This is a genomic window from Gammaproteobacteria bacterium (assembly GCA_034522055.1).
In the GTDB taxonomy this organism is placed as follows: domain Bacteria; phylum Pseudomonadota; class Gammaproteobacteria; order JAABTG01; family JAABTG01; genus JAABTG01.
The window spans coordinates 2,619,984-2,677,654 of sequence record JAXHLS010000002.1 but is presented as its reverse complement, the minus strand read 5'-3'; the positions used below and the strand labels follow the sequence as shown (position 1 = coordinate 2,677,654).

Sequence of the window (57,671 nt, the reverse complement as noted above, 5' to 3'; positions counted from 1 at the left end):
TCCCGCGCTACCGCCTACCGCGCCATCCGCGTCGAGATCACCCGCCTGGTGCAGGAGGCCAAGCAGCTGCCCGTGTTGATCGTCGACGAGGCGCAGCACCTACGCAATGACGTGCTCGAGGATCTGCGCCTCTTGACCAGCTACGCCATGGATGCCGACAACCGCCTGTGCCTGCTGCTGGTCGGGCTCACCGAGCTGCGCCGACGCCTCGCCATGGCCGTGCACGAGTCGTTGAGCCAGCGACTGGTGGTGCGCCACCACCTCCCCGGCCTCTCGCGCGACGAACTCGATGACTATCTCATTCACCGCCTGCGCCTCGCCGGCGCCGAGGCCCCCATCTTCACCCCACCCGCAACCGAGGCCCTGTTCCAGGCCTCGCGCGGGCTTCCGCGCAAGGTCAACCGCATCGCCCACTACGCCCTCACTGCCGCCGCGCTGGACAACCAACACCACGTCACCGAGACCCACCTCCAGACAGCGCTCGACGAGCTGCAACCGTGAGACACCACACCACCATGAACGACGACGATCAGACCCTGCCCGACCACCTCTCCGACGAGGCCGCCGCTCAGATGGTTGACCTCCTCTACGCCATCGCCCAGACCCTCGAAAACCGCTACTTCGCCGAGATCACGCGCTACTACCAGAACACCAATCCCAGACAGCCCGACCTCTGGGACTGAATCCCAGTCTTTCCCAACCGCAACCGCCGCCACAAGCGGCGCCCATCTCGCCAGACCTCCAGCTTCTTCTCATCCTATCCTGCCCGCGCTCTTCCACCGGAGCGCTCAAACCGAGAAAACTGCAGCCTACTCGCTCGGAATAAACCGGGAAATTACTGGTGGAATAATTTGAGATACAACACCTATCCGCGCTGAGGCCGAGTCACGCCGCCTGAACCTGCGACTGCGACCTTCGCCATTTATGCGCGGATTTACTCAGCCGCTAACACCTCGAACGGTAGCCGTTCGATCCCCCAGCATCAGCCGTGATGAACAGCTCCTCGGCCTTTGGATAGGCCGCGCGGCCCATCTCCTGCCACCACTGACGAATGGAGGCCACCGCAAAGGCAGGGGTGTCGTGGTCACGCCCGACGTTGACCCAGGCTTCGTTGCGCCCCATGTCGTAAATCCCGTAGGGGATCGCCTTGCCGAGCCCATCGCTGGGGAAGTCGTGCACCAGTGCCTTCTCCGGGGCGCCCTTGGGCTGCCATTCCCGCCCCCCATTGCGAAAATCGCCCACCAACTCCTTCTTCTTCGTGTCCACCGAGATGACCGGCTGGCCCGCGCCGAGCAGGCCCTCGGCCGTCGCGTTGATGTACTCGAACTGCGCGTGGCGCTCGGGATGCGAGACCCCTTCGCGACTCTTGCGCACCGACTGCAACCGGTAGCCCGCTTCGTTGAGCAACCGTCCGACCGTGGTCGAACTCACCTTCCAGCCTTGCGCCGTCAGCGCGGCCGCGAGTTTCGCGCGGCTCTTGCAGGTCCAGCGCAGTGGCGACTCCGGGTCGCCGCGCGTCAGCGGGTCCACCAATCGCTCCAGCGCCTCCAGGAGCCCCGGTTGGCTCGCCTCAATTCCGGGGCGACCGGCACCCGGGCGGCGTACCCGCGCACTCGGCTGCACGCCGGACTCGATCTCACGCCGTCCCTTGCGAATGGTTTCGCGGGCAAGCCCGGTGGCCGACGACACCAGCGCATCGCCTCCCCAACCGATGCTGCGCGATTCCGCCGCCGCCCACAACCGCCGGCCACGTTCGTTGAGTTCCGGCGAAACGGCGACGTATTTCTCAACGATTGCGGCTTCCAGCAAGAGGTTTCGTTTCATCCCCGTAGGAGATCACAGATCCCACCATTTGGCAAGTTAATTTGCGACAGAGGCCTAACTTGAAACGGCGTCTCCAATGGCACGGCCTTGACGCCCCCTCCAACGCCTCCAGCAAGGTCCCTTCTCCCCCGGGGAGAAGGACAGGATGAGGGGATATGGCCCAAGGGCGGAGCCGCCGGCCGGGCTGCGCACCCCCTCACCCCGGCCCTCTCCCCGGGGGAGAGGGAGAGTAACTAGTGCCTGCACGAAAACCCGTATTTCCCGGCAAATTCCCAGCGTGACATTCAGGTACTGATGGCCGGTGTTCCACCTTGGCGACTGTTTTGAGATGCGTGGCGTCATCCAATGCGAATGCTTCGCATTGATGGTGATGTGCAGACGCTCCTCTCCTGTCCGCGTGGCGCGGTATCGGCTTCGGAGCGCTGCTCAGGCAGCCTTTCGGTAGGGGCCGCGCCTTCGCCGCTCCCGCTCTTGTTCTTGCTGACGCAGCAGCGCGCCAAGGCGGTGAATGTTGCGTGCGAGCACGGCCAGCGCCACATAGCGCTTGAAGCCCTCGATGCCGTGGTCCGGACACTTGTCCAGACCATGAACCTCCAGGGCATTGATGGCCGACTCCACCGCCGAATGGCGATGGCGCAGGCGCAGAAATTCCTCATCACTCTCGCGCACCTTGTCGGCCTGAGAGAGACGACCCTTCTTCGGCAGGACCACCCGCTCCAGACGCTCAGCCAAGGCCGCCTGGTTGGCTGGACTGTGGAAGCCCTTGTCCATGCTAACAGCGCGCAGTGGCGCAAATCGCTCCTTCGTCTCCTCAACCATCGGTACGGCCACCTGATCATCGGTGCACATCTGCATCACCTGGTGGTGCAGGATGAAACGGTCGCTGTCCTCCATCACGCACACCCGCAACCCCAACTCCACCGGCACCCCGGCCTTGCCCTTGCTGATCCACTCGGTGTGGGGCTCGAACAACGAGAAGACCTTCTCATTGTGGGGGATGCGCTCGCCCTGGAGCACGCGGCGGCGGATCTGATCGAATCTGCCGATTGGCGTGGGTCATGAATTCATCAAGCTCGCGCAGCAGCCCCTCGCTCAGCGCACAGGAGGCCGGCACTTTCTGGCGGATCTGCTCGGCACGGGTCAGGTGGTCCTCGGCCAGTTCCAGGTAGGTGCCGTGGGCCTCGGCGATATCCTGCAGTTTGGCTTGACGCTTGTCTTCGTCCTTGGAGGTGGAGTGTTTGAGCCGCTGGACGATTCGGTACTGGCGCTTAAACTGGCGCTGATGGTGGGCATGCTGACGCCAACCGGGCAGCGCGTGGAGTTCGGCCAGTTCGGTGCTCAAATCGATGACCTTACGGATGGCGTCGAGCAGCAAGTTGATGTCGGTGGGGAAATGCACATCGGTCTCCACCACGAACGAGTCACAGCGCCCGACGAGCCCTTCTTCTAGGTTTTTTTAGCGCCTTGTGCCCCGCACGCACCACCTCTTGATTGATCCGGTCCAGGAGCTCCGGGGTGAACAGGCGCAGATTATCCCGTAGCGTCTGCATCGGGTAGAGATAGGTGTCGGTCCAGTCGCTGTGCCCGAGGAACTGGCGGATCGTGTTGTGCTCGTTGGCCAGTTCCCGGACCCTGTCGTAGTCGGCATTGAGCCCCAGGCGCAGTATGCCAAGCACCAGGATCTTCCACTGCGACATCCCCGGCCGACCGGCGTTAGGGGCCACCAGGACATTTTCTGCCTCGCTATCACGTACCGGGCGCACCTCTTCAAGGATCGCGAAAACCCGCTCGCGCAACGCGGGCGTGGTGTAGATGTGCTGCAGTCCCCGCAGGAGCTGCGGGATGTCATCGCGCGATTTGGGATCGAGCCAAATCGCGCCGATGTCCTGCTCGCCGATCTGCATTTGCGGCTCGATCACCTTGCGCATACGAATTTCATCCTGGCGAAGATTGCGTCTCTCAAGGGCCTTGTGCGCCTGTACCGTCCGGCCCTCACCGGTTACGCCGCCATTATATCAATGCAGATCAATGCGTTACAGATTTATCTTGCAATCCAGCAAACGGAACCACCGCATTCTTCGCGTCGCGATTATTAGCTTATGCCGTTGATCAATAAACTCTTTTGAGTTTCTCGTGCAGGCACTAACTAGAAACGGTGTCCCCAATGGCACGGCCCGGACGCCCCCTCCAACGCCTCCAGCAAGGTCCCTTCTCCCCCGGGGAGAAGGACAGGATGAGGGGATATGGCGCAGGGGCGGAGCTGCCGGCCGGGCGCCGCATCCCCTCACCCCGGCCCTCTCCCAGAGGGAGAGGCAGAGTAACTTCATGGGCCCTCTCCCCCGGGGAGAAGGACAGGATGAGGGGATATGGCGCAGGCATGGAGCTACCTTCCGAGTCAACAAACGACCCCTTTGCTCCTTCCATAGCATGCCCCGGCGGTAGTACATTGCCAGAGCTAACCTGCATTCCTACGCGAGTAGAGAGGTGATCTCGAGATGATCTTAGCGGACATTCGAAAGATGAGCATTCCAGAGCGACTTCGGACGATGGAGGAGATATGGGACTCGCTCCTACACGAGGACGCGGAGATTGCATCTCCGGACTGGCATGGAGATGTCCTCACAGAAAGGAGGAAGAAGATTGAGGAAGGAACCGCGACGTTTCTTTCCATCAGGGAGTTCAAGTCGCGCGGAGACTAGGCGATGGCACCAACGGAGGTTCTCCTCCTCGAGGAGGCCGCCGCCGATATCGAGAACGGCAAGCGGTTCTACGAACGCCGGCAACGTGGCTTGGGCGAGTACTTCCGGGATAGTCTGCTATCCGACCTGGAGTCGCTGGTCGTCTATGGCGGTGTGCACCAGAAGGAGTTTGGCCTTTATCGAATGCTCTCGAAACGCTTTCCATATGCGGTCTACTACGAACTAAATGCCCACACAGCATACGTCATCGCCGTTCTGCCGATGCGTCGTGCGCCTGAGTGGATCAAGAGTTCACTCGAGGGAAGAAGTTGACCCGGTGAATCCAGGAAGGCCGGTCAGTGAAACTGCTGACCCGATTGCCGCGTTCCTACGACCCGAACGCAAGGCGGCAACCGCTGCTAGCACATTGCTAGACTTGGCCGCTGCTCGGCGAAGGCGCGAAGCGCCGGACCCACCGACCGCATCCAGCACCAAGGCCTGCCGATGCAACATTGATGGACCAGACCCCGGAACCCGTTGGTGACCCCGGGACCCGGTTGACCCTCCACCGTTTCCAGCAAGGTCCCTTCTCCCCCGGGGAGAAGGACAGGATGAGGGGTACGGCCCAGGGGCTGAGCTGCCGACCAGGCTGCGCATCCCCTCACCCCGGCCCTCTCCCCAAGGGAGAGGGAGAGTAACTTGATGGGTCCTCTGGCTAAGGGAGAGGGGGAGTAAGCTGTAAGGCCCTGTACTCCGGGCAGCCTGCCCCGCACCCAACGGGGCGCACTGAATTGTTCAGCGCGTCCCTTTGTGTGTGCGAGAGACCGACTGCCGCTGAAGGTTTATACTGCCTTTACATGACAAGGGACAAAACGCTGTTCCATGTCTTCCTGACCCGGTGCGCGGCAACCCCCCGCGCGTTGAGGACAAGCTATGACGACGCTGACCATTGATTTGCCAGACGAGCTAGCCAAGGCAGCTCAGGACGCCGGACTGCTCGACCGCGATTCCATCGCGGCCATGCTGCGCGAAAACCTGCGCCGGCAGGGCGTCGATGAATTGTTCCAGGCAATGGACCGTATGGGGACCGTGGACACGCCTCCGGTCATGTCGCCGGAGGAGATTACCGAGGAGCTCCGCAGAATGCGCGCCGAGAGCCGCTCACAGAATGCGCGTTGATGCGCCTGGTGCTCGACACCAACGTCGTTGCCTCGGCACTGCTGTGGGGCGGCGTACCAGGTGAACTCTTGCACGCCGCCCGGGAGCGGTGAATCGAACTCTACACCAGCACCCCGCTGCTGGTTGAACTCGCCGACATTCTCAGTCGGCGCAAGTTTGCTGCGAAGATCGCCGCCTCCGGCTTCACCGTCGAAGAGCTGGCCGAGCGCTACACCCTACTCGCAGCACCGGTCGGTCCCGCACAGATCCCTCGCACCGCGCGCGATCCGGACGATGACGCCGTCCTCGCCACGGCCCTGGCGGCCCACGCCGACCTGATCGTAACCGGTGACCAGGATTTGCTGACACTGCATTCCTGGCGAGAGATCCAGATCCTCAATGCCACAGATGCGGCGTCATACGTGACCGCGGCGTAATGCGCGCTGGGCACCACCATGCGTGCACAGCACAGCGTTGAACCCGACGCATGAATTGCGCGGGTGAGCGCTGTCATCGGTAATGGAAATAGCATGTCACCTCTTGGTTGTGGCTCCCAATCCCCTCACCCCGGCCCTGTACTCCGGGCATCCTGCCCTTTGCCCTGCGGGGCCGCACTACGCGCGTTCCCACCCGCACCCCGCGGGTGTGCCCGTGAGGGAGAGGGGGAACAATCGGCTTCATTGCTCCTTCACAGCGGGGGACAGGGTATAAGCGCCGTAACCGGCTACGGAACGCAAGGCGCCATTCAAATCCCGGTTCGCATCCGGAAACGGCGGGACGTCGAAGGGTTGTTCAGCCCGCAGCCTGCCTGGCAGAGCGCGGGCATCGAGTCGGGGGTATGAGGCAAGGGGCTGTTTCAAATAGGCCTCTGCCCTAGCGACTGGGACAAAGAGATTATCACCGGTGGGTTCCACGCCCCTAAAGGGCGTTTCCGCAAACACGGCATTACCGGTTATGGCCAACACCTCCGTACCCGGCACCGCATGGATCGTCAGACCGGTCCCCGTGGCGATGATGGTATTGTGGAAAATCCACACGCGCCGGGGAATATCGTTATGCGGCTGGATGGCCAGGCCATCCCCGGCGGGGTTGACGAGAAGGTTGTTGTAAAAGGCGAGGTTGCCTTCGCCCTGGAACAGCCGTTCCACGGGATTGCTGTAGAATACATTTCCATAAATCAGATAGATATCGTCCGCGCCGGGGCCTTCGGGGGGCCAGTGGCCCACCAGCAGGTTGGGCCGCGCGCCCCCGCTCGCCCCCGTGGGGCTGGACTTGCGAAAACGATTTTTCCTGATAATCGTGCGGGACGGTCCGCTGGGTAAGGCCCCGTCGGCAGGGCGGGCATTTTGGTGCTTTATTTGCAGATTATAGCCAACGGTATCCTCCATACGGTTGCCTTCGATAAGCCCGCCCACGAAGGGCGCGCTGCCATCGGAATCCCCGAGATACATGCCCGTACCCGCGCCTTCAATCCGGTTGTCCAGGATCCGCCAGCCATAGGCCGGACACTTGGTGGATATACCCACATTCTGCCGGCTCGCGCCATGGCCCGTGATGTGCAGGTTCGAGAGCGTCACGTAGTGGGCGTAGGCGGCGTGGCCTTCCGCCTTTACGGCATCTACTGGCACGCCATCGCCGGTGAGCTCGAGATTACTCACCTCCAGGTGAGACACGTCCAGAAGGCTCACCGTGTTCGCGCCGCGCCGCGCCCTGAAGACCGCCGGCTCACCGGAGACCGGGCCGGAAACCGTGATGGGGCGGGTCGCGGTGCCCTGCAGGCGATGCAGGGGCAGCCCGCGTTCGTAGACCCCCGCGCGCAGCACGAGATGATCGCCAGGCGCGAGGTCACGAAGTCGGCTGCGGTAATCGCGGGGTCCCGCATGGATGACCCGCCGCTCCGTCCCGCGAACAAGAGGTGGAAACAACGCGTATGCCGGTAACAGCAGCATGGCCTGGAGCACTTTGCGCCGACTCCTCTCCGATTCCTGTCCAGACATGTTATTTTTTGATTTCATAGCTTTGGGAATGTCGATGAATGCCGCTACAGAACTGGCCGGCAGATTGTTTCAGTTTCCGCAGCCAGGCCAGCGCCGCCGCCACCGGCGGGCGGTTTGAGCGGAAGGTTGCGGGGTGGATGAGTCTGGCACGATCTACAGCCCGTTATCCATTCGCCAGCCCATTTTTGTGTTGGCCAGACAACAGGACCCGCCATGTCGGACCTATTGCACGAGTTGCTTGAGGAAAGCGCCGAGCACCGAGCCAATGGCCCGTGCCTTGCCTTCAAGGGCGAGTCTCGTGACTACGCCACCATCGCCGCCGATATCGAGACCTTCGCCAGCGGACTAATCGCCCTGGACCTGCAACCGGCCGAACGGGTCGCGGTCTACCTGCCCAAATGCTTCGAGGCAGTCACCGCCCTGTTCGGCACCGCAATGGCCGGCGGTGCGTTCGTCCCCATCAACCCGTTACTGAAACCGCCCCAGGTGGCACATATCCTCAAGGATTCCGGGGCGCGGGTCCTTGTCACTTCCCGGGACCGTGCCCCGCTTCTCGCGGAGGCCATCCACGATTGCCCCGATCTGCACACTCTGGTGGCCACCGCCGAGGCAAACGAACTGCCCGCGAGTTACGGTCACGTGCAAGTACTGCCGTGGTCAACGGCCACCCGAACGGGGAGCAAGCCAACCCACCGTCGCATCGACAGCGATCTGGCCGCCATCCTCTACACCTCGGGCAGTACCGGGCGGCCCAAGGGGGTGGTGCTGTCCCACCGCAACATGGTGGCGGGCGCCCGCAGCGTGGCCCAATACCTGAAGAATACCCCGGAGGACCGGCTGTTGGCGGTGCTGCCGTTCAGCTTCGATTATGGCTTCAGCCAGCTCTCCACCGCCTTCGCGGTGGGCGCCAGTGTAGTGCTCATGGACTACCTGCTGCCCCGGGACGTCATACGGGCAGTGGCACGGGAACGGATAACGGGCCTGGCCGCCGTCCCCCCCCTGTGGGTCCAACTGGCGGGCCTCGATTGGCCCCATGAGGCGGTGGAGCACCTCCGTTACATCACCAACTCCGGTGGTGCCATGCCCCGTTCCGTCCTCGACGCATTGAGGAATAAGCTTCCCAACACGACACCCTACCTGATGTACGGTCTCACCGAGGCCTTTCGCTCCACCTATCTGCCACCCGCGGAGATCGATCGCCGCCCGGACTCCATGGGGAAGGCCATTCCCAATGCCGATATCCTGGTGGTGCGCGAGGATGGCACCCCTTGCGAACCCGCGGAGCCGGGAGAACTCGTGCACCGTGGCGCCCTGGTGTCCCTGGGCTACTGGAACGATCCCGAACGTACCGCCGAGCGCTTCCGTCCGTCGCCCGGCACTCCCCAGGGGATCCCCGGCCCGGAAATCGCCGTGTGGTCCGGCGATACCGTGCGCAAGGACGAGGACGGGTTCCTCTACTTCATCGGCCGGCGCGACGAGATGATCAAGACCTCAGGCTACCGGGTCAGCCCCACGGAGGTGGAAGAGGTGCTTTACGGATCGGGCATGGTGGACGAGTGCGCGGCCCTCGGCCTCCCCCACCCGTCCCTGGGTCAGGGGATCCTGGCGGTGATCAAACCGGCCCGTACGCCTCTGGACGTCGATACCCTACTGGCGACGTGCAAACGGGACCTGCCGGGCTTCATGGTACCCTTGAGGGTGGAGGTAATCACCGCCCTGCCACGGAACCCCAACGGCAAGGTCGACCGCAAAGGCCTGACGGAAAGGTACCGGAGCGTTTTCGAGCCCACCACTGGCCCCGGGAACGAGGCCCGCCAGCAATAGCTAGAAAGATGGATAAGAAGATCGACAAACCCCGGCATGCCCCCATGGCCCAATTCCCGGTGGCCGACGGCGAACTGCTCATCGGCGGCATCCCCGTCACCCGCCTCGCCAGACGGGTGGGCCAGACACCCTTCTATGCCTATGACCGGCGCCTCCTGACCCAGCGCGTCACAGACCTGCGGGCACTGCTACCCGCGGACATCCACTTCCACTACGCCATCAAGGCCAACCCCATGCCCGCGGTAGTGCAACACATGGCGAGCCTGGTGGACGGCCTGGACGTGGCCTCCCTGGGGGAGCTGCGGGTCGCCCTCGATACAGGCACCGACCCGGCGGTAATCAGCTTTGCCGGCCCGGGCAAGAATGACAATGAACTCGCCGCCGCCATCGCGTCAGGCATCACCATCAACCTGGAATCCGAGGGCGAGATGGAACGCGCCGCGCGCATCGGCAGCGCCGCCGGCATGAGGCCCAGGGTGGCCGTGCGGGTCAATCCGGACTTCGAACTCAAAAGCTCCGGCATGAAAATGACCGGCGGCCCCAAGGCCTTCGGCGTGGATGCCGAGCGGGTGCCCGCCATGCTGCGCCGCATCGGTGATCTGGACCTCGATTTCCAGGGTTTTCATATCTACAGTGGCTCCCAGAACCTCAAACCCGAGTCCATCATCGAGGCCCAGAACCAGACCCTGGACCTGGCGTTGCGCCTCGCCGCGGACGCCCCCGGCCCGGTGCGCCTGCTCAACATCGGCGGCGGCTTCGGCATCCCCTATTTCGCCGGCGAGCAGCCCCTGGACCTGGCCCCCATCGGCGAGAACCTGGCCGAGCGGCTGCCCCCCGTCAAGGAGGCCATGCCCCGGGCCGAGATAGTCATCGAGCTGGGGCGCTACCTGGTGGGCGAGGCGGGCGTCTACGTAGCAAAGGTCGTCGACCGCAAACTCTCCAAAGGGCAGGCCTTCCTGATCACCAACGGCGGCCTCCACCATCACCTGGCCGCCTCGGGTAACTTCGGCCAGGTGATACGCAAGAACTATCCCGTGGCCGTGGCCAACCGCATGACCGCCGGGCCTGCCGAGACCGCGAACGTGGTGGGCCCCCTGTGTACGCCCCTCGACATCCTCGCCGACAAGATGGAACTCCCCGTGGCGGGGCCCGGCGACCTCATCGCCGTATTCCAGTCCGGGGCTTACGGCTTCACCGCCAGCCCCCACGGCTTCCTCGGTCATGCGGCCCCGGTGGAGGTTCTTGTTTAGTCCCCCTCACCCCGGCCTTACGCTCCGGGCATCCTGTCCAACGGGCCTGACCCTTCTCACAATTTAGATAATGAGCAGAAGCCTGCGCTCCCGGGTCCTCGGTGCCCTCTCATGGGCCGCTGGTGCCAAGGCCCTGGGCCAGATCATCAGTTGGGGCATCACCCTCTACGTCATCCGGCTTCTCACCCCCCAAGATTACGGCATCATGGCCCTGGCCATGGTGTTCATCGGTATCACCGTCCCCTTATCGGAACTGGGGCTGGGAGCGGCCCTGATCCAGACACCGACGCTGGAAACCCGGCTCATCCGCCAGGTGTACGGATTCGCTTTATTGGTCTCCGTCGGCTTTTTCCTGGCGATTACCGCGGCCGCGGGCCCCGTGGCCGCCTTTTTTGATTCCCCGGGCCTGGCCTCGGTGCTGCCGGTACTCGCCTTCGGCCTCGTCCTGACGGCCGTCTCCATCTGTCCGAAAGCTATACTGCTACGGGACCTGAATCTGCGCCTGACGTCCCTGACAGAGGTGGGCGGCGCCATCGGCGGGGGCCTGTTGACCCTCTATCTCGCCCATAGCGGCTACGGGGTATGGTCCCTGGTATGGGGCCACCTGCTCACCCTGGCCCTCGCAGCAACCGTGTTGCTCGCGGTGGCCGGCACACCGAAGCTGCCCAGCTTTGACCTGCGGGGCGTAGGCCAGAGCCTGACCTTCGGCGTGTGGGTGACCCTGGACCGGCTCATGTGGATGCTGTGGTCCCAGGCGGACGCGTTGATCATCGGCAAGGTGTTGGGGGAGGTGCGCCTCGGCAGCTATGCCGTGGCCAAGGAAATCGCCCAGATCCCCCAGACCAAGATCCAGGGCACCATCAACGCAGTTGCCTTCCCGGCCTATGCCGAGGCCCAGCGAACCGAGGGCGCGGCGGCCCGCTACCTGCAGAAATATATCCGCCTCAGCGCGATGGTCGCCTTTCCCGTCTTCTGGGGCATCGGCGCCACCGCGCCCGTATTCGTGCCACTGCTGCTGGGAGACCCATGGGAAGCGGCCATACTGCCCATGCAAATCATCGCATTCGCCATGCCGGCAAGGGTCGCCCAGGCCGCCGTTTCGCCCTATCTGCAAGCGGTTGGCGAGGCCAGACGGGCCACCGGCAACATGGTGATCGGGCTGGTGCTCATGACAACCGCGGTGCTCATCGGATCGCGGTGGGGGCTCCCGGGAGTCAGCCTGGGCTGGGCGGTCGCCGCGGTCCTCATTCTGCTGGTGGTGCTGTGGCGGACCCGTCCCATAGCGGGCGTGGCTCCACTCATCCTGCTGATGCAACTGGCCCGCGTCGCTCTCCCGGCTCTGGTGATGCTCTTGGCGGTGTTCGCCGCATCGGCATTGAGCGACGAGGCGTCCGTGGCGCGGCTGGCTTTCATGATAGCGGCGGGTTTCTTCGCCTATCCCCTGGCATCATGGGCCCTCTGCCGGCCCGAGGCCCGAGAAGTGGTCGCCATGTTCAAGCCCCGAAGAAATGTCTAGCAACCGAACCGTGCCCCGGGCCCGGCGATTTCTCCCATGAACTTTGACCCCCACCTCCTGGTCAAGCTGGTACTGCCCCCGAGCGGCCCCATCCTGCTGGGTCTGATCGGCGCCATCCTCTCCCCATGGCGAAGGCGGGCCGGGGTATGGGTGATGGTGTTCTCCATCGTGGCGGCCTACGTATTTAGCATCCCCCTCACTGCGAGCCTGCTGACCATCGCAGCAAGGCCCCACTCCCCACTCGACGAAACAGGTTTGGATGCCCTCGACGCCGATGTCGTGGTGGTCCTTGCGGGAGGGCTTTATCTGCGCGCACCGGAATACGGCGAGGACACCGCCAGTCAACGTACCCTGGCCCGGGTGCGATATGCCGCCTTCCTTGCCCGCCGGCTCGGGGTCCCTGTCATCGCCTCCGGCGGCTTCCGGGACAAGGAACATCGCTGGGAAGGCACACGCACCGAAGCCGAAGCGATGACCAGCCTCCTGAGTAAGGAAATGGGCATCGACGACGTACTCACCGACAGCGATTCTTACAGCACCCGGGACAGCGCGCGGCGAGTCGACGGACTGCTTCCCGCAGGTACGGAGCGGATCCTGTTGGTGACGGATGCCATGCATAGCCGTCGCGCCGTCGACGCGTTCCTCAGGGCGGGTATCGAGGTGATTCCGGCACCGACCCGTTATTACACAGCGCCCGCCCCATATACCATCTACTCGTGGATCCCCCAGGAGGACAGCGTCAGCCAGACGTGGTACGCACTCTACGAGTTGGTGGGGCAGGTGTGGTATCGACTGAGCGAGGGCTAAGGCATGAATATCTGGGTATCTTCAGATTACTCCCCCTCTCCCCGGGGGAGAGGGCCGGCAGATTACTCCCCCTCTCCCCGGGGGAGAGGGCCGGGGTGAGGGGATGCGAAGCCAGGATGGTGGCTCTGCCCCGGCCCACCATCCCCTCATCCTGTCCTTCTCCCCGGGGAGAAGGGATTTTTTCTGCGATGGCCGCAAAGTCATCTGGGCCGTGCCATTAAGGACCTCTTTCAGACTACTCCCCCTCTCCCCGGGGGAGAGGGCCGGCAGATTACTCCCCCTCTCCCCGGGGGAGAGGGCCGGGGTGAGGGGATGCGAAGCCAGGATGGTGGCTCTGCCCCGGCCCGGTATCCCCTCATCCTGTCCTTCTCCCCAGGGGAGAAGGGACCTTATCTGCGACGGCGGCAAAGTCATCGGGGCCGTGCCATTAAGGACCTCTTTCAGACTACTCCCCCTCTCCCTTTGGGAGAGGGCCGGGGTGAGGGAAGGTGATGCCGGGCTGGCGGCTCTGCCCCGGCCCACTATCCCCTCATCCTGTCCTTCTCCCCAGGGAGAAGGGACCTTTTCTGCGATGGCGGTGGGGGCGGCCGAGGCGGGGAATTGCAGCTCTGCCCCGGCCCACCATCCCCTCATCCTGTCCTTCTCCCCCGGGAGAAGGGACCTTTTCTGCGATGGCGGTGGGGGCGGCCGGGGCGGGGCGTTTTCCGGTTCAGCCATCGACCTCGTTCAACATCGCCGCAAATTCCCGGGTGCGCTCGCGGCGGGTATGTTGACGGGCAACGTGCAGCTCACAGCCCGACTCGCTGCCCTGCTCCAGTCGCGCAAAGAAACCTTTCAGGGTGGCGGCGATGGCAGACGGATCATCCAGGGGCGCGCATGTTCCGAATCCCATTCTCTGCAGTTCCTCCGCGGTATCCCCGGCGGGGTCCGTCAGGGCCAGAACCGGCCGGCCCGTGCGGGCGTACTCATAGAGCTTCGCCGGAATCTGGTGATTGCAGGTGGTACCCTGGAGCAACAACAGGGCATCGACAGCCATCATCTCCGCCAATGCGGCGTCATAGGGCAAGGGCGGCGCCAGGGTCACCATATCGTCCAGGCCATACTCCGACACCCGACGGCGCAACGCGTCGTTCCCATCCGCGCCCCGGAACCTGATCTCCAGCCTTTCCACCCCCGGGGACCGTTCCCCCTTCATGGTCGACAGGGCCTGCAGCAGTGCGTCCGGGTCCCGATCCACCGGATCCACCAGGCCCGCATGCACGAGGGTGATACGCGTTCCGTCACGTGGCGGAGCGAGGATCTCCGTTTCCACCCGCATGAAGTCCTGCTCGTCGTATCCGTTGGGGATGACACCCCAGCGGTTGGCAGGTTGTGCCGGATAGCGGCGCGCATAGAGTTCCCGGGTGCCCGGCGCGGTGAATGTTATGCGACATGCCCCGCGCACCACTCGTTCCTCTATCCAGCGGTGGGCCCGCCGCTGGGCCGGGTTGTAGGGAAAGGAGTCGTCCACCATGCTGTCCCGGAGATCTGCCACCAGGGGGATCCCCGTCAACCGGTGCAGCGCGAGGCCCACCAGCAGGGCCGACGGCACGGGGTAGGTGGCCCACAGCAGCCGCGGCCGATCACGTCGCACCATCTCGAGGCCTGCCGGCAAGGCCCCGATCAACCAGGTCCACCAGCGGTCGGGCAGGGCCAGCCAACGGGGATAACGGCCGAACACGGCAAGGTGGCGGGCGGTATCCATGGCAAAGCCCCGAACCACCCTGGTCCCGGCCGGCACTTGCCCGAGGGTCTCCACGGCAGTCAGCGGATAGGCCCGGGGGTGCACCGTCAGCACGGCGGGCCGCCAACCGAATTCCGGCAGGTAACGCGCGAAATTCAGGGTGCGCTGGACACCACTGCTACCCGCCACCGGAGGGAAATGGTAGGCGATCAGCAGTATCGGCTTCAGGCCTCCTGCATCCACTCCAGCGTCCATTGTGAGACTTGATCGGCCCATTCCCGACGGGAAAATGTATGGTCCGCCGGGGGCAGATCGTGGCGCTGGAAACGGGCGTCCGTGAGCAAGGCCTGCCAGCGCCGGCCCCGCGTAACGGTGTCCTGAAACTCGGCGGCGGTGAGGTCGTTGCCGCTCATGATCAGCAGAATCCTGCCGTCGAAGCGCTCCAGACTCGAGGCCATGCGCACGGCCAACGCGTCCTCCTCACCGTCCGGTTGTCCTCCCGTAACATCGTCACCCGCGCCCCGCGCCGTCTTTACCTGCCGGCCAAGGGCCACCATGGAACGCCATAACCGCACGCGTCCCTTGAAAAGACCGGCCCAGAAATCCCGGCTTGCCAGCCGTCTGAGATAGTAGTGACGCAAATAGGCCCGGGCCTCGCCGCCCGCACTACGGACCCACGGATTCACCAGGACCATGCCCGTTACCCGCGCATCCGCGGGCCCGTAGAAGGCGCCCGCGGTGGCGGCGTCACACAACCCCCAGATGGCCACCTGCTCCAGCCCGTCGACGGCATGGAAGAAGCCATCGACCGCGGCCCGGATGTCCTGCTCGATATGCTCGAAGCCCCGCGGGCCACCCTCGCTGTCACCCATGCCCCGATAGTCGAAACGCAGCACCGGCACTCCCGCAGCCGCCAGGGTACGGGCCAGCAACACGAACTGGCGGTGGCTGCCCACCCGATACTGGGGTCCGCCCACCACCACCAGCACCCCGCGGCCAAGGGGCCGGGCCGGCCGGTGGAGGATGCCGCACAGGGCGTCGCCTTCACAGGGAAAAAAGAGGGGGGCCTCTTCGGTGGCGGGCGTCTCGGGGCCTGTGGCATCGGCCCCCCGGAGCCCGGCCTTCTCCTCCCGGGGGCTACGGGACGCTGACGGGGCAGGTGTAGGCGCCGGCACCGAACCCGGGGCCAGCCCGGTCACCCCGCCATCGCCGCCGGCATGGCCAGGCGCGTCGGCGGCGCAGAGGCTCATAGTGGCCTGAACCAGGTTCACAGCCGTGGCAATCTCCTGGGTGGCCCAGAACGGCTCGTCCCTGACCACCTCCGCATCCACCGCGACCGCGGCTGCCCGCCATCCGGCTATGACCTCGGCGCTACGTCCAGGCGGCGTGCTGCCGGCCCCCGTCTCCCGACCACTCCCCGCCAGCTCCAGCCACATGACCCGGCGCACCGGCGGTGGCGTGGACGGGTCCAACCCGGCGGCGTCCATGGCCCCGGCCAAGGCAGGATTGAGGCCATAGCCAGCCACCTCCAGGGTCTCGCCGGCAGCCAGGCGGGCCCGCATCGACGCCGCCGTCTCCGTCGCACCCTCCGAGAACGCCGTCATGACCACCCGCAAGCGCAGGAACTGTGTCAGCGCCGAGTGGCCCCGCAGGACCGGCTGCCACAGCAACAGGTCGTCCACGCCCGCCGCGGGCCGGCTACGGAGATAGTCCACGGCCAACAGACCACCGAGGCGCAATCCCCATAACCCCAGCCGCGAGGGCCTGCACTCCCGCTCCACCCACTCGACGGCCCGGTGGATATCCTCCTGCCAGCCCTGCCAGTCGGCCGCCGAGAAGTCCCCGCTACTGTCTCCGCAGCCCTTGAGGTCGGGGATCAGTACACCGATGCCGGCCGCGGCGAAGGCCCTTGCCTGCACCGCCACCGTCCGCCGCGCCTTGTTCATCTCATCTGCAAAGGCGGGAACGTGAACGATATGATGCCCCCGGGCAACCGCCGGGGCGGGAGGAAAGTAAAGGAAGAACTGCTTGCCGGAAGGACTGGGGAGGTAGCCGCCGAACGGTGCCGGCACGGGGCTCACCGAGGGGGATTATCGAGCTTCTGCTGCACGAACGCGGCCAGGCTGCCCACGGTCTCGAAAGAGGCCGCATCGATCTCGTCGTCGGCAACCTCGAAATCGAAGCGCTCCTCCAGGGCGGCGATCACCGTCACCACGGCCATGGAGTCAAACTCCGGCACACTACCAAGAAGACCGGTGCCAGCGGACATGGAATCCACCCGGTCCTCGATCTGCAGGGCCTCCCCCAGGACGACTTTCACCTCGTCAACGACGCTCATCATCAATCTTCCCCAAAATTATCCGCCCTGCGGTGCCGCAAGCGCACCGCAAGCCCCTCTTTCAGCATCAGGGCCCTGCCCCGCCAGGTCGCGCGATTCAGGGCGAAGAGGCCCCAGCGCTCCCGGCGCCCCGACATCCAATCCTGCTTGTAGCTGTCGTCCCCCACCAGGTAATCCACTTCATCCACACCGTCCGTGTCGATGGCCCGCCGCAACAGGTGGGCCGTGAGCAAAGTCCCGGGCGAGAATTGCTTAAACGCGGGATCATAGGCGAGTTTGTAAATAGACGCCACGCCGCCCGCCACAAGCCAGATCTGGGCGGCGGCCGGCCGCCCTTCGATATACAGCACACCAAGCCGCAACCAGCCCTCGGCGGCCGCCAGCTCGATGAGCCCCGGCATAAACGACGCCAGCGGCTCGGGGCGCTTCCAGCTCACCCGATACACCGCCTCGTAGGCCGGTAGCGCCCATGGCAGGTCATCGAGGGAGGTCGCCACCTGGAACTCATGACGGGCACTCCGCTCCAGGGCCCGGCCTTTACGCGACAGGGTGCTCTTCAGCCGCCCCGGCAGCCCGTCCCGGTATTCCTCATAGCCGCGCCCCGCCAGCTTTAGATACCAGTTGCCGAAGCGAAAATAGGGACGCACCCAGAACCCCGCCTCCTCCAGACCGCCACGAAGCACCTGGAAACCACTCCCCTGCTTATCCAGCGGCTCGAGGTCGACGATATCCCAGGCGGGGCGCTCCGACGCGATATGCCGGGCAATGGCGGCGACGGCGCCGTCGACAGCCGTTGCCGCTGCCAGCGGGGCATATATAGGGGTGTAGTAGTTGCTGAGAGAGGTGATCCTGCGGGGTGCCCACGGGTATGGCCGGGCATGTCGCACGAGGGGCAGCGTCACGGATTGGCCGGCACCCGCCCGGGCGCGGTACCAGACCGCCTGTGCCGGCTCCGGGATGGTCGTCCCTGCCAGCAGCCGGAACCACGGCGGCGACAGGAACGGATTTGCGTCGGCAGAGCGCTCCGCGGCCTGACCGTCGTCTTCCAGGCAAGAACTAAAGTCTACCCGCCACACGCCGAATAACCTGCATATGCATAACTTGCCCCATCGCGAGTAACCGAAGTCAGTTATAATTCGATGATTCTTATCACCATGGAAACTCTGGCGGCGCCAAAGCCGGAATCCTAAGAAACGGTCCCCAAGCCCCCTGCCCGTGAAGTGTCTCCTCGTCGCCAGCATCTTCCCGCCCATCAATGGTGGCTCGGCCGTGGTCTATGACAGCCTCTGTCGCTTCAGCCCCGAGGGCTCCATGGTGGTGCTGGCCCCGCGGCGTCATTACCTGACAGGCGAAATGATCCCAGGCACCGAGGAGTTCGACAGCCAGGCGCCCTTTCCCATCCACCGTGTGGATTTACTGCGCCCCACCGTCCGCAAATCCCACAACATTCTCCACTCCGTCTGGCTGCAGCTTACCATCGATGTCCCCCTCAAGATCCGCCTGGCCTGGACCGTCACCCGCCTGGTCAGGCGCGACAAGATAGATGTCCTGTGCATCGGTGAGCTGAACTCCGGAAGCTGGATCGGTCTGTTCGCCCAGCGCTGGCTCGGTTGCCGGATGATCAACTACATCCACGGCGAGGAGATCACCACCCAGACCAACTACCGTTTCTACGGGCGCAACCGGGAGCGCTACCTGGCCCACGCCGATGCGGTGGTGGCGGTGAGCGGCTTCACCAAACAGGCCCTACAGGATCTGATGGGCGTGGATCCCGCCAAGATCGCCCTGATCCAGAACGGCGTGGACGCCGAACGCTTCACCCCCGGACCGCCCCCGCAATACCTGATGGAGCGTTACGGCCTGGCCGGAAAGCGCGTCCTGATGACCGTCGGGCGCCTGGTGGAGCGCAAGGGTATCGACCGCACCATCGAGGCGATGCCGGAGATCGTCGCGGCCGTTCCTGACGCCCATTACCTCATCGTGGGCGAAGGCGAATACCGCACCCACCTGGAACGCCTCGTCGCCGACCAGGGCATGAGTGAACACGTGACCTTCGCCGGCCGGGTACCGGAAGAGGAACTGGTGGACCACTACCGCTTCTGTGACCTTTTCCTCATGCCGAACCGCGAGCTGTCCGACCACGACACCGAAGGCTTCGGCCTGGTGTTCCTGGAGGCCAATGCCTGCGGAAAAGCGGTGGTGGGCGGACGGGCCGGCGGCGCGGTGGAGGCCGTCCAGGAAGGCCGCAACGGCCTGCTGGTCAATGGCGATAAACCCCCGGAGATTGCCGTGGCGGTCATCCGCCTGCTGACCGACACGGCGCTGCGCGAACAGATAGAGACCACGGGCCTCGAGATCGCCCGCGCCGCCAGCTCCAAGGAAAAGGCCCGGCAGTTCCACCAGCTCTGCCAGCGCCTGGTGGGAGAGACCCCGTGAGTTCCGCCAGGCCTTCCCCCTTCCAGGACCCATTACTCCCCCTCTCCCCCCGGCGCCCGTTACTCTCCCTCTCCCCCCGGGAGAGGGCCGGGGTGAGGGCCGGGGTGAGGGAAATAAATCAAATAACCCCTACTCCTGTCCCTCCCCCACAGGGGGAGGGGACCGATTACCCCCTCTCCCCCCGGCGCCCATTACTCCCCCTCTCCCCCCGGGAGAGGGCCGGGGTGAGGGCCGGGGTGAGGGGTCAAAAACAACCCAACCCTCCACCTCAGGGGCACGCAACCCTTGAACCGCCCCCCTTGTCATGACCCAGAACGTCCTCTTCATCGCCGGCGAATACCCACCCATCAAGACCATCGGGCGGATCCGTAGCGCCAAGTTCACCGAGCACCTGCCCAAGCACGGCTGGAACCCCATCGTCCTCACTGTCGAACGCCCGGACCTCTACGATCCCGCCCTGGAGGCGGAGATACCGAAAGGCACCACCGTCTACCGCGCCCCCTACCCCGACATCGAGGAACAGTACATCACCCGCCTGAAGCGCCTGGCGGGCCGCGGCGGCCCCACGCCGAGGCAGGCCGGCACCGCTAACGGTCCGAGCGCTCCGCCTCCCGCCGCCGAGGCGGCTGCGCCCCAGGGCCTGGTGGACAAGGGCTCCCGCCTGGCCAAGGCTTTCATCCGCAACTGGCTGCTGATCCCCGACGGCTACACCGGCTGGGCCCGTAACGCCCTGCCCCTGGCCCGGGAGATCTGCCACAAGCATCAAATCGACGTGGTCTATACCAGCCTGCCCCCCTTCAGCGCGGCCCGCATCGGCTACGCCCTGCGCAAAGAGCTGGGCATCCCCTGGGTGGTGGACTACCGGGACCTGTGGTACGGCGACGTACTGCGGGAGTGGGTCCCGCCCCTGCGCCAGCGCCTGGAACTGGCCATCGAGCGGCGCTGGATGGCGGCGGCCGACCTCATCATCACCGTCTCCGAACCCAAGACCGAGTTCGTGCGCCAGCTCATCCCAAAGACGAAGGCGCGTTTCGCCACCCTCACCAACGGCTACGACACCGAAGTCTACGAGCCCCTGCTCGCCGAGCCCCGACAGGTGAACGACGTGATCGACTTCACCTTCACCGGGCGCCTGTTCAAGAACCGCCAAGGCCACACCTTCGCCGAGGCCCTCGGACAACTGGTGCAGGAGCAGCCCGAACTGCGCAGCAAGGTCAAGGTACACATCCTGGGAGGCGTCGCCCCGGAGATCCGCGCCCGCTACGACGCCATCCTCGACCGCTATGGCATCGCGGACCTGTACGAATTCCCCGGCGACGTCAGCTACCAAGACGCCATGCGCGCCCAGGTACAGACCGACTATCTGCTACTCATCGTCGATACCGGCGAGACGTCTTCCGGTGTAATTCCGGGGAAGCTGTTTGAATACGTGGCTGCCAAGCGCCCCATCTTCGCCCTCACCGATCCCGGCGCTACCCAGGAGATCATCGAGCGGGCCGGCATCGGCACCGTCGTACCCGCCACCGACGTGGGGGCGTGCAAGAAGGCCCTGGCCGAGGTCCTGGCCCAGCCCGTGCCGGAAACCCCCGAGGCCGACGCCGACTACCTGGCCCGGTTCGAACGCAGAAACCTCACGTCCCGGCTGGCGGGGCTTCTCGATGAGTTGAGCCCCGGCGCAACCAGCTAAGCAGCGAGAGGCCAGAGGAGTATCCCTACGATCAGCACACGACCACGGCAGCCTGAAATTCAACGCTTTCCGGAGATGAAAACCATGGACGAACAAAGCCCTCAGCAGACTGCCCCCCCCCTCCTGTCGATAGTCGTCCCCGCCTATAACGAGATGGAGGTCATCGAGGCCTTTCACCAACGCCTGCAAGATGTGCTTGCCGGCATGTCGATCCGTTCCGAAATCGTGTACGTCAATGACGGCAGCACCGATGACACCCTGACCATGCTGCGCGGTTTGACTTCCCCGACCGGCACGGTGCGAGTCCTGGACCTGAGCAGAAACTTCGGCAAGGAGATCGCCATGACGGCGGGGCTCGACCACACCGGCGGTGATGCCGTGGTGGTGATCGACGCCGACCTCCAGGACCCCCCTGAACTCATCCCGGAACTCGTCGACGGGTGGCAACAGGGCTACGACGTGGTCTACGCCACCCGCGCCTCCAGAGATGGTGAAACCGCCTTGAAAAAGGCCACCGCGAAACTCTTTTACCGCACCATCCAGAAACTGGCCGGCAAGGTGCACATCCCGGAAGACACCGGCGACTTTCGATTGATGAGCCGGCGGGCCACCGAGGCCGTCACCCAGCTACGTGAGCAGCATCGGTTCATGAAGGGGCTGTTCGCATGGGTCGGTTTTCCCCAGAAGTCCGTGCGCTACCGCCGCGACCCCAGATACGCCGGCACCACCAAGTGGAACTACTGGAAATTGTGGAACTTCTCCCTGGAAGGGATCACCTCTTTCTCCACCGCGCCACTGCGCTTAGCCACTTATTTCGGATTTGCTACCGCCTCCTTATCCTTCGCATACGGCCTCTTCATAATCGCAAAGACCCTTTTACTCGGCGAACCGGTCCCGGGCTTTCCGTCGCTGATCGCGTTGATCACCTTCCTGGGTGGCGTGCAACTCCTCACCATCGGCGTACTAGGCGAATACCTGGGTCGCATGTTCAACGAGGTCAAACACCGACCGTTGTATCTGCTTGCCGGGGACTATATCGCTGAAGCAGTACAACCCCGCTCTGAATAATCAGCCCGCGAGCCCCTAGCCAGCCGATGCCTCCGCTTCGCTTAACGTTTCACAACTCCTACGCAAGGCCCCTTAAATTCGCCCTGGTCGGTGCCGTCAACACCGCCATCGATATCGCGGTCTTCGCGGTCTTGTATCGCCTTCTGGAGACACACGTCCTGGTGGCCAATACCCTGGCATTCTCAGTGGCCGTCACTAACAGCTATGTAATGAACAGGCTGTGGACTTTCAGTTCGAGTGTCGCCAGCCACCCGGAGCGCAAGGCATTTCTATTTTACGTCGCCATCAGCCTAGGCGGCCTGGTGATATCCAACACCATAGTGTATGCGCTGATCGGTACCCTGCACTGGCTGGCGACCAAACTTCTGGCCGTATTCGCCACGTTCGTCTGGAATTACCTTCTTACTAGCCGCCTGCTATTCAAGGATCTAAAATGACGACGAACCTGGACGCGGTAAATGGCCACTTGTCGACAGACAAGTGGCCCGCGGTATTACTGGCGTCGTCACCGACAGTGATCGTTCTACTATTCGCCTTCTTTTACGGGTTTTCCTACCGGATCAGCGGGAACTTTCTGTTCTCCTATTTCCTCATCGCCTCCGCTGCCTTTTTCGGGATTTGCCTTATCGTCGTCCTTTCAATCTTGAGATCACGACGGGAAAAACCGCACTTGCGCCCGGATATTCTCAATCGCATGGGCGCGTTTGCGGTTTGGGCGGTATTGAGCACAACCGTCTATTTCTATAATGGTGATGCCTACATTCCCGACAAGATTGCCATCCCCCTCGTCACCATAGTTTTCCTGGGTCTTCTTTGGCGTACAGGAGCTAAAAGCAGCATCTTCTTCCTGACAGCCACCGGCACCGCTCTGTTCTGCTATGCCACCCTTGACACGAATTTGGATGTAAAAGCCGCAAACATGCTGCCAATTATCCAAGCCGGGTGCGCAGACCTCGCAGAGGGTAGTAATCCCTTCCTCGCGCTTTACCCCGACATCGCTACCGCCCCCCTCTACTACCTGCCGGGCACCGTAATCCCCTACTGCCCTATGGTCTGGCTCGGTCAGGACATCCGCTGGCTCAACGTCCTGATATTTCTCGTCATGCTGGGTATTCTCCTGTCATATCAGCGTTTCTTCCGCAATCCGGGGGTGGCCGCCCTGACTACATTACCGCTATTGTTTTCCTCGATGTCTTTTCAGATGGGATACTACGGGCACGTCTGGATGTACTGGCTTGCCATCGTGCTCCTCGGGCTCGCCTGGCTCAAAGGCCGCAATCACCTTGTTTTTCTGTTACTCGGCATCGCCCTGCTGACTCGCCAGATGGGGCTTTTCCTAATCGGGATGTTCAGCGTGATTCTCTTCGCACGCTCCGGGCTCGCCAGGTCAGTCCTTCACTTCATACTGGCAATCGGCATCTTTCTGGCGGGTATGATGCCGATTCTGCTCTTCACGGAAGTGGCATTGACTGATTTCTTCTACGGTGGAATAAAGACGGCCAGCAACGAAACCCATGGAGACACAATCAACCCCATGGACCAGGTTTCCCTGGCAGGGCCCTTCGTCCATGCTGGCCTGAGGGACCACCTGTTGCTGATTCAGGCGGGGGTCGCCTGCGTCATATTCGGGCTATTCATGTTCTCGAAAAACCTCGACCGTGGAAAACTTTTAGTTCTAACGGGTGTCAGTTATATATTTATCATCGCATTTAGCGCCTTCCTGCATCGATACTTCTACGTGCCCGGCCTGCTCTTGATGCTGCTCGGCATCAGCGATCTCTTTGCAGGCCGATACGGTAGCAGCGCCCCACCTAACACCGCGCAAGGCGCGATCACCTGTTCTAAAGACCGTGCTTCGATATCCAAGAGCACTGCATCATATGACTCCTGAGGCAAGTCTCTCACGAGCGCGGCGGCGATTTCGCAGACCACTACCCAGCATGATGAGTGTGGTCGTCATGGCGATTGCGGACACCGCGGTTGCCACTCGGCCCGGCAACCCCATCGAAACCCAGAACTTCGCCCGCACCTGCCCACCGGGCAAACAGGTTCTCAACAATCCTGACGAAGAACGCGACATCGTAAGAGATTTCTCCCTAATCCCGTCTTGCACGAGCGCACCACGCCACATCGGGTACCAGAACTGAGAGATCTCCAAACACTGCGCCTCCGGAAGCTTCGCATCGAATTCGAGTACGCCCGCCCTGCTATGCAGTTCGACCGTAGTACCGTCCGCTAGAAAGGCTCGGGTTTCCTTTAATGCATTCTCCTGTAAATACGGCAGCCGAAGCAAAGACTCATCCAAACCTGCCACGATGTACTCGTCCTGCTCCTTTCGCACTATTTCTTTACCATCCAGCGGTAATCTCTCTAGGGAAACACTTTCGGCCTCGGAGTAATCAGCAAGCGCCGATTGCACATTCCAAACGGCATTCTTTAACGGCGCACTCACCAGCGCCAACAACACAACCACCAAAACCACTTCGCCGGCATATGTTCGCCCCATAGGAGCAGACAGCACCCTTTGAGCCGCCATCGCCGCCAACGCGATGACGGGAAAAATCAGAACCGTGTTGAACCTGAACGGGGTTTGCAAGACATGAAGAACCTCAACAACAGCCCATATGCCGCTACTGAGCTGAGTCGTCATGATGAACGCTATTAGGCCAATCACAAACAAGGCTGCTTTTGGGTTCAACGGGCAAAATCGAAACTGTGACGACAATACCACAGCACTCCACATCAACAAGAAAATGCTTGGCAGTGTTGAGTGTAAGCACAGTCTTCGAGGGTACCATTTTCACTTTTCGTGAGGGTTTCCTGCCCGCGTTCATTCCTCACTGATCCTGCACGCAGGTTTCTCGATCAGAACTGTGCTACGTCAGCGAATGGCAGTTCCAGCTGCTGTTCTTCGCCAACGGCACGGGCCTCTTGCAGCATCTGCACGATCTCCTCGCCATATTCATTGATGATCTGCTCGCGCAGCTCGTCGATGAAGGTGAGCACACTGTAGGCGTCTTCCGCCTGCCAGTGCGTGTACAGCCGCAAGACTTTCATGCTCATGATGTGGTCTCCTGGGTCGTGAGGCTGGGTTGGCCTGCGTCAGGTGCGTAGGATTTGTGGACGGCCAGCGGTCGGGTTCGGCGCCAGTGCTCAGGCAGCGCTGCGAGCGCGCCGCGGTGATGGCTTGCGCTCGGTGTGGAAGACATCGAAGAAGAGCTTTTCATCGAGCTGGGTGAGTTCGTGGCGGCTGGCATGGGCGAGGATTTCGGCGGCCATATTGGTCAGCACACGGTAGTTGCCCATGGCATGATCGGCCAGCGCCTGTGCCAGCTGTTCGCTGAACAGACCGGGGTTGCCGGCGCTTGTGCAAAGATGCGCCAGGCAGGCGAGGAGATCGTCGCGTGAGGCGTGTTCAAGCGCCAGGCGGGCCCGGATGCGCGAGCCGAGCGGGAGCAGATCGTCACGCCGGAGCAGGTCGGTCAGGCGTTGATCGCCGGCGAGGACCACGCTCAGCAAGGTGCGTGAGTCGAACTGGGACGAGGCGAGCAAGCGCAACTCATTCAGTACCACAGGCGCGATCTCCTGGGCTTCATCGATCAGCAGCACGGGGCGCATGAGTGAGGCGTCGAGAGTCGCCAGCCAGCGGGTGCGCAGCCCCTTGAAGCCCATCCAGCGATTGTGCGGCTTGAGATCGACGCCGAACAGGTCTCCCAGCTCGCGGTAGAAGTCCGCGAGGTTGGCACTCGGATGGGTCAACGCGGCGATGGTCAGGTCGGGCAGGCGCCCGAGGCGGGCGGCGAGGATGCGCAATGCGACGCTCTTGCCGGTGCCGGGCGCGCCGGTAATGAGGGCAAAGCCGCCTTCGCGGACATGGGTGTGCTCAATACGCCAGGCGAAGTCTTCCAGCGCAGGCGTTGCCATCAATGCCTCGGTGGGCAGTTCCGGCGAGAACGGATTCCATTTGAGGCCGTAGAGTGCGAGCAGGGATTTGTTCATGGGTCAGTATCCTCGGGATCAAAGGGCAGATAGGCCGGCGGTATGCCGGTGGCGGCATACTCGGCCATGAGTTTGTCGAGTAACGGGGCCATGCCGGCGCGCGTGTTGGCGCTGGCCGGCAGGGCATCGACGGGCGCGTCGTCGTTCACCGGTGCTAGTGCACGCCGTCCGCGCTCGGCATTGCGCTGCTTGTCGAGTGGATAGAGCACGGCGACGGGCTGTTCGGTGTGGGGATCGAGCAGATCAATACTCGCAAGATCCCAGCGTGCGTAGCGCAGCTGCAACCGGTGGAGGTGACGGAACCGGGAGGGCACCTCGAAGCGGGTGCCCAGTACGGTGCAGGTGCCATCGGAGCGACGCTGGACACGCGTGGTCTGTGCGCGGAAGCTGCGGCGCAGCATCTCGGCATCGGGGCACTCGCGGGCAACGTCAGGGCCCTGCCGATAGCGCTCAATGGGCGCGCAGCCGAGCTCGTGGTGGCGGCGATGCTGATACTCGCCCTCGACCCAGGCGAGTGTTGCGCGGTTGAGACTCTCCAGTGTCAGCTGCTCGACACCCTCGAGCATGGCGAGCAGGCGACCCTCAACGACCGACCACCAGTTCTCCTGCTTGGCATTCTGGTAGGCCGAGTACGGTAATGTCGTCTCATGCACGATACCCAGGCGCGCCAGGCCCTCGGTGACCTCGGTCGCGGTCTCGGCACTGCCGTTGTCGGTCAGCAGGGCACGGGGCAGGCCGCGCTTCTGCAGCGCCTGCGACAGGCCGTGCACGAAGCGCTCGGCGTCCTCGGTGAGGTACCACTGGGCGTGACAACAGATCCTTGAGCAGTCATCGAGAATGCCGAGCATCTGTACCGTCTGCCAGCGCCCGCGCGCATCGACGACGCGGCGCGAGCCGACGTGGAAGTCGGCGTGCCATAACGCATTGACGTGGGCGAGTTCATAGCTGCGCACCTCGCGCGTGGCCAGGTGGCGCTCGGCGGCTTCAGCACCGGGGGTATCGCGCCGCACGCGCCCGGTGCGCTTGCGCATGCCGTTCGCCTGTAGATACCGCCGCACGGTGGCATACGAGGGCATCGCGCCAAGAGACGGATCCTTGGCAGCCAGAACTGCAAGGTTATCGACATGCAGCTGCACGCTCCAGCCCGAATGCGCTTGGTAGAGCGCATGCAGCTCGGTGCGCAGCAGGTCACTCAGGCGGCGGTGACGTCCCGCATCGGCGCGTCGGCGTGAACGCAGCGCACGGACTGGGTCAGCGCCGGCACGAAGCGCCAGGTAGTACCAGCGCTCTATGGTGGAGAACCCGAAGCGTACCGCCTCGCCAGTGACCGGATGACGCCAGGTCCTGGCGGCCAGCGCCGTAATGGCTGTGTGCAGCTCACCGCTCTCTGGCGGTGCCGCCAATAGCGAACCGATCACGGCGAAGCGCAGCCGTGCCCAGCGTTCGTGCGCGCTCAATCTGTTGTCGTCGCCCATCGGTGCATCGCCTCGTCATCGGTCCGTCTTGTGAGGCTAAGCGCCTTGGCACAGGTTGTGGAAGGTGCAACTTCTGCGGGTGCGCGACCCCCCTCAGCCAACGTGCCCGGCGGCGACGGACAGCGGCGCGAGAAATGCCAACACCTCGGCCATCCTGCGCAGCGGATCCGGTTCCTCGAAGCGCGCAAGCAAAGCACCCGGCAGTTGCTGGTCCTCAAGCAGCGGCAGGAAGCGCGCCCGCGCTGCACGCCACCAGGGCGAGCGCACCAGGGACTCACGCCACCAACGGCACCAGCGCCGCAGCGTACGCCGGTCTACCCCCAACAGCGCCTGCAGCTCGCGAATCCGCGCAGCGGTGAGTGTGCGTACGCAGGCCAGTACCAGCACAGCGCCGGTGTATACCCGGCGTCCGAGGAAACGCACCGAAGGTGGTGTCACCCGCTGGCGGCAACGGGCGCAGCACAAGCTCAGGCGACGGGTGTGCAATGCATCGGTAAGGCCCGGTGGAATCCCGCGTGGCTTGCGCTGATAGGTGGCACTGTGCAGGACGCCGGCACACTGAGGGCAGCCCGCGCCTCGTGCCCGCTCACACAAATCGCGGTCAAGCAGAAGCAAGTAGTCGTACAATCGTGGATCGGCAAACAGTTCATCGCCCATGGCGCGCTCTCCGAGATTGGGGCCAGACCATTGTCGATGAGGAGACAGCGATGGCAAAGATAGGAAGAAATCAGCCCTGCCCTTGCGGCAGTGGCAAGAAATACAAGCGCTGCTGCTGGGAGCAGGACTGCAGCATCCCACCCACCACCACACCGGCGACATCAGATCACAGTGACCTGCTCACCCTGCAACACGATGACCTCTTCGACGACATGGAACTCGACCGGTTATCCAACAGCGTTATCACCCTTGTCAATGCGGGAAGGCTCGATGAGGCGGATGCCGTGTGCGAGCAATTGCGCACCGAATACCCTGAAGTGCACGACTGGCTCATGCGAAAAGCCATGGTCTGCGAGGCACGCGGCGAGACCGATCTGGCCATCGAGTATTGCCAGCGCACCATCGACTGGATGGATGCGCATCCAGAGGACTTCGACCCTGAGAGCCGAGAGCCGTTCTATGCGGACATTGAGCGTCTGAAAAACGCTAGCAAGGATACGAACTGAGCGGTTTACATGAGGGGCTGAGAACCTGAACCCTCAGCGAATGTGATTAAAGTACGCGGCAAAAACATCATGCAGTATGTTTAGACTCACAGTGTCCCCCCCGTAGAGAATACTGTTTCGTGGTGCACGCGATTAACCCCCAGAAAATTCTGCGCATACTGGAAACTCTCAGTATCGGTAAATGCCGAGGACTCTACGAAAGCCTTCTGCAACACGGCAGGCACCCAGTAAAAGCTGGAGATCGACAGGGCCACAATCAGAGCCAGGCTAAACGCAATTAACGGGCGCGCCTCACGCTCTATCGCCGCGCGAAGGACAAAGAAAACTCCCAAAACAAATCCGAACGACAGGAAAGAGAGAATGTGAGTCAGAATAATAAGACTGAGACATAAACCTAGACCTGCGACGAATAGCCGGTCTGGCTTATTTTGGCTCGTAATGAACATCATCGCCAATGGAAAAACCGTGAGTGCCATTAGCGGCGGAAACGCATACAGACCGTATAGAAGCAAGAGCAACTTGTACGGCAGCAAGAACCACAAAATGACGCCCAACAAGGCTGCGAGGCGGCTCGTCAGTTGGATCAACCACCAGTAGACAAAAGTGAGTCTAAACATACTGCATGATGTTTTTGCCGCGTACTTTAATCACATTCGCTGAGGGTTCAGGTTCTCAGCCCCTCATGTAAACCGCTCAGTTCGTATCCTTGCTAGCGTTTTTCAGACGCTCAATGTCCGCATAGAACGGCTCTCGGCTCTCAGGGTCGAAGTCCTCTGGATGCGCATCCATCCAGTCGATGGTGCGCTGGCAATACTCGATGGCCAGATCGGTCTCGCCGCGTGCCTCGCAGACCATGGCTTTTCGCATGAGCCAGTCGTGCACTTCAGGGTATTCGGTGCGCAATTGCTCGCACACGGCATCCGCCTCATCGAGCCTTCCCGCATTGACAAGGGTGATAACGCTGTTGGATAACCGGTCGAGTTCCATGTCGTCGAAGAGGTCATCGTGTTGCAGGGTGAGCAGGTCACTGTGATCTGATGTCGCCGGTGTGGTGGTGGGTGGGATGCTGCGGTCCTGCTCCCAGCAGCAGCGCTTGTATTTCTTGCCACTGCCGCAAGGGCAGGGCTGATTTCTTCCTATCTTTGCCATCGCTGTCTCCTCATCGACAATGGTCTGGCCCCAATCTCGGAGAGCGCGCCATGGGCGATGAACTGTTTGCCGATCCACGATTGTACGACCACTTGCTTCTGCTTGACCGCGATTTGTGTGAGCGGGCACGACGCGCAGGCTGCCCTCAGTGTGCCGGCGTCCTGCACAGTGCCACCTATCAGCGCAAGCCACGCGGGATTCCACCGGGCCTTACCGATGCATTGCACACCCGTCGCCTGAGCTTGTGCTGCGCCCGTTGCCGCCAGCGGGTGACACCGCCTTCGGTGCGTTTCCTCGGACGCCGGGTATACACCGGCGCTGTGCTGGTACTGGCCTGCGTACGCACACTCACCGCTGCGCGGATTCGCGAGCTGCAGGCGCTGTTGGGGTAGACCGGCGTACGCTGCGGCGCTGGTGCCGCTGGTGGCGTGAGTCCCTGGTGCGCTCGCCCTGGTGGCATGCAGCGCGGGCGCGCTTCCTGCCGCCGCTTGAGGACCAGCAACTGCCGGGTGCCCTGCTTGCACGCTTCGAGGAACCGGATCCGCTGCGCAGGATGGCCGAGGTGTTGGCATTTCTCGCGCCGCTGTCCGTCGCCGCCGGGCACGTTGGCTGAGGGGATCGCGCACCCGCAGAAGTTGCACCTTCCACAACCTGTGCCAAGGCGCTTAGCCTCACAAGACGGACCGATGACGAGGCGATGCACCGATGGGCGACGACAACAGATTGAGCGTGCACGAACGCTGGGCACGGCTGCGCTTCGCCGTGATCGGTTCGCTATTGGCGGCACCGCCAGAGAGCGGTGAGCTGCACACAGCCATTACGGCGCTGGCCGCCAGGACCTGGCGTCATCCGGTCACTGGCGAGGCGGTACGCTTCGGGTTCTCCACCATAGAGCGCTGGTACTACCTGGCGCTTCGTGCCGGCGCTGACCCAGTCCGTGCGCTGCGTTCACGCCGACGCGCCGATGCGGGACGTCACCGCCGCCTGAGTGACCTGCTGCGCACCGAGCTGCATGCGCTCTACCAAGCGCATTCGGGCTGGAGCGTGCAGCTGCATGTCGATAACCTTGCGGTTCTGGCTGCCAAGGATCCGTCTCTTGGCGCGATGCCCTCGTACGCCACCGTTCGGCGGTATCTACAGGCGAACGGCATGCGCAAGCGCACCGGGCGCGTGCGGCGCGATACCCCCGGTGCTGAAGCCGCCGAGCGCCACCTGGCCACGCGCGAGGTGCGCAGCTATGAACTCGCCCACGTCAATGCGTTATGGCACGCCGACTTCCACGTCGGCTCGCGCCGCGTCGTCGATGCGCGCGGGCGCTGGCAGACGGTACAGATGCTCGGCATTCTCGATGACTGCTCAAGGATCTGTTGTCACGCCCAGTGGTACCTCACCGAGGACGCCGAACGCTTCGTGCACGGCCTGTCGCAGGCGCTGCAGAAGCGCGGCCTGCCCCGTGCCCTGCTGACCGACAACGGCAGTGCCGAGACCGCGACCGAAGTCACCGAGGGCCTGGCGCGCCTGGGTATCGTGCATGAGACGACATTACCGTACTCGGCCTACCAGAATGCCAAGCAGGAGAACTGGTGGTCGGTCGTTGAGGGTCGCCTGCTCGCCATGCTCGAGGGCGTCGAGCAGCTGACACTGGAGAGTCTCAACCGCGCAACACTCGCCTGGGTCGAGGGCGAGTATCAGCGTCGCCGCCACCACGAGCTCGGCTGCGCGCCCATTGAGCGCTATCGGCAGGGCCCCGACGTTGCCCGCGAGTGCCCCGATGCCGAGATGCTACGCCGCAGCTTCCGCGCACAGACCACGCGTGTCCAGCGTCGATCCGATGGCACCTGCACCGTACTGGGCACCCGCTTCGAGGTGCCCTCCCGGTTCCGCCACCTCCACCGGCTAAAGCTGCGCTACGCACGCTGGGATCTTGCGAGTATTGATCTACTCGATCCCCACACCGAACAACCCGTCGCCGTGCTCTATCCACTCGACAAGCAGCGTAATGCCGAGCATGGACGACGGGCCCTCGCGCCGGTGGATGACAGCACGTCGGTCGATGCCCTGCCGGTTAACGCTAACACGTGCGCCGGTATGGCGCCGTTGCTTGACCAACTCCTGGCCGAGTATGCCGCCACCGGCATACCGCCGGCCTATCTGCCCTTCGATCCCGAGGATACTGACCCATGAACAAATCCCTGCTCGCACTCTACGGCCTCAAGTGGAATCCATTCTCGCCGGAACTGCCCACCGAGGCATTGATGGCAACGCCTGCGCTGGAGGACTTCGCCTGGCGTATCGAACACACCCATGTCCGCGAAGGCGGCTTTGCCCTCATTACCGGCGCGCCCGGCACCGGCAAGAGCGTCGCATTGCGCATCCTCGCCGCCCGCCTCGGGCGCCTGCCCGACCTGACCATCGCCGCGTTGACCCATCCGAGTGCCAACCTCGCGGACTTCTACCGCGAGCTGGGAGACCTGTTCGGCGTCGATCTCAAGCCGCACAATCGCTGGATGGGCTTCAAGGGGCTGCGCACCCGCTGGCTGGCGACTCTCGACGCCTCACTCATGCGCCCCGTGCTGCTGATCGATGAAGCCCAGGAGATCGCGCCTGTGGTACTGAATGAGTTGCGCTTGCTCGCCTCGTCCCAGTTCGACTCCCGCACCTTGCTGAGCGTGGTCCTCGCCGGCGATCAACGCCTGACCGACCTGCTCCGGCGTGACGATCTGCTCCCGCTCGGCTCGCGCATCCGGGCCCGCCTGGCGCTTGAACACGCCTCACGCGACGATCTCCTCGCCTGCCTGGCGCATCTTTGCACAAGCGCCGGCAACCCCGGTCTGTTCAGCGAACAGCTGGCACAGGCGCTGGCCGATCACGCTATGGGCAACTACCGTGTGCTGACCAATATGGCCGCCGAAATCCTCGCCCATGCCAGCCGCCACGAACTCACCCAGCTCGATGAAAAGCTCTTCTTCGATGTCTTCCACACCGAGCGCAAGCCATCACCGCGGCGCGCTCGCAGCGCTGCCTGAGCACTGGCGCCGAACCCGACCGCTGGCCGTCCACAGTCTTACGCACCTGACGCAGGCCAACCCAGCCTCACGACCCAGGAGACCACATCATGAGTATGAAAGTCTTGCGGCTGTACACGCACTGGCAGGCGGAAGACGCCTATAGTGTGCTCACCTTCATCGACGAGCTGCGCGAACAGATCATCAATGAATATGGCGAGGAGATCGTGCAGATGCTGCAAGAGGCCCGTGCCGTCGGCGAAGAACAGCAGCTGGAACTGCCATTCGCTGACGTAGCACAGTTCTGATCGAGAAACCTGCGTGCAGGATCAGTGAGGAATGAACGCGGGCGGGAAACCCTCACGAAAAGTGAAAATGGTACCCTCGAAGACTGTGCTTACACTCAACAAAAGCCCCACCTAGCACTGCAGCCGTAAAGAGGGCCAAACCTACGCTGTAGGCCCCAAAGACATTCTCATGGTGGCTGACTCCAAACAATACATTAAAAATTGACAAATAATAGAAAGAGGCAGGGCCGTAAAAAACGAAGACCGGGCTTCCGAATTCACCGTTTGCATCAAAGATCCATCGAGGATAGAGGTCACCGTCTAGTAACTGGCTTGTGAACAATGTGGACCACCATCTATACACCTCGTGGTCCGCACCCGTCGCGTACCCGAACGCAAGGAGAGGCAGGTGAACGAGCGCTGCGACTACAACAATTGATCCTGCAATGGTCAAGCCCCAACTTTGTTGAGCTTTCCATAACAAACGAGTTGCGTATTGACTCCACATGTATATCCCATCCATATTTCCTAAGACAGCGCGAGAAAGCAGCCTGTCGGACTTAACACCGGCAGGCAATCAATTGTTGCCTGCCTGACGCGATTTTCACCATAACGGGGCATTTTTTTTGGGGCTTCACCGCCAAATAATCCCAAATCGAGCAAAATCTTCCGCATTTTATGCCCATCGGACGGTTTGCAGGCGCAATACAGCCATGCGTTTCAAATTCCATGCGAGACAGGCCAGCGTCCACTCGGCACCGACATTGCCCAACCCACGGAGCCCGGCCGGCAGCTCCGACCTTGCGCCGTATCCCCTCATCCTGTCCTTCTCCCCGGGGGAGAAGGGACCTTATCGGAGACGGCGGAGGAGGCATCCGGGCCGTGCCATTGGTGACGACGTTTCAGGTTACTCCCTCTCTTTGTAGTACGTGGCATCCGAGATCCCGTGCTTGCGGCAGAGCTCCCAGACTTTCATTCCGGCGTCCGCCTCCTTTAGGATGGCGATGCTTTGTGACTCGCCAACTCGTTGCTTTCGCATGTGCCCCCCTTGGCCATAAGATGCCAAAAAGCTCTACGAATGACCTGTCGCGCGTTTGCAGAAGCTTACGCATAGAGCGACTCCATCACGGTGTTTCGGAAAACATGAGGCATACAGTTCGCCAGTCGCTGGGTGGATGCGGTAACAGCGAGCAGATGACGTGCGCGGAGGCTTGTCCCACGACATCCCGGCTCGCCGTCCCGAAACGCGTGCCAATGACTTGGCCACCGTGCTAAATTTTCCATGCTCCATCCGATACCTCCAGATCACGACGTGAATTGGCGTTTGCCTCGTTGATCTTATCGGATGGAGCGCTTTTAGTTCGATGGATCAAGGGCTTACTTAAGATCCTACGTATGAACAGCCGTTCACTCAAGAAAAAGGATGTGAAGAATGTCTTCTCAATTTCCGGCAGCAACGACCACTGCGCTATCACGCTTACAATTGATTGCCCTAATTACCATTACCCTAACCATACTATTCTCAGTTCCCGAACGTTGGGCTTTTTCTCCGGACGCCGGCGTCTATGTTGGAACCGCCGCTTCCTTGCTTGAAGAAAAACGCTATTGGTTCAACGGCGAGCCCAACCTCTTATACTATCCAGGAACAAGTTTAGTCATCGCAAGCTTGATGTCGATCGTAGGAGAGAATTTTTTTGCCCTTCAATTACTGTTTGCTTTCTTTACGGGAGCGGCAATATGGCTTACTTGGGCGTATTTTAGAAAGTCAGATAATCGATGGGTCGCTTTTCTGACACCGATCTACGTCTCTCTGAACGCCATATTGCTGGCCCAAGCGCACAGCCTCCTATCAGACATTCTATTTCTAAACGTAGTTCTTCTTACAATGATTACATGGAGACGATTCATTGAAGAAGAAAACGCTCGATGGTACTTCCTTTGCGCCGCGCTCGTTTCATTAGCACCGATGTTTCGTTTTCACGGCCTTTTCTTAATTGCAGCCTTTGGAATCGCCGTACTTGTATATCTTTACCACACGAATCGTCTTTTTTCACGTTATGGCATTAAACAACTGGCTATTGCATCGGTTACTCTTATACCATTCGCACTGTGGACCATACGTAATTACGTATTACACACGCCCGAAACCTATAACATGGCGAACAGATTTTTCTTCGGGTTAAGCGGCCTCTCAATATCTGGCCCAGGATTCGGGATGGCCGACTGGATAGATGCCGCGTGGAAAATACCCATTTACCAGATCATGTATCTCTTTGGAGGCATTGGACGCAGCTTTTTCGGCTCCCTGGGACAACATATTCCTCTAGAGGCCGCAACCGCCTGTACATTGCTACTATTGCTTATTGGGGGTGGAGCCTGGATACGAAAGGCGTCACCGCATGAAGTTTTTTCACTGGCGTTCATTCTTATCGTTTTTGCATTTACGAGTGAAAAATTTATTGGCAATAATAGCCTTTACATTTTGCAGCGCTACTGGCTGCCCATTTTGCCTTGGCTTGCTGCGTTCTTAATATATGGTGCAACCACGATTGTGGATACGCTTTCCTTAAAGCCATTTAGGAAGATCTTCGGCGGAAGTTTTGTATTGCTCATCTTGTTTTCCGTAGGCGGCGGAGTTTTTGGTCTCGCCCAACTCGCTTCTGCGGAACGGCACTCAAATCTACATGCGCGATGGAAAATAATAGACGGTGTTGTCGATTACACCAAGAAAAACGTCCCCGACGAAAGCCGACTCGCAACAACCGACTGGGGCGTGGCACCTTTCCTGACCCAACGACGATCCTACCAAGTACTTCGCTCCTCTTGCATTAGACCCTCCTTAAAAATTATTGAAGAAAAAGGTCTCACCTACCTCGTTATTTTTCCAGGCGGCATGCGTGGCGATCTCGCTCGGGAGATGGTTCGGACTTTTCCGGACCTTTTCGTACCAATGTACGAGACGGCCCACGGGACGCCTTCTTACAGTGGAGTATTTAGAATCGAAAGGGGCCGTTTATCCGAAGCAATCGCGCATACGATATGTGATTGGGATAAGGACTGACTGAGTGGCGTCCCCAGCAACTGCTCTTGGGTGCCTCGGAAAAAGTGCCGGATAAGCATCAAGATCTCAATTACCGTGGGCCGGGGCGATGGCGTGTTCCATCATCAGGGCATCGGCGAAGAACTTGGCGGCCCAGTTGGGATACTGCCACGGGTGGTAGCCGCCGTTGATGGGGTGGGAGCCCTTGATGCCACCGCGCTCGTCCAAGGGCCCATCCAGTGTCTGGGTGGTTTTCGTGAAACCGTTGATGCGGGTCACCGCCTCCCGGAAACGCTCCTCCCCGGTGATTTGGTACAGCCGGCCCCAGTTGATGGCGATCTGGGCGTTGCCCGTCAGGCACGACCACTTCACCGTAGGCCGCCACTCCCGGTCGAAGCGCCCGGGCAAAAACCCGTTGGCGGGGAGGGCCGCAGCCAGGGCGTCCCCCACCTTGACGGCCGAGGCCAGGAAATCCTCCCGCCCCGTGTAATCCCCCACCTCCAGGAAGCCCCGCATGGCATAGGCGATGGTGTGTACGAAGGGCTGGGTGTCGTCCTGCAGGCAGTTGTGGGCGTACCAGCCGTTGTCCCGCTGCTGGGCCAGGGCCCATTCCAGGTTCTTCACCGCGCCGTCCAGGAAGCGCTGTTCGCCCGTGATGCGGTGGACCGCGGCTATGCCCCAGGCCGAGCGGGTGTTGTATAGATTGACATTGCGGGTGGTCATGGGGGAGCCGAAGCGGCGCCAGCAGCCGTCGTCGTCCTGGGCTTCGCAGAGCCAGTGAGCCGCCCTCGCAGCCGCCTCCCGGTAGCGCTCGTCACCCTCTTCCTGGAAGGCCCGCACCCAGCCGAACAACACCTGCCCGGTGTTGAAGACAGTGGGCTGGTCGGAATCCCCAATGGCGCCCGCGAGTACACCGCCGTCGGGCAACTGGATCTCGCACTCCCAGTCCGTCATGCGCCGCGCCCGCGCGCGAGCTTCCTGGTCGCCGGTGAGCGCGGCATAATCGTAGAAGGTGGGGATGATGTAGCCCGTGGTCTCCGGGTAGGAGTTGGCCCAGTGGGCATACTTCACCAGGTAGGTCTGGGCCACGCCGTCATCCGCGGTGACATCCTGGGCCCGCTGTAGCCAGGCGATGGCGGCATCCAGGTGAGTGCGGATATCCGCCGGAACAGTCGCACCCCACCCCATGGACTCCGTTCGCACTCTCGCCCAGCGGCCTACCCGGGCCGCGAGGCTGTTCTTCATCACTGGAGGAGCGCTCTTGTTCTTAGCGTCCATCCCGAGCCTCCCGCGCCGGCCCTACCGGCGCATCGAAGAAACCGCGGCCCTGGGCCGTCATCTCATCCACCGCATCCGCCATGGCCCGGGCACCCACCAGAAGCAGGCGCGTATTCCCAACGCGGGCGCGCTGAATCACCCCCCGCTCATCCAACTCTTTCACCAACCGTTCCTCCCGGCGCATCTGGTTCGCCACCCGGTTCAGCACCTTTACGGGCACCTCCCGTTCCTGGCCTTCGTAGTCTAGCACCGTGCCCGCGAGAGGTTCGGGCTCGTAGAGCGGAAATGGGAGCGTTTCCGCAATCCGATCTTCCAGGAAATGGGTGTATGTAATGGTGGAAAAGGGGGCGTCTACGCAGAGGATCTTCGCATCCAGCTCCAGCAGCCTGGCGAAGGGCGAGGAGGCCCCAAAGGGCTCCAGGGCGTCCTCATGGCCGGCCAGGAACCACTCGGCCCGGTCTCCCCAGGCCAGCAGCGGGTGGGTAGGACTCAGGCTGCGGCGCACCCCGGCCGAGCGCCGGAACACTTCGGTCAGCAACCCCATGCGGGAGGGACTGCGGCGCACCTTCATCACGCCCTCTCCTTCCAGAAATTCCCGGGAACTCTGGTTGTGATAGGTCATTGACGGCATCACGATAAGTCCATCGGATGTAACTGCCCTCCTGAGGCCTTCAACCATATCCGCCGGGGTCCCAGCAAATCCGCTAAACGGCAACCAGGAAGAGTGCACCATGAGGACGTCCCCTTCTTTAACACCTCTACTGGCAATGCTGTCCACGAAATCATCCACCGTAAAACGAAAGAAGACCTTGGTTACCAACCCTTTTATTTTTCTTACAAAAGGCATCCCGCTCGTCCTCATGCATTCGCTATACGCAAGGGCCGTCGTCCATGGCGCACCGTATGAACCGCAATTAGATTAACCAGCTACCTGCAGGAAACACTGAGAGAACCCCAGAACTGAACACCCGTATACTCCGAGGAATGCGGCACCAATCACACTGTGCACCCATCTTCGCCTCAATGCGTGACCGCGCCCCCAACTCAACGTCAATCTAAGGAGCACGCACTCGACCGACCGCTAAAGATATGGTAAACGAAGACGATATAGCTTAGCCAACCATGCCCGAGAACACAATATGGTACGCAACTCACAACTAAAAATAGGCGTTGTCCTAAAGCCCCTATTCCTTGACCGGGCTGGTGGCTTACAGACCCAAGTCATCGAAACAATCGCCGCTCTCCGGGACATCGACATCCAGGTTATCAAGTTGACAGCCGAAAATAATAATTTAGCCGAAATAAGTTGTATTCACATCTTCGACTCGGAAGGCACCGATGATGCCATGAAGTGGGCAAAACGGCTCGGCAAGCCGGTAGTTTTATCACCGGTTATCGCACCAACATGGACTGGCCGCAAGGCAAGGAAAGCAGAACTCGTATCAAGCTTTGCCCGGTGGTTTACCAACAACCGCGTTCACACGACTTTCGAACTGGAAAAGAACACAATAAAATCAGCTGACCGCCTCGTTGCGCTGAGCACCGCCGAGCGCTCCGTACTACTCTCTGCTTTCGATGCTGATCCGACCCGGATTCGAATCATCCCGAACGGCGTAAACAGCGTCTTCTTCGATGCACGTCCCGAGTTATTCAGCGAGCGTTATGGCCTCGAACCTGGATTCGTATTGTGCGTCGGCAGCATATACCCATATAAGAATCAACTCGGATTGGCCGAGGCCTTGAAGGGTACCAAAAAACAAATAGTCTTGATTGGACGAGAGTTTGACCCCGGCAGCGGCTACCTCGCCCAAACCCTGAAATTCAAAAACGTCACTCACATTGGAACGTTACCAAGCAACGACCCGTTATTGGCCGCCGCCTACGCCGCTGCCGGCGTGTTAGCCGTTCCGAGCGTCAGCGAGGTGTTTCCTCTCGTTGTTCTGGAGGCCCTCGCCGCCGGAACGCCAGTCGTATTAACGAAAAACACCGCCCTGGATATAGAGGCGATAATGCAACACGTAACATTGGTCGACGCGTCCAGCCCTGCTCAGATCGCTCACGCTATAAGTACCGCCCTCGCCATCCCTAATGATAGAATCCTGTTGTCTGCGTCCGTTCGAGACCTTGAGTGGAAAAAGGTCGCGTTAAGCCTCGGAGAAATGTACGAGGAACTGCTTTGAAGCCGCCCCCGGCACGACGTTCCACATAAATACAAACGAATACTGCGTATGAAAAACCAGCTTAGATTAGTTAATGAAGAATCCCTCAAGGCCAAACCAGGAGCCGCGGACACCAGCCCATTCGGCCAGATTTGCACCGGCCGCCTCTACGGCATCGTCCCAAACAAGCCCTCCGAGCGAGTATATCGTGGTGTCTAATAACCGGGTCTCCGTACTGCTGTCCACCTATAATCGCGCAGATTTCATCGGCGTGGCTCTGGATAGCATCTTAGGTCAAAGCAAACCACCCGACCAAGTCGTCGTAATCAACGATGGCTCCACCGATCGAACCGTTGAGGTCATTGAAAAGTACTTAGATCAAGTCACCTATCTAGAACAAGAGAATGGCGGGAAGGCATCTGCACTGAATAATGCGATGCCTTTGATAGACGGGGATTTCCTGTGGATATTCGATGACGACGACATCGCTTTCCCCTATGCCCTCGAAATTCTCTCCCGAGCGCTATCTGAAAACGCAGACGCGGCGTTCGCCTACGGCGGTTACATTGCAGTGAAAGACAAAGGCTACGGTGCTTTAGAAAAGCTCAAGGAAGTGCCGCCGCTAGAGTTGACAGATGACGAATTCCTGTCACGGCTCATGTATGGAGACTTTCTGGGTACACCGGGGATGCTGTTTAGAACCAGCGCAATGCGTTCCGTTGGTCTTTTCGACACGGCCCTGATGCGCTGCCAAGATTACGATATGAAGCTCAGGCTCGCCCGCCGTTACCGCGTCGTTCGGGTTGACAGCTATCTGTTCAAGAGGAGATATCACGACCAAGGCTTACGCGGCGGCAAGAATTCGCCCTTCAGCATGCGAGATTTTGGTGCCGTCGCGCTGCAGTACGAAGGCATACTATTCGAGAAGGTCCGCGACAACTTCGGCCTTATCGACTTCTTACCGGGCCGGCCCGTAAACCGAGAAGGCCACTCCACGGTCACAGGCATACGCCGACGCGAAGCACTATTTCAACGAATGCGAGTGATGGCCGTTCACGGCCTGTGGGAGTACGCCGTAGACGATTTATCCGCCGCAATCGATAATCTGCTCGAATCAGGTGCCCCACCCTTATCGTCCGCGGAAAAATGGTGCTGTCATGACGCGATGTCCGACGTATTTTCGACTACGAATCTATTAGAAAAGAACAGGCACACGGTGCACCGCATCAGACTATTGTGCCGGCAAGAAGGCGCGGCTGCAGTCATTCTCGAATTATCAAAGGGCTTGGCATATGTCCGTCCGCGGCTTTGCCGAAGCTCACCTGACCCGGGATCGAAGATGGCTCGTTATTTTCGCCGCATTGCCTGCAACCTCCGCATATATTGGGCCATCGTCCGTTGGCTAGGAATCAAAGGTCTCCTTCAAGGAGCGCGCGCCAAGTTCATTCCGCCAACCCGGGGCCTAGGCTAGCGTGTAGTTAGAGATATCATTGTCCTCACAGATCCGCACTGCACATCAACATTCTGGCTATCGCTGTTCGCCATTGAGAAGACCAAAATGCACCCTGTTATAGCACCCATTTTCTCCAGGCTTCCCGTCGTCTGGCGCATCTCTAGTCACACCAGGCAAATCGAACTTTACTTGGCTAGTTCTTTGCGTAACGCCACTTACAAACTCGGCCTTACGCCAGCTCACAGAAACTACACGCGGTTTATAATTCTGTCTCGATCACGGTCCGGCACAAACTTTCTTCGCGGGCTCTTGAACTCCCATCCCGCCATTCGCTGTTTTAGCGAGGTATTTGGCGCTCCAGACAGTGTTAAATGGGGCATGGACGATCTGCCTGATCACGTCTCACACCACACTCGTCAGATGAAGAATCGTCCCGACCGGTTCGTCGAAACCAAGGTGTATGGTCCCGTACCATCACGAATACAGGCTGTGGGATTCAAGATCTTCTATTATCATGCGGCCGAGGCTCCGACGCAGCATATTTGGGACTGGCTACATCACCACTCCGAAATCAAAGTGATCCACATGATGCGCCGCAATCTTCTCGACACGGCGATCTCCTTGCGCCTGGCACAGGCTTCGGGTAGTTGGAAGGTTTCAAAAGCATCACCAAATACCGGGTCCGACCGAGCTGGGCCACTGGTCTCTATCGACCCGGACTGGTGCCAGGAGGTATTCGAGCAAACAACCATTTGGCAAAAGTCGGCCGAGAAATGGTTTTGCGACCATGACATTTTAAATCTTTATTATGAAGACCTGAGGGAAGACCCGAACCGTGAAATTAAACGCTGCCTAGATTTCCTTCATTTACCACAAGCAAAACTCGATCCCAATACAATTCGCCAATCAAAAAAAAACCGCGCCGATAAGGTGGCCAACTTTCAGCGGCTAAAGGAACACTTCTCTGGAACAACTTGGCGGCATTTCTTTGATTAAACGTTTATTGAGGGCTTCCCTGCATGTCTATCAAGAAAGGATGCTTCGTTCGCCATCGCCCCTGCCCGCTTGTTTATACCTTCAGGTAACTTGGGAATGATTTATCGTCCCGAAATAGACGGGCTACGCGCTGTCGCGGTTTTACCGGTAATGCTGTTTCACGGCGGATTCGAGGGCTTCGGAGGCGGGTTCGTAGGAGTAGACGTATTCTTCGTGATCAGTGGCTATCTGATTACGAGCATTATCTTGGCAGACAAAGAGAAGGGCCGATTTTCCTTGTTGACATTTTATGAACGCCGCGCCCGACGTATATTGCCCGCTTTATTTTTCGTCATGGTGGCCTGTCTGCCGCTCGCATGGACTCTTCTTGGCCCGAGTGAACTCAAGGATTTCTCGCAAAGCCTCTTTTCCGTTGTCTTCTTTGCGTCCAACTTCTTATTTTGGATCGAGAGCGGTTATTTCGACGCCGCGGCGGAACTTAAGCCGTTACTTCATACTTGGAGCCTCGCGGTGGAAGAACAGTTCTATTTGGTCTTCCCGCTGTTACTGATGCTGTTTTGGAGGCTCGGCAGGAAAGCGATATTTATTGGGGTCACTGTCATCGGTGCGGCCAGCTTGGCGCTGGCGGAGGCGTGGGCGTCAAGCTTTCCATCAGCAGGTTTTTTTCTTCTCCCGACCCGTGCCTGGGAACTAATGTTAGGGGCCTTGGCTGCCATTTACTTCACCAGTAGCGTCGGCCAGACTCACCGTCTCGGCAAGAACCCCCTGGCAAACGACGCATTAAGTTGGTTGGGTCTCGTCTTGATCCTCGCCTCTGTTCTGGTATTCAACGAAGAGCTGCCATTCCCAAGTGTCTACACCTTGGCTCCAACCCTCGGCACCCTCCTCATAATCTTATTCTCGTCCCCCGCAACCACCAGCGGCAGGCTCCTTGGCTCCGGGCTTTTAGTGGGATTAGGGTTGATAAGCTATAGTGCGTATCTCTGGCATCAGCCGCTTTTTGTTTTCGCAAGACACTATAACGCGGTAGAACCAAGGCCAGAAGTATTCGCAGGGCTGATAGTAATTACTATTTTTCTTGCATATCTGAGTTGGCACTACATCGAACGGCCCTTTCGCGGAAAAAACCGCATCGGTAGAAAACGCGTTTTCCAGTTCGCCGTTGCAGGGTCCTGCATCTTCGCGATAGGCGGCACCGCGGGTCATATCTCGAATGGATTCTTAAAGCAGAAGACGACCGACCATCAGCGCACCCTGTTAGCATCTGCGCAGGCCAGTCCGAAAAGGCAAGAGTGTCATACCGATGGACCAGGCTACCGCAAGCCTGGCGACGCTTGCGCGTACTTTGGTGCGAAAGCCTCCTGGGCGGTTTTCGGAGACAGCCATAACGTTGAGCTTGCTTACGCACTTGCGAACGAACTTTTACCCGACGGCATAGGGATCCGCCATTATACGATCAGTGACTGTATCCCTTCCTATGGAAAGGACGGCAAAGACGATCATTGCGCGCGTTGGACTAACGAGACTGTAGAATATATTGCTTCTGATCCTACGATTGAGGCTGTGGTCGTTGGATACCGAATTCATTCGGCGCTGTTTGGAAGACATGAGAAGGTATTCCCAAAGCTGCCGAATAATAACAGCGAACTGCATAGGGCACGGACATGGGCGGCGCTCGAGAAGACGCTCCAACGATTTGTCGATAGTGGAAAGCATGTGTTCTTCGTTCTCCAAGCGCCGGAACTGCGTGCACCAATTGAACGACTAGTACTTAAAGATGGTTATCACGTGAAGAAAATAGTCAGTGTCGAGCGGGCGTGGTGGGAACAGCGTTCCTCCTATGTGTCGAACAGAATCGCTTCACTGCCCCGGGGGGTAAGCGTCATCGATCCGGCGGACCTCTTCTGCGATGAAAAGTATTGTTATGCGGCAGTGGGACTGGAGGCCTATTACTTTGATGACGACCACATGTCCGTGGTCGGCGCTTCAAAAGTCGCCGAGGAAATACGACGTAGACTCCAACAAGCGCCGATTAATGAACATATCCCCAAAAAGCCAACGCGTCAGGCGTTGAATTTTTGAGCGCTTGCCAATAAACCGTTTTTGATCTGACAGGTCATGTCAAATCGGAAACCGCACGCGAATACGTTGCCATAACGGTTGTAGTTCGTGCTGCAGTGGATGGCGTAGTATGTAAACAAGAAAAAGCCAACCGGCTGAGAAAGTTGTTCCGAGCAGGGCAAAGCGCACAACAGCAGGTGGTTCCCAGCTCTGGGCGGCAATATCAATCAGTAACGGCGCGATAGCACTGCCCAGCGCCAGGAAAAGGCTTTTGCGACACGCCTGTAGGATAAAGAGCAGCTCGAAAGATAGGGCATTGCGCGCCAGGTGATAGTACACGGCGACGCTGATGACTGATATTGCAACGAAACTGAATGCTACGACGTGTAATGAAAAGAGCGCGCCAATGGCGATGAGCGTTATCGCCGTTGGTTGCACTATAAGCTGGTACTTCAAAACGAATCTGACATACCCGGCTGCGAGCAGCGCCGGCGTAACAAAAGTCGTCAACGTCGAAATGGCGCCGCCAATGCAGAGGATGCGCACGATGGGGACAGCCTCGGTCCACTGATCACCGAGTAATAGATCTATGATGATATCGGCCCACAAAAAAGTAAAAACGAAAAAAGGCCATGCGGCTGCCGAAAGGAGGACCAATGCCCGCTCATGGGCGGGAGCGAGTGGTTTACCCTCCCGATAGAGGCTTGCGAAAGCCGGCAGGGCTACCGGGCTGATCGCCTGATTCACAAGCTTGGTGAACATTTTTACGAGGGATTGGGCGCGACTGAACAGACCGTTTGCAGTAAAACCCAATAGGCGCCCGATAATAATATCCGGCGCTGCAATGGCCAATTCCGACAGGAGGGTCGCCCCTGTCATAGGCTTCGCGAAGCGAAGTACGGTCCTGGCTTCGCGCAGGGAAGGAACCAAACCGATCAGATCAGGCCGATAAGCGTAGCTGACAAGAACCGTAGCTACGCTTGCGGCAACGCTACCCCACGCCAGGCTCATTGCACCGTATCCCAGCACGGCCAAAGCCATGGAAACGCCTGCCTGAACTACGGCGCTGGCGAAATGGATGACCATCAGGGGCGCAAAGTGCATTTCGCGACGAAGGAGCGCGTGCACGATGGAACTGAACGGAAGGAGAAAAAATGTCAGCGCGACAACAGTGACCAAGGCCTCGATCCGGGCTTCCTGGTAGAACTGACCTATAGGGCCGCTCACCGCGATCATCAAGGCGCCAAGTAGCCAGGCCAGAATCAGGGTAATACCGAAGGCAGCGCGAATCTTCGCATTTGTGAGTTCCTTCTCCTGCACCAGATAACTGCTGGCACCAAAATCACGCAGGGCCTGGGCGACTGCGACCAGCGAGAACGCCAGAGAGAACATGCCTATCTCTCCTGGCGTCAGCAGCCGCGCAAGCACCATCGTTGAGACAAGCTGTATCAGCACCGCCAGGTAGCGGTCCAGGAAGGAGAATGCGAGAGATTTTCTTATTAAGCTCACTATCTTCTCTGCGGGGCGGCCTCTGGTCGAAGGGGTGCCAGGGTGGCAAACACGCCATCAATCCCCGTGTCCGACTGGGCTACCGGCCTACTGAAGTAAAAGCTCATCCCTGGCGCCGTATTTACCAGGCATCGAAGCAGTTAAACTAACCTAGAGATCGGTCAATATCAAAGAAAGCCGAGCCTGGCAGGACCGCTCCATCACTGTCGGCTGATCCCTTCCAGGCATGTCTTCCGGGAACCTTCGCCCGGCGTTAATATCAGAGCCTATAGCATGTTTCAACGGACACATCTTCCGCAACAACGCTGGCTCCGTTACGTGATGGTTTCGACGGCTTGCCTGTTGTCTGCCTGTGTCAGCCAACCCCCTGTGACGAACGGCGGTGGCATGGCTGACATGGAAGAGATCCCCTCTGAAGAAGAGTCGCCGCCCCCAGAGGCCTCCCCTCTAAGAGCTGAAGGTCCGGCAGACCGACAAGGCTCAGAAGCCGCGCCTCCACCCGGTTTTCCAGATTCCAGCCCTCATGAGGCGCCTTACTACAAGGCCGAGTTGGAGCAGGAGATCCGGGAGCTTAAGCGCGAGCGCGATGAGCTGATGCTCAGGTTCACGGACCAGCATCCCGATGTGCTTTTCGTGGATAGACAGCTTGAGCGGCTGGAGCAACAGCTACGCATCGCCCCCGAGGCCCCCCTCCGTGAAGGAGTGCGTGGGGATGAGTCAGGAGACGAGACGATTCGACCGTCACGGCCACGGCAAGCAGAACCTTCGCCACCAATAAGGGCCAGGACCCTGCCGGACGACTGGAAACCCCACATCCTCGATCCGGAGTCCGACCTATTCCTTGCGGACTTCTCCTATGCCGGATACCAATGGGGGGAGCGACCCATACCCAGCGCGCCTGCGGACGAGATTGTCCATGTCGAGACCTTCGGCGCCGAAGCGAGCGACGGCAGGGACGATACCGAGGCCGTACTGCAGGCCTTGAAACGTGCCCATGAGAAGGCAGGTTCAGTCACGGTTCAGTTCCCGCCAGGACGTTTCATCATATCGGACATCCTGAGGATCAGCCGCAGCGGCATCCGCCTGCGGGGCAGTGGCGATGAGGAGCACCGGACCCGACTCTTCTTTCCACAGCCGATTCTGGAGCTACCGCGTATTCCACCCGAGATCCAACGACAGCGATTGCGTATGGAGCGAGAGAACAATCGCCGTGGTGATGAACTGTTTTCGCCGGCATCCTGGACGGGAGGGATGATCTGGATAGGTCATCCTATGCCGCCCGAGCGCCCTGAGCCACTCGCACATGCCATCCGCGGCAGCCAAGGGAAACACACCTTGGAACTCGAGGAGCAAACAAATATCCGAAACGGGGAACTCATCGAGGTCGTGTGGTGTACAAGGCGGTGTGATTCCGTCGCATTTACGGACCATGTCTTCGACGCTCAACCCGTTAAGCTAGGCGATTTGACAAAACGTAACATCAGGAATGGTCTTGTTCGCCAGTATGTGACGGTCGAAAAAGTGGATGGTACGCGGTTAATTATCAAGGAACCGCTCCTGCACGACGTCCTACCCCAATGGGGTATCGCCCTAAGACGAACCGCCTTTCTGCACAGCATCGCTCTGGAGCAACTGCATATCGAGTTCCCCAATAGGCGGTATGGAGGACATTTGCTGGAGGATGGGTTCAACGCCGTCTATGTGCGCGACGCGGCACACTCCTGGGTGAAGGACGTGGTGGTCGAGAATGCCGACAGTGCGTTCATCGTGGCCAGGAGCAAGAATATTAGCCTGGAGAATGTGAGGACCGTAGGGCGCGGTGGACATTACGCAACAGGAGTCATGAATTCCACGGATGTGCTGGTCAGAGATTTCGACTTTAAGGCCCCGAGCGTACATGGGGTCAGTACCGGTTTCGGCGCCGAACGCGTTGTTTTCACGAATGGCCGGATCCGGGAAATGACGATTGATCAGCACCATGGGGCCAACCAGCAAAACCTTTTTGACAACCTGGTGTTTCGGTTGCGTGACGTCTCCCGCCTATTCGACCACGGCGGATCGTCACGTTGGGGCCCCGCCGCCGCTGCATTTACCGTCATCTGGAACACCCGTGTGGACTTTAGCAAGCCTGGGCGCCCCCGGCTCGCGGACGGCCCCTCCGCCCGAATAATCGGACTGCACGGAAGTGCGCCGTTCGAGATTGACTATGGGCCCAACGCCTGGATTGAAGGTTTGAACACACCGGTTACAACGATTCCTTCTTTATACGAATATCAACTCAAGCAAAGGCTTGACCGAAAGCACCTCGACCGAGACGATTGAAATAAAAGGTCTATGCTGTGGCCTTTGTATTCATTGTCCTTTCAATCGCCCATTACCGCCTACGAAGGCAAAGTAGCTCTTTCCGTATTGGGCACCAGCCCGCGCCGTTCCCTTGGGCAGATCAACGTCGGTTGTTTCGATGCGCGCGCCGGGGTTGACGTACCGACTGGATTTCGCTTGCGTAAGTCAAGAACCGACCCCGATATCCGTGAGAACCGAGCCCGATATCCGTGGGTGACGGGCATGGGCCTGACATCCAGGTGCGGCTTTCATTTTACGCCAACACAAGGGCGAACGGCCGCCGTACCAGGTTCGCTCGCTGGATAGTAATTACGGTCGTACAGATTCTGAAGACCAAATGCACAGAGGATTTCATGCATCTGTTCCAGATCAGCCACGTCCACGTTCCGGTGCCAACTGCCCAGGACGTCCCTGCCCGTCTTAATTGCACTTGACTTCTGTGCCATCGCAGAGGGATGCCCCAGCTTACTATAATCGAAGCCTTGGTCGTCTATTCCCGCATAGCGGAGCAGAAGCGGAACGGTATTCTTCGGCTGGGTAACGAGATGCTCGTAGAAGACCAAATGAAAGTCCCCGGGCTTGAGCTGACGCAGTGGCACCAGTGTCTCTACGCACCACAATGCGATGTGACGACCAAAGTCGTTTTGTACGGACTCCAGAAGTGACCTCTGGGGCAGAAGGTGCTCCTCTACCAGGTCGGGCTGGGCCAGTAACTCATCCAAAATCGTTTTCCAACCAAGCTGAAGCTTCGACATGGCAACCGCGCCGGGATGACGCACCAGCAGGATGATTGGGAGGTCGGGATATCTCTCCCGAATCCAGCCGAGCATGAGATTGATCCGGATCTCCTTGACCAACCGGCGACGGGCCAGGATACGCCGGTTGAACCGGTCGCTCCAGGGGCTTCGAACGCGGCCAGATAGAATGTTTTCTACTGCCTCCTCAAGCTGCGGGTAGACCGTTCCCGGACGTAAGTATTGCCGGTAATGAAAAGGCTGCCAAACCCTCACCAAACGGCTATGGAATGGCTCAAAGAGCACGCGGAAGTCGTTGTGGTGATTGATTACGTCCCCGACCCAAGTGGTGCCGCTTCGCCCGGTACCCGCGAGAAGTACCGTGGCTTCGGTGGACAGGCCCAAGTCAAGCAACGGAGTCGGCATGACCTTATGTATATAGCGAAACAATTGTGTGCTCTAAATTAGTTCTGAAAAATCCCGCCTGCGTAACTTCCGCGCAAGGAATCGGCGGAATCCCGCTAAATCATTGGCTAACGGCCGGTGAAGCGCTGTATGCTGGCAGCAGGTCACCGCCTAATTACGACGCCAGCGGAAAAAATAGACGGGCTCCAATGCTTCCGGGATCTGGTCACGTCCAATCGGCGCACCCAATAAGGGGTTCATGCCTGCGCGACAGCGAGTAAGCGCCGACAATCCCGTTCCTGCTCGACGTACAAAAACCTTTGCAGATAGCGTTTCATGAATAGGTGATTGAGTCGTCGATTTGTGACCACAAACTGTCTGCCGGCCCCACCAAGCAAGAATTTCGCAACGCGAATGGAAAAATCCCGCCGGCTGTCGAAATAACTTATTCGTTCCACATGGAAATGCTCACTGAGTATCGCGCGTAGCTGTTCTGCATCGAAGTGCTGAAAGTGTTTGGGTATAAGCGGGCTGTTTTTGTGGGGAACCGTTAGAATAAGCCTGCCACCGGGGGTAAGATGATGCCGTATAGCGGCAAGAAAGTCGGGCACGAGGTTAGGCTCAATGTGCTCAAGCACTTCCACCAGGGTGGCAACAGCAAATCTTTCATCGAAAGGGTTTGTAATGATGTCCCTTGCCTCGAAGCGTAAACTTGGATTGAAGGCCTTTGCATATGCGATAGCCGCGGCGCTGTAGTCGACTCCCAACATCCTGGTTTCTGGAAAACCCTTGCTTGCTTCAGCGAGAAACCTGCCGTCGCCACAACCGATATCGATGAGGGTGGCAGGCTGGTAGCGGGCAACGGCTGCAGAAACAACTTCAAGCCCCCCCATATATCGAAACCCCCAACTGTAGTGGCGGGTCTGGCTAAACTGGCTCAAACCGAGCTGTGGGATATAGTGATAGGGAAATACGTATTCGGCTTCTTGCAGTTGAGCCTGCGCGCTCGACTCCGGCGAAAGTCGCTTTTTCGCGCCAGCGTGTTCGTATTCATTCGGAAAATGTGTCGAGGCCATGGTGGTTTCCTGAGGGTTAAAAGCTCATAGCGGCGTGGCCGCCACGTCAATTTCTATTACGGATTGCGCGAAACATATTTGGCTTTGGAACCGTCCCGATCGCCAGCGCCAATCCCCACAGTAGCGAAAGACCGATGGTTAAACCGAGGACCGGGTGTATATCGTCCAGACTATACGTGACGCTTATGGTAACCAGGACGACGGCCCCTGGTGCCGTAACGCTACCGGCGAGATCCATGGAGTCAGTCTTGGATAGTAGGTAAAGTTGTACGCCGAAAATTGACAACAGGCCCAAACCTGTGGCGAATAGGGCACCTTTCAGGTCGCAACAGCTTACCAGAGGCACGAAGGTGGCCGTAAAGATGCCCGCACCGACCGCCATCGCCATCGCCAGCTGTAGAAACTGCCCGTGAGCGATGAGCACACTCCGCAGGCTGGTCACCCAAAAGTGGAATCCCACCAGCAGAAGCGCCCATGGGAGTAGGGCTTGGACGCGGGAAAATTCGGGACCAAAAATTCCATTAATGACATATGGTCCCACTGTGAGCCCACCGATCACCAGCGTACCGGCCATCAACCAACCCGCCCGTAGAACACTCCGTACGAATAGAGACGTCTTTCCGTCTTGACGTTCCGAGGAACGGGTTAGCACGGGAACGGCAGCCAAGCCGAGGGACGAAGCCATGCCTCCGAGTATGGTGAAGAACTGTACCGCTAATGCGAGTTGCCCCAGGCCTGCCCCGACGCCGTTGATGTGCCGGTAGAGCACAAGAGGACCTTGCATCAGCCAAGCCAGCAAGGCGGCCACAGCCAGGAAGGGGAGGCCCGCCAGGAGCAGACGCGCCATGGGCGCGAGGTCCCACTCGGCGCGCAGCTTCTGCTGGACAACGCGTCGAACCAGATACAAACCCGTTGCGCCCTGAAGCAGCCACGCCGCGGCGTGTACCGCCGCCAGCGCCTCGACCCCAAACCCGGCCGCCAGCAGGATTAGACCGATGGAAACCTCCAGCAGCCTGAAGACCAACTCCTGGGCCAGAATGAATCCCGATGCCTCCCGGCCCTTGAATATCGCCTCGGACCAAGCCGCGAGGCCACGACCCACCAGAGCGGCTGAGAAAAAAAACAGAAGCGTACGGCCTAGAGGCTCGGTTTCGAGCCACCATCCGAGCGCTAGGCAGGACGCTGCGACTAACACGGTGCTCGCTGTCCGCAAAGGCAAGCTGATACCCAACAAGTGCAGCGAATTCGCATCGCGCCGTCCAAGCTCCCTTAGGAGAACGAAGTCGATGCCGAGTATGGTCAGTGGTAAGAAGAGCAGATACCAAGACAGGCCGTAATTGAAGAGACCGTAGAGTTCGGGGCCCAGCAGGCGCGCGATAACGAGAATGTAAACGGCTCGAGCAGTAATTGTGACTCCACGGGCCAGCATCAAGTAGGCCGTATTCCGAAGAATCGAGCGGACGCCGGCATTCTCCATAGCAATATCTCAGGGGGTAACGGACACGGCCGAGGGGGCCATCAAGAAGGCGCGACGAGCATGTTGCTCATCTGCACGGTGTAGAGGGCGCGCCTACCGGCATGTGTCGACTTAAAGACGATTTGCTCGGCACTTAGCGACCGGCGGGTATGCAAGTCGTAGCGCAACTCTTCTCCAGGGTAACCGCGTCCAGGTGCAAAGGTGCCGAGGCGAGCTAGCTTGCCTTCCTTAAACTTTTCAACTTTCGTTTTCATAATTCAATGTCAGCGTGGTCGCGGTACACCAACGAGCCGCCGCCGGACAAAGTCATGCCCCTCTTCAAGAAACACCGGCAGGTGCGGGACCAAGGCGCGCAGGGTGGCGACAACCACGGAGAAGCTGCGGCGGCCTTGCCCTTCCGCAAACAAGGCGCGCACCAGGCGGCGCAGGGCGAGGCGACGGACGATGCGTTTCTCCGCCGCATTCAGGCAGTCGCGCCGGATAAACTCATCGGCCAGACTCTGCACAGCTTCGAACGATGGTGCGACGTGCTCCGGACGTGTATGGAGCTGCCCGTGGTACAGCGCATAAAACGCGAGGAGTTGGGGATGTCGTTCGAGGACTCCCGGAAGCTTGAATTCCAGGAAGTCCCGGGCGATGCGGATCGACAATTCGGCCTGGCTGCCGCGCTTCGTGGTGGAGATGTTCGTGGAATGCATGCGATAGCCCACCAGGACCTCGGGAAGGACGACCCCCTTGCCCCGCTTTGCGAGGGTACACCAGAGACCATAGTCCTGGGCGGTCAGCAGGGTTTCATCGTACAGAACGGGGAGCCCATCGGGAAGGAGGCGACGAAACATCGCCGACGGATGCGCCAGAGGCGGTCCGAAGAAGAGGTCCCATTCGAACAAGGAAGGGGTGGCACCCCTGATGTCCGTCTTCTGGACCCTGCCGTTCTCGTCGATGGTTTGATAGCCGGTCCCACACAAAAGATAGTCGGCGTTATCCTGAAGAAACCCCACCTGTCTTTCCAACCGCGGTGGAAACGATAAGTCGTCCGCGTCCATCCGGGCGACCAGGTGGCCGCGCGCTGCCGTCAAAGCAACATTCAGGGATTTCGTCAATCCCAGATTGGTCGGATTGGTCAGAATGCGGATCCTGGGGTCTCGCACGGCAAAGGCTTCAAGGAGACCCGGGGTCCCGTCCGTGGAGGCATCGTCCACGATAAGAAATTCGAAGTCGGCGAACGACTGGCCGAGGATGCTCTCTACCGCCCCGGTAACGTATCGCTCCTCGTTGTGGACCGCCATTACGACGCTGACGGGAGGGGGATCTGACATTGTAGCCGTGGCGTTTTCCATTTGAGTGGCGTTAATCGAACCGGACGAGCAGCCGCGCCCGCAACCCTTGCGGTACGGATGCGGGATGACGGTCTTCGTTGTGCCGCCACTTCACCAAGGCCGGGTTCTGCTGGCCGATAGCGGCACGGCCAGAGCACTTCTTGAATCGTCTGACTGCGAAATCCTCCATGCGTCCTTGCAAGACGACGGTCCGGGGCCCTCCCGTCGAGGTATTTGGCCCCTCCCTGTTTGACGCCCTGCTGAAACAATCCCAGAACAGGCGGGCACGGAAACCGCGCACTACGTCTGCCTTGTGTTCATACGCTTGCCATGACGGTAGCCGGCGGCGTAAAAGGGCAGTACCACCGGCAGTGCGACGTAGTCCCAGAAACCCAGAGGGTTGGACGGATTGGGTGCGCCACCGAGTTGTGCCCTCCCCACCCCTGCATAAAAAAAGCGCCTGAGCAGCCAACGGTACCGAAGACGTTCCGGCAAAATCTGGTGATAGACGTGCGTACCCCCGTCGTAAAGGGTCTTCAAGCCGAGGATTGCAGCCCGCCGGCACAGGTCGGATTCTTCTCCGCCGAAAAGGATGCCTTCCCGGCGACCCAGCTTTTCGTCGAAATAGGCCTGCTCACCCAGCCTAGCGCGGTGGATGCCAAAACTGGCGCCGACCACCCGGTGAATCGCGCGTTGTTCCTCTCCCAAGTCGTACAGGGAATACTGATCCTGAACCAGGCGCGACCGGGCAATCAGTAACGGGCGCCCGTGCCATTTCGGTAGGATTTTCGTTCCTGCCACGCCAACGTCGTCCGCGCTCAATGCATCTCGCAGGGTGGCCGCCCAATCCGGCTGCGCAATAGCGTCGGAATCGATATAGAGCAGCATGTCTGCGGTCGCTCGCCGGATCGCCTCGTTTCGCGCATATGAGAGGCTGTTCGCGGGGATCGTCGCGTGCACAAAGGTGATACCGGGCCGGCTGAGTTGTTCACAGTGTTCCCGTATCCCCTCCGTCGGAGTCTGGTCGAGAAAAAGCACTTCCGCGGCGATACCTTCTTGGGATGCAAGGCTCTCCAGGGTTTCCAAGATGAGCCAATCCGGCTCCCGATAACGGGTGAGCGTGATGCTGACCTGCGGATGTTCTGGCACTCCTTACGCCTCCTTGCTCAAGGTTGTGATTGCCCACGCTGCACTGCCGACGCCAGAGATTGCCAGGTCAAACGCGCGGCGAACTCTTGGACGTGCGGTCGAAGCGCCTCCAGCTGCCCCCTCGATAAAGAAGACAAGACTTCCGCCAACGCATCAGGGGATTCCGGTGGCACCAGAAAACCGGTGCGGCCCTCTTCCACTACATCCGGCAGCCCGCCGACCCGGGTCGCAACCACCGGTTTACCATAGCGATAGGCGATAGGGATCACCCCGCTACCGGTCGCGGAACGGTAAGGCAGAACCACGAGATCCGCGCGCTGGAAAAGGTTGGCAGTATCCGTTTCCGAGACGTACCGGGCGATGACCTCAACCTTGGCATCGAGGCCGCTGGCCGCCAAACGCCGCCGCAGTTCCTGTTCCCCCTCCCAGAACTCGCCAGCCACAGTGAGGAAGATGTCGCTGCCGTGGAGCAGGCTCATGGCCTCAATGAGGACGTCGAGACCCTTGTAGGGGCGCACGAAGCCGTAAAACAGCAGTTCCAAAGCGGCGCGGCGCGGCAAGTCGGCCGTGGGCTCTGGGAATTGGTCGTAGATGGGATGGGGGTGGACGACAGCCGCCGCGCCGGGCACGAGGTCCCGCAGACGGGCTTCCTCAAAGTGACTGTGAACCACAAACCGGCTGCCCCGCTGCAGCACCAGTCGCGCGAGGGCACGCTTCCAGAAAGCGGCCTCGTGATCAACGACGTTGTGGCAGAAAAACACGACCTCGATACCATGTCGGCGCAGGGACCACGCGATATACGCTAGCATTGGGCCGAGAAAGAAGGTCCACCAGGGTATGAGAACGAAGTCAGGCCGTTGGCTGCGGACCACGGCCACAGCCTTTCGCCAAGTCAGCGGATTAATCGAATCCAGTAGGTAATCCGTGTGTGGTTCATGATAATTATTGTATTCCGCATCACGGTCGCTTTCGCCGGGAAAGAGCCACAGGGGATAGAGCCGTTTAAACGACAGGATGCGGCATTCGCCCTGGTCCGCAAGGGCCCGCGCCAACAGAGTGCTATGTTGCGCAATTCCACCACGAAACGGCAAAACCGGGCCGATAACCAGCACGTTATCCATCTGTATAAACACCTGAAGCAGGTTGCTGGAGTGGGCTACTCATGCTTCATCCAGAAACAGCTCGTGGTGGTGATGTTTGAGGAAGTAGGTATTGAGACCACCGGAGCCGGCCACGATCTTCGTGCCCTCCGCTCGGTACGGCGCATAACCCAAGGGGCTTAATATTTGCATTACTGCATCGCTGCACCCTTCGGTGATCACGACAGGTTCGGATTCCAGAGTGACGAAGGCACCTTCCAGGACACTGGCCTCCATGCCCTCCGCGTCAATCTTCAATATATTCGGCGTGAGCGCCAGATCATCCAGTCGGATGATGGGAACACGCAGTTCCTCTACCGCCGCGCGCCGCTCATTGAAACAGGCAAAGTGCTCGCCTTTCAGAAAAGACCGCGCCATTGAGAAGTCGAGGGAAGCGCGGGTATCCCAGAACGTATACCCATAGCGTGGAACAAAGAGACACAGCTCGCCGGTGGCCCTGCCGAGGCCGACTGCGTATACCCGGACGCCCGGATACCGACGTTTCAACCCATCCGAGAGAACCGGGTTGGGCTCGAAGGCGTGAATCACGGGCTTGGCGAGTACACATCGAAATGACTCAATCGACTGCCCTCGGTTAGCCCCAACGTCGACGACCACGGGCATGGCTATGGCCAACTTCCTGAGGGGTTCGAAATCCGCCTCGTGAGGACGCCCCAGCAACCGCAGGCGGGCGTCCTTCAGGTGGCGTAGTGTAAGCAGGCTCTTACTGGGCAGATAAGAGGCCATGCATCGCGCTATCCGAATCAGTTGTTGATTCATATGTGGGACTGCATCTATCGCGATCCCGCTTCCGCATCCTTGCGCTCATCGCCGGTTTCCGGTGCCCTGCCCGGGCCTTGCATGCCCAACTCCTGCCGCTTCAACCGCTCCAGGGTCATCTCCAGCAACTGGCGGTTGAAGGAGATCAGGTCCGCCACCAGGCCGGCCATATAGGCGATGAAACCCATCAGTACCAGTACGCCCCCCAGAACCAGGGACTGGATGTGACCCGCGCCGCCTTCGGTGAAGTAGAAGTAGACGAAGCGCAGGATAGGCACCAAGCCAAGCGCTGTCAGGGTGGTGCCAATGACAAAAAACACCTTGAGCGGCTGGTACATGGCGTACATGCGTACGATGGTGCTCACTTGGCGGGTGATGAACGAGCCGATACCCTTGAAAAGGCGTGATTCCCGAGTCTTGGGGTTCGTGCGCACGGGCACGGAGGTCACGGCGATGTCGCGCTTACCGGCCTGGATGACCGTCTCGATGGTGTAGCTGAAGGACGACACGACGTTGAGCCGGATGGCGGCCTCCCGAGAGAAGGCCCGGAAGCCGCTCACGGTGTCCGGCACCCAGATGCCCGCCAGCTTGCGCACGATGCCGCTGCCGAGCCATTGCAGGAATTTCTTCACAGGCGAAAAGTGGGCAATCTTGCCGGTCTCCCGGTCGCCGATAACCAGATCCGCAGTGCCCTCCAGGATGGGCTTTACCAGCTTGGGGATATCCTGGCCGAAGTACTGGTTGTCGCCGTCGGTGTTGACGATGATATCCGCGCCCCGCTTGAGGCACTCCTCCAAGCCCCGCCGGAAGGTCCGCGCGAGCCCCCAGTTGCGCCGATTGACGATGATGTGGTCCACGCCGATCGCCCGGGCCACCTCCGTGGTGCGGTCCACGCTGCCGTCATCGATGATCAGCACCTCCACCCGGTCGATGCCTGGAATCTCCCTGGGGATGTCGGCCACGGTCTGGGGCAGGGTGTGCTCCTCGTTGAAACAGGGAATCTGGACGATCAGCTTCATCTTCTATGCCATCCGCTGGATGTGGGGTGCTTCGCCATCTTTGATAATCATACCGTGCTCCCGGGTCCCGTGGGCGCCGGCGTCAAACCCCCAATTAGAGAATGGAGCAGGGATAAAGCGGGATGGTCCCCAACTAGCTTTGGCGCTAATCATCAATCTGTCGCCTCATCACTCCACCAGGCGAAAGTAGTTCTGTACCATGTGGTACATGAACCTTGTCGGGGTGCGGTCCCACGGAGTGAACCGCGGGAGTTGGAAGCGGTCGGTGTTGCGGTCGGCCACGCCCCAGCGGGTGGAGGCGGCCGCCATAAATCCCAGGCGCCGGATCAGGTCCACATGCACCTGCTCAT

51 protein-coding genes and 3 pseudogenes (2 of these 54 cut by a window edge) are annotated in these 57,671 nt (G+C 60.3%); 26 read left to right on the top strand and 28 right to left on the bottom strand.

What is annotated here, in order from left to right; translation table 11 throughout:
- Together U5S82_13010 and U5S82_13005 are read left to right on the top strand one after the other, a co-directional pair.
- Positions 1 to 501, top strand: the 3' portion of a protein-coding gene (locus tag U5S82_13010; protein MDZ7752559.1) for an AAA family ATPase. Its footprint begins 300 nt before the window's first position; the window shows 501 of its 801 coding nt (coding positions 301–801); the start codon falls outside the window, past its left edge; the stop codon is at positions 499 to 501.
- Positions 498 to 683, top strand: a complete 186-nt coding sequence (locus U5S82_13005) for a hypothetical protein (GenBank protein MDZ7752558.1) — start codon at positions 498 to 500, stop codon at positions 681 to 683. Before U5S82_13010 ends, U5S82_13005 begins: the two co-directional genes overlap by 4 nt.
- 268 nt (positions 684 to 951) lie before the next feature.
- On the opposite strand, the pseudogene U5S82_13000 reads toward U5S82_13005, so the two are convergent.
- Together U5S82_13000 and U5S82_12995 are read right to left on the bottom strand one after the other, a co-directional pair.
- Positions 952 to 1,824: pseudogene (locus U5S82_13000) on the bottom strand (ISAzo13 family transposase).
- A gap of 426 nt (positions 1,825 to 2,250) precedes the next feature.
- A pseudogene (locus U5S82_12995) lies at positions 2,251 to 3,752 on the bottom strand (ISNCY family transposase).
- Between the two features lie 591 nt (positions 3,753 to 4,343).
- Here U5S82_12995 and U5S82_12990 point away from each other — a divergent pair.
- From U5S82_12990 to U5S82_12980, 3 genes are all read left to right on the top strand, one after another.
- Entirely contained in the window at positions 4,344 to 4,523 is a 180-nt protein-coding gene (locus U5S82_12990) for an addiction module protein (GenBank protein ID MDZ7752557.1), read from the top strand.
- A 3-nt stretch (positions 4,524 to 4,526) separates the two neighbouring features.
- Positions 4,527 to 4,835 (top strand): type II toxin-antitoxin system RelE/ParE family toxin, encoded by a 309-nt coding sequence (locus tag U5S82_12985; GenBank protein MDZ7752556.1) that lies wholly within the window; start codon positions 4,527 to 4,529, stop codon positions 4,833 to 4,835.
- Between the two features lie 600 nt (positions 4,836 to 5,435).
- Entirely contained in the window at positions 5,436 to 5,681 is a 246-nt protein-coding gene (locus tag U5S82_12980) for a hypothetical protein (GenBank protein ID MDZ7752555.1), read from the top strand.
- 656 nt (positions 5,682 to 6,337) lie between these two features.
- Here U5S82_12980 and U5S82_12975 read toward each other — a convergent pair.
- A complete protein-coding gene (locus tag U5S82_12975; protein MDZ7752554.1) occupies positions 6,338 to 7,621 on the bottom strand; it encodes a hypothetical protein in 1,284 nt (427 codons plus the stop codon).
- A 249-nt stretch (positions 7,622 to 7,870) separates the two neighbouring features.
- On the opposite strand from U5S82_12975, the gene U5S82_12970 reads away from it, so the two are divergent.
- The 4 genes from U5S82_12970 (at position 7,871) to U5S82_12955 (ending at position 13,054) form a co-directional block, all read left to right on the top strand.
- Positions 7,871 to 9,481, top strand: coding sequence for an acyl-CoA ligase (AMP-forming), exosortase A system-associated (locus tag U5S82_12970; protein ID MDZ7752553.1), 1,611 nt, complete (start codon positions 7,871 to 7,873; stop codon positions 9,479 to 9,481).
- Between the two features lie 8 nt (positions 9,482 to 9,489).
- Complete coding sequence (locus U5S82_12965; GenBank protein ID MDZ7752552.1) at positions 9,490 to 10,731, top strand: pyridoxal-dependent decarboxylase, exosortase A system-associated; 1,242 nt, start codon at positions 9,490 to 9,492, stop codon at positions 10,729 to 10,731.
- A gap of 70 nt (positions 10,732 to 10,801) precedes the next feature.
- Entirely contained in the window at positions 10,802 to 12,247 is a 1,446-nt protein-coding gene (locus U5S82_12960) for a lipopolysaccharide biosynthesis protein (protein ID MDZ7752551.1), read from the top strand.
- A gap of 36 nt (positions 12,248 to 12,283) precedes the next feature.
- A complete protein-coding gene (locus U5S82_12955; GenBank protein MDZ7752550.1) occupies positions 12,284 to 13,054 on the top strand; it encodes a YdcF family protein in 771 nt (256 codons plus the stop codon).
- A gap of 709 nt (positions 13,055 to 13,763) precedes the next feature.
- Here U5S82_12955 and U5S82_12950 read toward each other — a convergent pair.
- From U5S82_12950 to U5S82_12935, 4 genes are read right to left on the bottom strand one after another with little or no spacing between them, the layout of a single operon-like run.
- On the bottom strand, positions 13,764 to 15,020 hold the full coding sequence (locus tag U5S82_12950) for a glycosyltransferase (GenBank protein MDZ7752549.1): 1,257 nt from the start codon (positions 15,018 to 15,020) through the stop codon (positions 13,764 to 13,766).
- Positions 15,002 to 16,849 carry a hydrolase 1, exosortase A system-associated gene (locus U5S82_12945; GenBank protein ID MDZ7752548.1) on the bottom strand — a complete coding sequence of 616 codons (1,848 nt, stop codon included), beginning with the start codon at positions 16,847 to 16,849 and terminating at the stop codon, positions 15,002 to 15,004. Before U5S82_12945 ends, U5S82_12950 begins: the two co-directional genes overlap by 19 nt.
- Positions 16,850 to 16,854: 5 nt before the next feature.
- Positions 16,855 to 17,115 carry a phosphopantetheine-binding protein gene (locus U5S82_12940; GenBank protein MDZ7752547.1) on the bottom strand — a complete coding sequence of 87 codons (261 nt, stop codon included), beginning with the start codon at positions 17,113 to 17,115 and terminating at the stop codon, positions 16,855 to 16,857.
- 2 nt (positions 17,116 to 17,117) lie between these two features.
- The gene (locus tag U5S82_12935; GenBank protein ID MDZ7752546.1) at positions 17,118 to 18,191 is read right to left on the bottom strand and encodes a GNAT family N-acetyltransferase; all 1,074 of its coding nucleotides are present in this window, start codon (positions 18,189 to 18,191) and stop codon (positions 17,118 to 17,120) included.
- A 139-nt stretch (positions 18,192 to 18,330) separates the two neighbouring features.
- Here U5S82_12935 and U5S82_12930 point away from each other — a divergent pair, with 139 nt between their 5' ends.
- From U5S82_12930 to U5S82_12910, 5 genes are all read left to right on the top strand, one after another.
- Positions 18,331 to 19,551 carry a glycosyltransferase family 4 protein gene (locus U5S82_12930; protein MDZ7752545.1) on the top strand — a complete coding sequence of 407 codons (1,221 nt, stop codon included), beginning with the start codon at positions 18,331 to 18,333 and terminating at the stop codon, positions 19,549 to 19,551.
- Positions 19,552 to 19,855: 304 nt separating this feature from the next.
- Complete coding sequence (locus tag U5S82_12925; protein ID MDZ7752544.1) at positions 19,856 to 21,238, top strand: glycosyltransferase; 1,383 nt, start codon at positions 19,856 to 19,858, stop codon at positions 21,236 to 21,238.
- 84 nt (positions 21,239 to 21,322) lie between these two features.
- Entirely contained in the window at positions 21,323 to 22,306 is a 984-nt protein-coding gene (locus tag U5S82_12920; protein MDZ7752543.1) for a glycosyltransferase family 2 protein, read from the top strand.
- Between the two features lie 26 nt (positions 22,307 to 22,332).
- Entirely contained in the window at positions 22,333 to 22,743 is a 411-nt protein-coding gene (locus tag U5S82_12915; GenBank protein MDZ7752542.1) for a GtrA family protein, read from the top strand.
- Entirely contained in the window at positions 22,740 to 24,197 is a 1,458-nt protein-coding gene (locus U5S82_12910) for a hypothetical protein (GenBank protein ID MDZ7752541.1), read from the top strand. Before U5S82_12915 ends, U5S82_12910 begins: the two co-directional genes overlap by 4 nt.
- Here the strand turns inward: U5S82_12910 and U5S82_12905 are convergent.
- From U5S82_12905 to U5S82_12885, 5 genes are all read right to left on the bottom strand, one after another.
- Positions 24,183 to 25,004 carry a hypothetical protein gene (locus tag U5S82_12905; GenBank protein MDZ7752540.1) on the bottom strand — a complete coding sequence of 274 codons (822 nt, stop codon included), beginning with the start codon at positions 25,002 to 25,004 and terminating at the stop codon, positions 24,183 to 24,185. The two genes, U5S82_12910 and U5S82_12905, sit on opposite strands and share 15 nt — an antisense overlap.
- A gap of 167 nt (positions 25,005 to 25,171) precedes the next feature.
- Positions 25,172 to 25,369 (bottom strand): hypothetical protein, encoded by a 198-nt coding sequence (locus tag U5S82_12900; GenBank protein ID MDZ7752539.1) that lies wholly within the window; start codon positions 25,367 to 25,369, stop codon positions 25,172 to 25,174.
- Between the two features lie 90 nt (positions 25,370 to 25,459).
- Positions 25,460 to 26,305 (bottom strand): ATP-binding protein, encoded by an 846-nt coding sequence (locus U5S82_12895; GenBank protein ID MDZ7752538.1) that lies wholly within the window; start codon positions 26,303 to 26,305, stop codon positions 25,460 to 25,462.
- Positions 26,302 to 27,780 carry a DDE-type integrase/transposase/recombinase gene (locus U5S82_12890; GenBank protein ID MDZ7752537.1) on the bottom strand — a complete coding sequence of 493 codons (1,479 nt, stop codon included), beginning with the start codon at positions 27,778 to 27,780 and terminating at the stop codon, positions 26,302 to 26,304. The genes U5S82_12895 and U5S82_12890 overlap by 4 nt, the downstream gene beginning before the upstream one ends.
- A 93-nt stretch (positions 27,781 to 27,873) precedes the next feature.
- Positions 27,874 to 28,218: a hypothetical protein gene (locus tag U5S82_12885; GenBank protein ID MDZ7752536.1), complete on the bottom strand. Its 345-nt coding sequence runs from the start codon at positions 28,216 to 28,218 to the stop codon at positions 27,874 to 27,876.
- Between the two features lie 269 nt (positions 28,219 to 28,487).
- Between U5S82_12885 and U5S82_12880 the strand changes: the two genes are divergently transcribed.
- Positions 28,488 to 28,943 (top strand): SEC-C metal-binding domain-containing protein, encoded by a 456-nt coding sequence (locus U5S82_12880; GenBank protein ID MDZ7752535.1) that lies wholly within the window; start codon positions 28,488 to 28,490, stop codon positions 28,941 to 28,943.
- An 86-nt stretch (positions 28,944 to 29,029) separates the two neighbouring features.
- Here the strand turns inward: U5S82_12880 and U5S82_12875 are convergent, their stop codons facing one another.
- Both U5S82_12875 and U5S82_12870 read right to left on the bottom strand, forming a co-directional pair.
- Complete coding sequence (locus U5S82_12875; protein MDZ7752534.1) at positions 29,030 to 29,560, bottom strand: 6-pyruvoyl-tetrahydropterin synthase-related protein; 531 nt, start codon at positions 29,558 to 29,560, stop codon at positions 29,030 to 29,032.
- A 76-nt stretch (positions 29,561 to 29,636) separates the two neighbouring features.
- Positions 29,637 to 30,092 (bottom strand): SEC-C metal-binding domain-containing protein, encoded by a 456-nt coding sequence (locus U5S82_12870; protein MDZ7752533.1) that lies wholly within the window; start codon positions 30,090 to 30,092, stop codon positions 29,637 to 29,639.
- A gap of 50 nt (positions 30,093 to 30,142) precedes the next feature.
- Here U5S82_12870 and U5S82_12865 point away from each other — a divergent pair, with 50 nt between their 5' ends.
- From U5S82_12865 to U5S82_12845, 5 genes are all read left to right on the top strand, one after another.
- A complete protein-coding gene (locus U5S82_12865) occupies positions 30,143 to 30,484 on the top strand; it encodes a hypothetical protein (GenBank protein ID MDZ7752532.1) in 342 nt (113 codons plus the stop codon).
- Positions 30,485 to 30,531: 47 nt separating this feature from the next.
- On the top strand, positions 30,532 to 30,705 hold the full coding sequence (locus tag U5S82_12860; GenBank protein ID MDZ7752531.1) for a hypothetical protein: 174 nt from the start codon (positions 30,532 to 30,534) through the stop codon (positions 30,703 to 30,705).
- 92 nt (positions 30,706 to 30,797) lie between these two features.
- Positions 30,798 to 32,276 (top strand): DDE-type integrase/transposase/recombinase, encoded by a 1,479-nt coding sequence (locus tag U5S82_12855; protein ID MDZ7752530.1) that lies wholly within the window; start codon positions 30,798 to 30,800, stop codon positions 32,274 to 32,276.
- Positions 32,273 to 33,118, top strand: coding sequence for an ATP-binding protein (locus U5S82_12850; protein ID MDZ7752529.1), 846 nt, complete (start codon positions 32,273 to 32,275; stop codon positions 33,116 to 33,118). The genes U5S82_12855 and U5S82_12850 overlap by 4 nt, the downstream gene beginning before the upstream one ends.
- An 89-nt stretch (positions 33,119 to 33,207) precedes the next feature.
- Positions 33,208 to 33,405 (top strand): hypothetical protein, encoded by a 198-nt coding sequence (locus U5S82_12845; protein MDZ7752528.1) that lies wholly within the window; start codon positions 33,208 to 33,210, stop codon positions 33,403 to 33,405.
- Between the two features lie 901 nt (positions 33,406 to 34,306).
- Here U5S82_12845 and U5S82_12840 read toward each other — a convergent pair.
- A pseudogene (locus U5S82_12840) lies at positions 34,307 to 34,423 on the bottom strand (transposase).
- A gap of 393 nt (positions 34,424 to 34,816) precedes the next feature.
- Between U5S82_12840 and U5S82_12835 the strand changes: the two are divergent.
- Complete coding sequence (locus U5S82_12835; GenBank protein MDZ7752527.1) at positions 34,817 to 36,445, top strand: glycosyltransferase family 39 protein; 1,629 nt, start codon at positions 34,817 to 34,819, stop codon at positions 36,443 to 36,445.
- Positions 36,446 to 36,511: 66 nt separating this feature from the next.
- On the opposite strand, the gene U5S82_12830 is transcribed toward U5S82_12835, so the two are convergent.
- Together U5S82_12830 and U5S82_12825 are read right to left on the bottom strand one after the other, a co-directional pair.
- On the bottom strand, positions 36,512 to 37,702 hold the full coding sequence (locus tag U5S82_12830) for a glycoside hydrolase family 127 protein (GenBank protein ID MDZ7752526.1): 1,191 nt from the start codon (positions 37,700 to 37,702) through the stop codon (positions 36,512 to 36,514).
- The gene (locus tag U5S82_12825) at positions 37,692 to 38,435 is read right to left on the bottom strand and encodes an AAC(3) family N-acetyltransferase (protein ID MDZ7752525.1); all 744 of its coding nucleotides are present in this window, start codon (positions 38,433 to 38,435) and stop codon (positions 37,692 to 37,694) included. The genes U5S82_12830 and U5S82_12825 overlap by 11 nt, the downstream gene beginning before the upstream one ends.
- A gap of 406 nt (positions 38,436 to 38,841) precedes the next feature.
- On the opposite strand from U5S82_12825, the gene U5S82_12820 reads away from it, so the two are divergent.
- From U5S82_12820 to U5S82_12805, 4 genes are all read left to right on the top strand, one after another.
- Positions 38,842 to 39,882, top strand: a complete 1,041-nt coding sequence (locus U5S82_12820) for a glycosyltransferase (protein MDZ7752524.1) — start codon at positions 38,842 to 38,844, stop codon at positions 39,880 to 39,882.
- Between the two features lie 187 nt (positions 39,883 to 40,069).
- The gene (locus tag U5S82_12815; GenBank protein ID MDZ7752523.1) at positions 40,070 to 41,332 is read left to right on the top strand and encodes a glycosyltransferase family A protein; all 1,263 of its coding nucleotides are present in this window, start codon (positions 40,070 to 40,072) and stop codon (positions 41,330 to 41,332) included.
- A gap of 87 nt (positions 41,333 to 41,419) precedes the next feature.
- The gene (locus U5S82_12810) at positions 41,420 to 42,310 is read left to right on the top strand and encodes a sulfotransferase (protein MDZ7752522.1); all 891 of its coding nucleotides are present in this window, start codon (positions 41,420 to 41,422) and stop codon (positions 42,308 to 42,310) included.
- 96 nt (positions 42,311 to 42,406) lie between these two features.
- Entirely contained in the window at positions 42,407 to 44,392 is a 1,986-nt protein-coding gene (locus tag U5S82_12805) for an acyltransferase family protein (GenBank protein MDZ7752521.1), read from the top strand.
- 39 nt (positions 44,393 to 44,431) lie between these two features.
- Here U5S82_12805 and U5S82_12800 read toward each other — a convergent pair whose 3' ends face one another.
- Positions 44,432 to 45,880 (bottom strand): lipopolysaccharide biosynthesis protein, encoded by a 1,449-nt coding sequence (locus U5S82_12800; protein ID MDZ7752520.1) that lies wholly within the window; start codon positions 45,878 to 45,880, stop codon positions 44,432 to 44,434.
- A 387-nt stretch (positions 45,881 to 46,267) separates the two neighbouring features.
- Here U5S82_12800 and U5S82_12795 point away from each other — a divergent pair, with 387 nt between their 5' ends.
- A complete protein-coding gene (locus tag U5S82_12795) occupies positions 46,268 to 48,202 on the top strand; it encodes a glycosyl hydrolase family 28-related protein (GenBank protein MDZ7752519.1) in 1,935 nt (644 codons plus the stop codon).
- Positions 48,203 to 48,471: 269 nt separating this feature from the next.
- Here the strand turns inward: U5S82_12795 and U5S82_12790 are convergent, their stop codons facing one another.
- From U5S82_12790 to U5S82_12745, 10 genes are all read right to left on the bottom strand, one after another.
- Complete coding sequence (locus U5S82_12790) at positions 48,472 to 49,362, bottom strand: sulfotransferase (GenBank protein MDZ7752518.1); 891 nt, start codon at positions 49,360 to 49,362, stop codon at positions 48,472 to 48,474.
- Between the two features lie 257 nt (positions 49,363 to 49,619).
- Positions 49,620 to 50,438 (bottom strand): class I SAM-dependent methyltransferase, encoded by an 819-nt coding sequence (locus U5S82_12785; protein MDZ7752517.1) that lies wholly within the window; start codon positions 50,436 to 50,438, stop codon positions 49,620 to 49,622.
- 46 nt (positions 50,439 to 50,484) lie between these two features.
- Positions 50,485 to 51,915 carry an oligosaccharide flippase family protein gene (locus U5S82_12780; protein MDZ7752516.1) on the bottom strand — a complete coding sequence of 477 codons (1,431 nt, stop codon included), beginning with the start codon at positions 51,913 to 51,915 and terminating at the stop codon, positions 50,485 to 50,487.
- Between the two features lie 41 nt (positions 51,916 to 51,956).
- Positions 51,957 to 52,169 carry a hypothetical protein gene (locus U5S82_12775; protein ID MDZ7752515.1) on the bottom strand — a complete coding sequence of 71 codons (213 nt, stop codon included), beginning with the start codon at positions 52,167 to 52,169 and terminating at the stop codon, positions 51,957 to 51,959.
- Between the two features lie 9 nt (positions 52,170 to 52,178).
- A complete protein-coding gene (locus U5S82_12770; GenBank protein MDZ7752514.1) occupies positions 52,179 to 53,234 on the bottom strand; it encodes a glycosyltransferase family 2 protein in 1,056 nt (351 codons plus the stop codon).
- A 300-nt stretch (positions 53,235 to 53,534) separates the two neighbouring features.
- Positions 53,535 to 54,383 (bottom strand): glycosyltransferase, encoded by an 849-nt coding sequence (locus U5S82_12765; GenBank protein MDZ7752513.1) that lies wholly within the window; start codon positions 54,381 to 54,383, stop codon positions 53,535 to 53,537.
- 17 nt (positions 54,384 to 54,400) lie between these two features.
- Positions 54,401 to 55,504: a glycosyltransferase gene (locus U5S82_12760; GenBank protein ID MDZ7752512.1), complete on the bottom strand. Its 1,104-nt coding sequence runs from the start codon at positions 55,502 to 55,504 to the stop codon at positions 54,401 to 54,403.
- Between the two features lie 39 nt (positions 55,505 to 55,543).
- The gene (locus U5S82_12755; protein ID MDZ7752511.1) at positions 55,544 to 56,269 is read right to left on the bottom strand and encodes an FkbM family methyltransferase; all 726 of its coding nucleotides are present in this window, start codon (positions 56,267 to 56,269) and stop codon (positions 55,544 to 55,546) included.
- A gap of 47 nt (positions 56,270 to 56,316) precedes the next feature.
- A complete protein-coding gene (locus U5S82_12750; protein ID MDZ7752510.1) occupies positions 56,317 to 57,321 on the bottom strand; it encodes a glycosyltransferase family 2 protein in 1,005 nt (334 codons plus the stop codon).
- A gap of 168 nt (positions 57,322 to 57,489) precedes the next feature.
- On the bottom strand, positions 57,490 to 57,671 hold the 3' portion of the coding sequence (locus tag U5S82_12745) for a polysaccharide deacetylase family protein (GenBank protein ID MDZ7752509.1). The gene runs 805 nt beyond the window's last position; the window shows 182 of its 987 coding nt (coding positions 806–987); its start codon lies beyond the right edge, outside the window; it ends in the stop codon at positions 57,490 to 57,492.

Coding starts and splice junctions, on each gene's coding strand:
- U5S82_12990 (MDZ7752557.1), top strand. CDS start 4,344: ATGAGCATTCCAGAGCGACTTCGGACGATGGAGGAGATATGGGACTCG.
- U5S82_12985 (MDZ7752556.1), top strand. CDS start 4,527: ATGGCACCAACGGAGGTTCTCCTCCTCGAGGAGGCCGCCGCCGATATC.
- U5S82_12980 (MDZ7752555.1), top strand. CDS start 5,436: ATGACGACGCTGACCATTGATTTGCCAGACGAGCTAGCCAAGGCAGCT.
- U5S82_12970 (MDZ7752553.1), top strand. CDS start 7,871: ATGTCGGACCTATTGCACGAGTTGCTTGAGGAAAGCGCCGAGCACCGA.
- U5S82_12965 (MDZ7752552.1), top strand. CDS start 9,490: ATGGATAAGAAGATCGACAAACCCCGGCATGCCCCCATGGCCCAATTC.
- U5S82_12960 (MDZ7752551.1), top strand. CDS start 10,802: ATGAGCAGAAGCCTGCGCTCCCGGGTCCTCGGTGCCCTCTCATGGGCC.
- U5S82_12955 (MDZ7752550.1), top strand. CDS start 12,284: ATGAACTTTGACCCCCACCTCCTGGTCAAGCTGGTACTGCCCCCGAGC.
- U5S82_12940 (MDZ7752547.1), bottom strand. CDS start 17,115: ATGAGCGTCGTTGACGAGGTGAAAGTCGTCCTGGGGGAGGCCCTGCAG.
- U5S82_12925 (MDZ7752544.1), top strand. CDS start 19,856: ATGACCCAGAACGTCCTCTTCATCGCCGGCGAATACCCACCCATCAAG.
- U5S82_12920 (MDZ7752543.1), top strand. CDS start 21,323: ATGGACGAACAAAGCCCTCAGCAGACTGCCCCCCCCCTCCTGTCGATA.
- U5S82_12915 (MDZ7752542.1), top strand. CDS start 22,333: ATGCCTCCGCTTCGCTTAACGTTTCACAACTCCTACGCAAGGCCCCTT.
- U5S82_12910 (MDZ7752541.1), top strand. CDS start 22,740: ATGACGACGAACCTGGACGCGGTAAATGGCCACTTGTCGACAGACAAG.
- U5S82_12900 (MDZ7752539.1), bottom strand. CDS start 25,369: ATGAGCATGAAAGTCTTGCGGCTGTACACGCACTGGCAGGCGGAAGAC.
- U5S82_12895 (MDZ7752538.1), bottom strand. CDS start 26,305: ATGAACAAATCCCTGCTCGCACTCTACGGCCTCAAATGGAATCCGTTC.
- U5S82_12890 (MDZ7752537.1), bottom strand. CDS start 27,780: ATGGGCGACGACAACAGATTGAGCGCGCACGAACGCTGGGCACGGCTG.
- U5S82_12880 (MDZ7752535.1), top strand. CDS start 28,488: ATGGCAAAGATAGGAAGAAATCAGCCCTGCCCTTGCGGCAGTGGCAAG.
- U5S82_12875 (MDZ7752534.1), bottom strand. CDS start 29,560: ATGTTTAGACTCACTTTTGTCTACTGGTGGTTGATCCAACTGACGAGC.
- U5S82_12870 (MDZ7752533.1), bottom strand. CDS start 30,092: ATGGCAAAGATAGGAAGAAATCAGCCCTGCCCTTGCGGCAGTGGCAAG.
- U5S82_12865 (MDZ7752532.1), top strand. CDS start 30,143: ATGGGCGATGAACTGTTTGCCGATCCACGATTGTACGACCACTTGCTT.
- U5S82_12855 (MDZ7752530.1), top strand. CDS start 30,798: ATGGGCGACGACAACAGATTGAGCGTGCACGAACGCTGGGCACGGCTG.
- U5S82_12850 (MDZ7752529.1), top strand. CDS start 32,273: ATGAACAAATCCCTGCTCGCACTCTACGGCCTCAAGTGGAATCCATTC.
- U5S82_12845 (MDZ7752528.1), top strand. CDS start 33,208: ATGAGTATGAAAGTCTTGCGGCTGTACACGCACTGGCAGGCGGAAGAC.
- U5S82_12835 (MDZ7752527.1), top strand. CDS start 34,817: ATGTCTTCTCAATTTCCGGCAGCAACGACCACTGCGCTATCACGCTTA.
- U5S82_12830 (MDZ7752526.1), bottom strand. CDS start 37,702: ATGGACGCTAAGAACAAGAGCGCTCCTCCAGTGATGAAGAACAGCCTC.
- U5S82_12825 (MDZ7752525.1), bottom strand. CDS start 38,435: ATGGTGCACTCTTCCTGGTTGCCGTTTAGCGGATTTGCTGGGACCCCG.
- U5S82_12820 (MDZ7752524.1), top strand. CDS start 38,842: ATGGTACGCAACTCACAACTAAAAATAGGCGTTGTCCTAAAGCCCCTA.
- U5S82_12810 (MDZ7752522.1), top strand. CDS start 41,420: ATGCACCCTGTTATAGCACCCATTTTCTCCAGGCTTCCCGTCGTCTGG.
- U5S82_12805 (MDZ7752521.1), top strand. CDS start 42,407: ATGATTTATCGTCCCGAAATAGACGGGCTACGCGCTGTCGCGGTTTTA.
- U5S82_12795 (MDZ7752519.1), top strand. CDS start 46,268: ATGGCTGACATGGAAGAGATCCCCTCTGAAGAAGAGTCGCCGCCCCCA.
- U5S82_12785 (MDZ7752517.1), bottom strand. CDS start 50,438: ATGGCCTCGACACATTTTCCGAATGAATACGAACACGCTGGCGCGAAA.
- U5S82_12780 (MDZ7752516.1), bottom strand. CDS start 51,915: ATGGAGAATGCCGGCGTCCGCTCGATTCTTCGGAATACGGCCTACTTG.
- U5S82_12775 (MDZ7752515.1), bottom strand. CDS start 52,169: ATGAAAACGAAAGTTGAAAAGTTTAAGGAAGGCAAGCTAGCTCGCCTC.
- U5S82_12770 (MDZ7752514.1), bottom strand. CDS start 53,234: ATGTCAGATCCCCCTCCCGTCAGCGTCGTAATGGCGGTCCACAACGAG.
- U5S82_12760 (MDZ7752512.1), bottom strand. CDS start 55,504: ATGGATAACGTGCTGGTTATCGGCCCGGTTTTGCCGTTTCGTGGTGGA.
- U5S82_12755 (MDZ7752511.1), bottom strand. CDS start 56,269: ATGGCCTCTTATCTGCCCAGTAAGAGCCTGCTTACACTACGCCACCTG.
- U5S82_12750 (MDZ7752510.1), bottom strand. CDS start 57,321: ATGAAGCTGATCGTCCAGATTCCCTGTTTCAACGAGGAGCACACCCTG.